General features: G+C 66.5%; 55 protein-coding genes and 1 pseudogene (1 of these 56 only partly in view). 25 read left to right on the forward strand and 31 right to left on the reverse strand.

What is annotated here, in order from left to right:
* A protein-coding gene (locus ABQ039_RS00205) for a M56 family metallopeptidase (RefSeq protein WP_184609640.1) crosses the window boundary here: on the forward strand, positions 1–751 show its end. Its footprint begins 1,094 nt before the window's first position; 751 of the gene's 1,845 nt are visible here — the last part of the coding sequence; its start codon lies beyond the left edge, outside the window; the stop codon is at positions 749–751.
* Between the two features lie 211 nt (positions 752–962).
* Positions 963–2,093, forward strand: a complete 1,131-nt coding sequence (locus tag ABQ039_RS00210) for a saccharopine dehydrogenase NADP-binding domain-containing protein (RefSeq protein WP_184609642.1) — start codon at positions 963–965, stop codon at positions 2,091–2,093.
* Positions 2,094–2,127: 34 nt separating this feature from the next.
* Here ABQ039_RS00210 and ABQ039_RS00215 read toward each other — a convergent pair whose 3' ends face one another.
* Together ABQ039_RS00215 and ABQ039_RS00220 are read right to left on the reverse strand one after the other, a co-directional pair.
* On the reverse strand, positions 2,128–3,636 hold the full coding sequence (locus ABQ039_RS00215; protein ID WP_349778292.1) for a ribonuclease H-like domain-containing protein: 1,509 nt from the start codon (positions 3,634–3,636) through the stop codon (positions 2,128–2,130).
* On the reverse strand, positions 3,633–6,128 hold the full coding sequence (locus ABQ039_RS00220; protein ID WP_164741636.1) for a DEAD/DEAH box helicase: 2,496 nt from the start codon (positions 6,126–6,128) through the stop codon (positions 3,633–3,635). The genes ABQ039_RS00215 and ABQ039_RS00220 overlap by 4 nt, the downstream gene beginning before the upstream one ends.
* A 173-nt stretch (positions 6,129–6,301) precedes the next feature.
* Between ABQ039_RS00220 and ABQ039_RS00225 the strand changes: the two genes are divergently transcribed.
* Positions 6,302–6,964, forward strand: a complete 663-nt coding sequence (locus ABQ039_RS00225; protein ID WP_054591757.1) for a hemolysin III family protein — start codon at positions 6,302–6,304, stop codon at positions 6,962–6,964.
* 81 nt (positions 6,965–7,045) lie between these two features.
* On the opposite strand, the gene ABQ039_RS00230 is transcribed toward ABQ039_RS00225, so the two are convergent.
* The 4 genes from ABQ039_RS00230 to ABQ039_RS00245 form a co-directional block, all read right to left on the reverse strand.
* Positions 7,046–7,348: a plasmid stabilization protein gene (locus ABQ039_RS00230; RefSeq protein WP_039529407.1), complete on the reverse strand. Its 303-nt coding sequence runs from the start codon at positions 7,346–7,348 to the stop codon at positions 7,046–7,048.
* Positions 7,345–7,818, reverse strand: coding sequence for a hypothetical protein (locus ABQ039_RS00235; protein WP_225874215.1), 474 nt, complete (start codon positions 7,816–7,818; stop codon positions 7,345–7,347). The genes ABQ039_RS00230 and ABQ039_RS00235 overlap by 4 nt, the downstream gene beginning before the upstream one ends.
* 85 nt (positions 7,819–7,903) lie before the next feature.
* Positions 7,904–8,425, reverse strand: coding sequence for a hypothetical protein (locus tag ABQ039_RS00240; RefSeq protein ID WP_016902924.1), 522 nt, complete (start codon positions 8,423–8,425; stop codon positions 7,904–7,906).
* Positions 8,426–8,594: 169 nt separating this feature from the next.
* On the reverse strand, positions 8,595–9,032 hold the full coding sequence (locus ABQ039_RS00245; protein ID WP_046345220.1) for a helix-turn-helix domain-containing protein: 438 nt from the start codon (positions 9,030–9,032) through the stop codon (positions 8,595–8,597).
* Between the two features lie 167 nt (positions 9,033–9,199).
* Here ABQ039_RS00245 and ABQ039_RS00250 point away from each other — a divergent pair, with 167 nt between their 5' ends.
* Both ABQ039_RS00250 and ABQ039_RS00255 read left to right on the forward strand, forming a co-directional pair.
* Positions 9,200–10,069 (forward strand): SDR family NAD(P)-dependent oxidoreductase, encoded by an 870-nt coding sequence (locus ABQ039_RS00250; RefSeq protein ID WP_260297345.1) that lies wholly within the window; start codon positions 9,200–9,202, stop codon positions 10,067–10,069.
* 101 nt (positions 10,070–10,170) lie between these two features.
* Positions 10,171–10,500 (forward strand): YciI family protein, encoded by a 330-nt coding sequence (locus tag ABQ039_RS00255; protein ID WP_311547864.1) that lies wholly within the window; start codon positions 10,171–10,173, stop codon positions 10,498–10,500.
* A gap of 160 nt (positions 10,501–10,660) precedes the next feature.
* Here the strand turns inward: ABQ039_RS00255 and ABQ039_RS00260 are convergent, their stop codons facing one another.
* A complete protein-coding gene (locus ABQ039_RS00260) occupies positions 10,661–11,731 on the reverse strand; it encodes an ATP-grasp fold amidoligase family protein (protein WP_184610410.1) in 1,071 nt (356 codons plus the stop codon).
* Between the two features lie 456 nt (positions 11,732–12,187).
* Between ABQ039_RS00260 and ABQ039_RS00265 the strand changes: the two genes are divergently transcribed.
* Positions 12,188–12,901, forward strand: coding sequence for a hypothetical protein (locus ABQ039_RS00265; RefSeq protein ID WP_184610412.1), 714 nt, complete (start codon positions 12,188–12,190; stop codon positions 12,899–12,901).
* Positions 12,902–12,911: 10 nt separating this feature from the next.
* On the opposite strand, the gene ABQ039_RS00270 is transcribed toward ABQ039_RS00265, so the two are convergent.
* The gene (locus ABQ039_RS00270; protein WP_184609645.1) at positions 12,912–13,805 is read right to left on the reverse strand and encodes a LysR family transcriptional regulator; all 894 of its coding nucleotides are present in this window, start codon (positions 13,803–13,805) and stop codon (positions 12,912–12,914) included.
* Positions 13,806–13,944: 139 nt separating this feature from the next.
* Between ABQ039_RS00270 and ABQ039_RS00275 the strand changes: the two genes are divergently transcribed.
* Both ABQ039_RS00275 and ABQ039_RS00280 read left to right on the forward strand, forming a co-directional pair.
* Entirely contained in the window at positions 13,945–14,697 is a 753-nt protein-coding gene (locus tag ABQ039_RS00275) for an SDR family oxidoreductase (protein ID WP_184609647.1), read from the forward strand.
* Positions 14,698–14,908: 211 nt separating this feature from the next.
* Positions 14,909–15,898, forward strand: a complete 990-nt coding sequence (locus ABQ039_RS00280) for an NYN domain-containing protein (protein ID WP_209235927.1) — start codon at positions 14,909–14,911, stop codon at positions 15,896–15,898.
* 187 nt (positions 15,899–16,085) lie between these two features.
* Here the strand turns inward: ABQ039_RS00280 and ABQ039_RS00285 are convergent, their stop codons facing one another.
* Positions 16,086–16,412, reverse strand: a complete 327-nt coding sequence (locus ABQ039_RS00285; protein WP_184609649.1) for a nuclear transport factor 2 family protein — start codon at positions 16,410–16,412, stop codon at positions 16,086–16,088.
* 86 nt (positions 16,413–16,498) lie between these two features.
* Here ABQ039_RS00285 and ABQ039_RS00290 point away from each other — a divergent pair, with 86 nt between their 5' ends.
* Positions 16,499–16,846, forward strand: a complete 348-nt coding sequence (locus ABQ039_RS00290) for a helix-turn-helix domain-containing protein (RefSeq protein WP_054591763.1) — start codon at positions 16,499–16,501, stop codon at positions 16,844–16,846.
* A gap of 127 nt (positions 16,847–16,973) precedes the next feature.
* On the opposite strand, the pseudogene ABQ039_RS00295 reads toward ABQ039_RS00290, so the two are convergent.
* Positions 16,974–17,193, reverse strand: a pseudogene (locus ABQ039_RS00295) (XVIPCD domain-containing protein); the annotation flags it as partial.
* A gap of 191 nt (positions 17,194–17,384) precedes the next feature.
* Here ABQ039_RS00295 and ABQ039_RS00300 point away from each other — a divergent pair.
* Both ABQ039_RS00300 and ABQ039_RS00305 read left to right on the forward strand, forming a co-directional pair.
* Entirely contained in the window at positions 17,385–17,642 is a 258-nt protein-coding gene (locus tag ABQ039_RS00300; protein WP_146097039.1) for a hypothetical protein, read from the forward strand.
* A 111-nt stretch (positions 17,643–17,753) separates the two neighbouring features.
* Positions 17,754–18,476, forward strand: coding sequence for a Sir2 family NAD-dependent protein deacetylase (locus tag ABQ039_RS00305; protein WP_184609650.1), 723 nt, complete (start codon positions 17,754–17,756; stop codon positions 18,474–18,476).
* Positions 18,477–18,551: 75 nt separating this feature from the next.
* On the opposite strand, the gene ABQ039_RS00310 is transcribed toward ABQ039_RS00305, so the two are convergent.
* Entirely contained in the window at positions 18,552–18,773 is a 222-nt protein-coding gene (locus ABQ039_RS00310; protein ID WP_184609653.1) for an XAC0095 family protein, read from the reverse strand.
* A 603-nt stretch (positions 18,774–19,376) separates the two neighbouring features.
* On the opposite strand from ABQ039_RS00310, the gene ABQ039_RS00315 reads away from it, so the two are divergent.
* The 4 genes from ABQ039_RS00315 (at position 19,377) to ABQ039_RS00330 (ending at position 21,468) form a co-directional block, all read left to right on the forward strand.
* A complete protein-coding gene (locus ABQ039_RS00315; RefSeq protein WP_349778291.1) occupies positions 19,377–19,730 on the forward strand; it encodes a SymE family type I addiction module toxin in 354 nt (117 codons plus the stop codon).
* A 60-nt stretch (positions 19,731–19,790) separates the two neighbouring features.
* Positions 19,791–20,528, forward strand: coding sequence for an RNA polymerase sigma factor (locus ABQ039_RS00320; RefSeq protein WP_349778290.1), 738 nt, complete (start codon positions 19,791–19,793; stop codon positions 20,526–20,528).
* A 110-nt stretch (positions 20,529–20,638) separates the two neighbouring features.
* Complete coding sequence (locus ABQ039_RS00325) at positions 20,639–20,905, forward strand: hypothetical protein (RefSeq protein WP_184551240.1); 267 nt, start codon at positions 20,639–20,641, stop codon at positions 20,903–20,905.
* Positions 20,906–21,168: 263 nt separating this feature from the next.
* Positions 21,169–21,468, forward strand: a complete 300-nt coding sequence (locus ABQ039_RS00330; protein WP_104554728.1) for a DUF705 domain-containing protein — start codon at positions 21,169–21,171, stop codon at positions 21,466–21,468.
* Between the two features lie 137 nt (positions 21,469–21,605).
* Here ABQ039_RS00330 and ABQ039_RS00335 read toward each other — a convergent pair whose 3' ends face one another.
* Positions 21,606–22,013: a DoxX family protein gene (locus ABQ039_RS00335; RefSeq protein ID WP_046345228.1), complete on the reverse strand. Its 408-nt coding sequence runs from the start codon at positions 22,011–22,013 to the stop codon at positions 21,606–21,608.
* Positions 22,014–22,105: 92 nt separating this feature from the next.
* Here ABQ039_RS00335 and ABQ039_RS00340 point away from each other — a divergent pair, with 92 nt between their 5' ends.
* Positions 22,106–22,483 (forward strand): helix-turn-helix domain-containing protein, encoded by a 378-nt coding sequence (locus ABQ039_RS00340; protein WP_039815541.1) that lies wholly within the window; start codon positions 22,106–22,108, stop codon positions 22,481–22,483.
* A 267-nt stretch (positions 22,484–22,750) separates the two neighbouring features.
* Here the strand turns inward: ABQ039_RS00340 and ABQ039_RS00345 are convergent, their stop codons facing one another.
* Positions 22,751–22,930: a CsbD family protein gene (locus tag ABQ039_RS00345; RefSeq protein WP_016902944.1), complete on the reverse strand. Its 180-nt coding sequence runs from the start codon at positions 22,928–22,930 to the stop codon at positions 22,751–22,753.
* Positions 22,931–23,098: 168 nt separating this feature from the next.
* Here ABQ039_RS00345 and ABQ039_RS00350 point away from each other — a divergent pair, with 168 nt between their 5' ends.
* Positions 23,099–25,387, forward strand: a complete 2,289-nt coding sequence (locus ABQ039_RS00350; RefSeq protein WP_349778289.1) for an ATP-binding protein — start codon at positions 23,099–23,101, stop codon at positions 25,385–25,387.
* 57 nt (positions 25,388–25,444) lie between these two features.
* Here the strand turns inward: ABQ039_RS00350 and ABQ039_RS00355 are convergent, their stop codons facing one another.
* From ABQ039_RS00355 to ABQ039_RS00370, 4 genes are all read right to left on the reverse strand, one after another.
* On the reverse strand, positions 25,445–26,605 hold the full coding sequence (locus ABQ039_RS00355) for an HDOD domain-containing protein (RefSeq protein WP_104574755.1): 1,161 nt from the start codon (positions 26,603–26,605) through the stop codon (positions 25,445–25,447).
* Positions 26,606–26,994: 389 nt separating this feature from the next.
* Positions 26,995–27,306: a protealysin inhibitor emfourin gene (locus ABQ039_RS00360; RefSeq protein ID WP_024940041.1), complete on the reverse strand. Its 312-nt coding sequence runs from the start codon at positions 27,304–27,306 to the stop codon at positions 26,995–26,997.
* Positions 27,303–28,373, reverse strand: a complete 1,071-nt coding sequence (locus ABQ039_RS00365; protein WP_349778288.1) for a M4 family metallopeptidase — start codon at positions 28,371–28,373, stop codon at positions 27,303–27,305. The genes ABQ039_RS00360 and ABQ039_RS00365 overlap by 4 nt, the downstream gene beginning before the upstream one ends.
* A gap of 110 nt (positions 28,374–28,483) precedes the next feature.
* Positions 28,484–29,140 (reverse strand): SDR family oxidoreductase, encoded by a 657-nt coding sequence (locus ABQ039_RS00370; protein ID WP_184515225.1) that lies wholly within the window; start codon positions 29,138–29,140, stop codon positions 28,484–28,486.
* Positions 29,141–29,462: 322 nt separating this feature from the next.
* Here ABQ039_RS00370 and ABQ039_RS00375 point away from each other — a divergent pair, with 322 nt between their 5' ends.
* The 5 genes from ABQ039_RS00375 (at position 29,463) to proP (ending at position 34,031) form a co-directional block, all read left to right on the forward strand.
* Entirely contained in the window at positions 29,463–29,918 is a 456-nt protein-coding gene (locus ABQ039_RS00375; RefSeq protein WP_104608622.1) for an NUDIX domain-containing protein, read from the forward strand.
* Positions 29,919–30,190: 272 nt separating this feature from the next.
* Positions 30,191–31,327, forward strand: a complete 1,137-nt coding sequence (locus ABQ039_RS00380) for an alpha/beta hydrolase (RefSeq protein ID WP_349778287.1) — start codon at positions 30,191–30,193, stop codon at positions 31,325–31,327.
* Positions 31,328–31,427: 100 nt separating this feature from the next.
* Complete coding sequence (locus tag ABQ039_RS00385; RefSeq protein WP_016902952.1) at positions 31,428–31,826, forward strand: host attachment family protein; 399 nt, start codon at positions 31,428–31,430, stop codon at positions 31,824–31,826.
* 21 nt (positions 31,827–31,847) lie between these two features.
* Entirely contained in the window at positions 31,848–32,183 is a 336-nt protein-coding gene (locus ABQ039_RS00390; RefSeq protein ID WP_047126468.1) for a thioredoxin family protein, read from the forward strand.
* Between the two features lie 357 nt (positions 32,184–32,540).
* Positions 32,541–34,031, forward strand: a complete 1,491-nt coding sequence (proP, locus tag ABQ039_RS00395; RefSeq protein WP_167710124.1) for a glycine betaine/L-proline transporter ProP — start codon at positions 32,541–32,543, stop codon at positions 34,029–34,031.
* Between the two features lie 118 nt (positions 34,032–34,149).
* Here proP and ABQ039_RS00400 read toward each other — a convergent pair whose 3' ends face one another.
* The gene (locus ABQ039_RS00400) at positions 34,150–34,623 is read right to left on the reverse strand and encodes an SRPBCC domain-containing protein (protein ID WP_184457643.1); all 474 of its coding nucleotides are present in this window, start codon (positions 34,621–34,623) and stop codon (positions 34,150–34,152) included.
* Between the two features lie 173 nt (positions 34,624–34,796).
* Between ABQ039_RS00400 and ABQ039_RS00405 the strand changes: the two genes are divergently transcribed.
* Both ABQ039_RS00405 and ABQ039_RS00410 read left to right on the forward strand, forming a co-directional pair.
* Positions 34,797–35,591, forward strand: a complete 795-nt coding sequence (locus ABQ039_RS00405; RefSeq protein WP_046345239.1) for an EcsC family protein — start codon at positions 34,797–34,799, stop codon at positions 35,589–35,591.
* 219 nt (positions 35,592–35,810) lie between these two features.
* Positions 35,811–36,455 (forward strand): DUF938 domain-containing protein, encoded by a 645-nt coding sequence (locus ABQ039_RS00410; protein ID WP_349778286.1) that lies wholly within the window; start codon positions 35,811–35,813, stop codon positions 36,453–36,455.
* Positions 36,456–36,576: 121 nt separating this feature from the next.
* On the opposite strand, the gene ABQ039_RS00415 is transcribed toward ABQ039_RS00410, so the two are convergent.
* The 11 genes from ABQ039_RS00415 to ABQ039_RS00465 form a co-directional block, all read right to left on the reverse strand.
* Positions 36,577–38,331 carry a carboxypeptidase regulatory-like domain-containing protein gene (locus tag ABQ039_RS00415; protein ID WP_349778285.1) on the reverse strand — a complete coding sequence of 585 codons (1,755 nt, stop codon included), beginning with the start codon at positions 38,329–38,331 and terminating at the stop codon, positions 36,577–36,579.
* 115 nt (positions 38,332–38,446) lie between these two features.
* Complete coding sequence (locus ABQ039_RS00420; protein ID WP_349778284.1) at positions 38,447–40,714, reverse strand: hypothetical protein; 2,268 nt, start codon at positions 40,712–40,714, stop codon at positions 38,447–38,449.
* Positions 40,711–41,898 (reverse strand): BatA domain-containing protein, encoded by a 1,188-nt coding sequence (locus ABQ039_RS00425; protein ID WP_349778283.1) that lies wholly within the window; start codon positions 41,896–41,898, stop codon positions 40,711–40,713. The genes ABQ039_RS00420 and ABQ039_RS00425 overlap by 4 nt, the downstream gene beginning before the upstream one ends.
* Positions 41,899–41,941: 43 nt before the next feature.
* A complete protein-coding gene (locus ABQ039_RS00430) occupies positions 41,942–42,838 on the reverse strand; it encodes a DUF58 domain-containing protein (RefSeq protein WP_349778282.1) in 897 nt (298 codons plus the stop codon).
* A gap of 13 nt (positions 42,839–42,851) precedes the next feature.
* The gene (locus tag ABQ039_RS00435; RefSeq protein WP_024940482.1) at positions 42,852–43,844 is read right to left on the reverse strand and encodes a MoxR family ATPase; all 993 of its coding nucleotides are present in this window, start codon (positions 43,842–43,844) and stop codon (positions 42,852–42,854) included.
* Positions 43,845–44,090: 246 nt separating this feature from the next.
* Positions 44,091–44,909 carry a DUF4159 domain-containing protein gene (locus ABQ039_RS00440; RefSeq protein WP_046345246.1) on the reverse strand — a complete coding sequence of 273 codons (819 nt, stop codon included), beginning with the start codon at positions 44,907–44,909 and terminating at the stop codon, positions 44,091–44,093.
* Positions 44,906–46,240 (reverse strand): TldD/PmbA family protein, encoded by a 1,335-nt coding sequence (locus tag ABQ039_RS00445; RefSeq protein WP_039517956.1) that lies wholly within the window; start codon positions 46,238–46,240, stop codon positions 44,906–44,908. Before ABQ039_RS00445 ends, ABQ039_RS00440 begins: the two co-directional genes overlap by 4 nt.
* A gap of 14 nt (positions 46,241–46,254) precedes the next feature.
* Positions 46,255–47,889, reverse strand: coding sequence for a TldD/PmbA family protein (locus ABQ039_RS00450; protein ID WP_024940479.1), 1,635 nt, complete (start codon positions 47,887–47,889; stop codon positions 46,255–46,257).
* Between the two features lie 653 nt (positions 47,890–48,542).
* Entirely contained in the window at positions 48,543–50,171 is a 1,629-nt protein-coding gene (locus ABQ039_RS00455; RefSeq protein ID WP_349778281.1) for a TldD/PmbA family protein, read from the reverse strand.
* Positions 50,172–50,366: 195 nt separating this feature from the next.
* Entirely contained in the window at positions 50,367–51,521 is a 1,155-nt protein-coding gene (locus tag ABQ039_RS00460; RefSeq protein WP_349778280.1) for an epoxide hydrolase, read from the reverse strand.
* 1 nt (position 51,522) lies between these two features.
* Positions 51,523–52,437, reverse strand: a complete 915-nt coding sequence (locus ABQ039_RS00465) for an NmrA family NAD(P)-binding protein (protein WP_184609685.1) — start codon at positions 52,435–52,437, stop codon at positions 51,523–51,525.
* 178 nt (positions 52,438–52,615) lie between these two features.
* On the opposite strand from ABQ039_RS00465, the gene ABQ039_RS00470 reads away from it, so the two are divergent.
* A complete protein-coding gene (locus ABQ039_RS00470; RefSeq protein ID WP_102255274.1) occupies positions 52,616–53,257 on the forward strand; it encodes a TetR/AcrR family transcriptional regulator in 642 nt (213 codons plus the stop codon).
* Between the two features lie 144 nt (positions 53,258–53,401).
* On the opposite strand, the gene ABQ039_RS00475 is transcribed toward ABQ039_RS00470, so the two are convergent.
* A complete protein-coding gene (locus ABQ039_RS00475; RefSeq protein WP_024940474.1) occupies positions 53,402–54,418 on the reverse strand; it encodes a class 1 fructose-bisphosphatase in 1,017 nt (338 codons plus the stop codon).
* A 265-nt stretch (positions 54,419–54,683) separates the two neighbouring features.
* On the reverse strand, positions 54,684–55,886 hold the full coding sequence (locus ABQ039_RS00480) for an amino acid aminotransferase (RefSeq protein ID WP_024940473.1): 1,203 nt from the start codon (positions 55,884–55,886) through the stop codon (positions 54,684–54,686).
* Positions 55,887–55,991 lie beyond the last annotated feature (105 nt).

The following is a 55,991-nucleotide window of genomic DNA, read 5'->3' on the forward strand; positions in this document are numbered from 1 at the left end:
ACCGGCCACTGCCGCCGCTGCAGCTGCACCGGCAACTGCTGCAGCAACCGCCGCACCGGCAAACGCCGCCGCACCGGCTGCAGCGGCGTCATCCACCAGCCAGACCTTCACCACCACCTCCACGCACGGCCAGATCAACTTGTCGCATGACCCCGACCGCGATGCCTACGTGCTGCTGCAGGGCAACGACAGCGTCATGAATGGCTCGGTGGACGATCTCAAGCATGTGCGTCGTCTGGCCGGCAAGGATGGTCAGCTGATGTGGTTCCGCAAGGATGGCAAGCAATACGTCGTGCGCGATCCCGACACCTTCAAGCGCTTGAATGCGGCGTATGCGCCAGTCACCAAACTGGGCCAGGCGCAGGGCGCGCTGGGCGAGCGCCAGGGCAAGCTCGGCGAGCAGCAGGGCGAGTTGGGTGCGCAGATGGCCGAGCTGGGTGCACGTGCTGCCGACGCGGCCGCAAAGCACGTCAATGCATCCTTGCTCGACACCGATGCACTGACACAACAGGCCGCCGAGCGTGCGGCGCGGGAAGCAGAACGCGCAGTACGCCAGGCCGAACAGGCCATGCAGCGCAGCGGCGCCGACCAGCGGATGCAGGCGCTGGCCAGGCAGCAGGCGGCGCTCGCCACCGAGCAGGCAGACCTGTCTAGCCAGCAGGCCGCCGCCAGCGTGCGCGCCGACAAGGAAGCCCAGCGCATCATGCGCGAGGCGATCGCACAGGGGCTGGCCACGCAGATCGAGGGCTGATCGCCGCAGGCCGCTGCTCGCCGGGACTGTGCAGCACGCGCAGACGGCGAGCAGCTGGCGCCCTCTCGGCCGGAGGCAGTGACTGGCGTCAAACCGGCTCTGCGCCGCACGCGCCGTGCAGGCACGCGCGGCGGGCGACACACAGCGCTGGTGACTCGGTGACGCCGCGACTCGCCGATACTGCGCAACAGGCGCAGACGGCGAGCAGACAATGACGTACCGGGTGGTGGTGTTGGGGGGCTTCGGGCATTTCGGCGCGCGCATCGTGCGGGCGCTGGCGGCAACGGCGCAACTGCAGGTGATCGCGGCCGGACGGCATCCCGGCGATGTGGCGGCCAGGTGGCCGGATGTGGCACCCGGTCGCATCGCGTGCTGTCGCCTGGATATCGACGCAAGCGATTTTGCCGCGCAACTGGCGGCCACTGCCGCCGATGCGGTGGTGCATACCGCAGGCCCGTTCCAGGGCCAGGATTACGCCGTGGCGCACACCTGCCTGCAGGCCGGCATGCACTACATCGACCTGGCCGACGGCCGCGCGTTCGTCCGCGATTTCCCCGCGGCAGTGGATGCAGCGGCAAGGCAAGCGCAGCGTGTGGCCATCAGCGGCGCCAGCACCTTGCCCGCGCTGTCGAGCGCGGTCATCGATGCCTTGCTCCCGCGTTTTTCCGCCTTGCATGGCATCCGCATGGTGATCGCGCCCGCGCAAGGTACACCGCTTGGCCTGGCCACCGTGCGTGCGGTGTTGTCGTACTGCGGCACACCGTTCACATGGCTGCATGAGGGCCGCTGGCAAACGGTGGTGGGCTGGGCCAGACCCATGCGCGTGCAGTTCGCCCAGCTCGCGCCGCGGCTTGCGTCGCCATGCGATGTGCCCGATCACGATCTGCTGCCCCAGCGCTATCCGGGCGTGCAGAGCGTGCAGTTTCGCGCGGCGTTGGAGGTGCCGTTCCTGCAGCGCTGCCTGGCCGGTGTCGCCTGGCTGCGTCAGCACGGCGTGCCATTGCCGATGGCGCGCCTGGCCGAGGTGTTTGCACGTGCGGCACGCTGGTTTGACCGCTTCGGCACCGACATCGGTGGCATGCGCGTGGAGCTGCGAGGCATGAGCCATCCCCAGGCTGGCGATCCCCGGCCGCTGCGACTGCAGTGGGACCTCACCGCTGCGATGCTGCACGGCCCTGAGATTCCCTGCTTCGCCGCAATCCTGCTGGTGCGCAAGCTTGCCGCAGGGCAGGCATTACCGATCGGCGCGCATGCCTGCATGGGCTTGTTGACCCTGGCCGAATTCGAGCAGGAGTTCGCGGCGTGGCAGATGGTGACCGAGCTGTTGGAAGTGCCTGTGTGAGTGCGCTGGCGCCACGGCCGATGACGGCCTGTTGTCAGGGCGTCTCCAGCATCGGAATCACGTCACGGTCCTGCGCTTCCACTGCCACCAGGCGCTGCATCAGCAGCGACAAGGTCACCACGTCCTGGTGATTGTGCTCGGCCACGCGGCGCAGGTTGCGCGCGCTGCCGCCGCGCAGGTAGCTCAGCCAGGCGGCCGGCGCTTCGGAGCCGGGCAGGTCGTCTTCGCGCACCACGCGCAGCAGCTGCCGTTCGATGGTGGCCAGCTTGCAGTTCTCCCAGGTGCCGCGGTAACGGCGCCGGGTGGGGAACAGCAGGTCCACATGGTCCAGTGCAGAGATCGGGTCGCCGCGGCGCGCCAGCCGGTAGCGCGTCTTCAACAACGGCGCGTCGTAGCAGCGGCCGTTGTAGCTGGACAGCACCGTCTGCGGCGACAGCCAGCTGCGGAACAGATCCAGCATCGCGCTTTCGGCCGCCATCGTGGACATCATCAACTGGCGCACGCGCAGCCCGCCGCCCTGCGTAGCGTCGGTATACCAATCGGCCACGCCGATCATGAAGGCGCGCGTGCCGGTGCCGCCGGCCAGGCCGGTGGTTTCGGTGTCGAAGAACAATAGATCCATCGGGTCCACCGCGTCCTCGCGCTTGGCAAACGCCAGCGACAGCGCCTGGCACGGGATCGCCTGCGGCAGGAAGGCTTCGATCAGGTGCAGGCCGGGCGCGATCTCGTTGCCGGGCAGATGCCGATCGGTGGACGCCGCGCGTACCGGCGCGTGCATCGAGACCGCGCGCTCGCGCAGGCCGATCATCTTGCGCAGGCCGGCGATATCGGTGCGTCGCTGCGGTGGCGGCAGTGATGTGGGCGCAGCCGGTGTTGCGCGCACAGCCGGCACGCGCGCTGCCGCATCGGCCGCTGCACCTGCCGGCTTGTGGCGCACATCGTGGTCCACCCAGGCAAACGCCGAGCTATCACGCGCAGGCGCTGCAGCAACCGGTGCCTGCAGGGCGCGGCGCGTCATGGCCGGTGCGCTGGGCTGGGCACGCGGTGCACCGGCCGCCTCTGCGCTGCCTGGCTGCGCGCTTCGTACAGCAGCATCGCGCGGCAAAGCGCGTGACCCAGACGCAGCAGCACCCGGCGCAGGCTGGCGTTGCGCGCGCGTGGGCATCACCGCATCGTCCTTGCGCGCCGCGGGTGTCAGCCCGCCGACCTGGCGGCGCAGCAGGCGCAAGCGTTCTGCGCTCACCCCAGGATCGCTGCCAGGCACCGCTGCCGCCGGCGCACGCATCGGCTGCGCCGCCGCAGGCATGTCACCTGCGGCACGCGTGTGCGCATCGCCCGGCACTGCATCCTCACCGACTGCATCACCCGAGGGGCGCGCCACCGCTGCCGCGCGCAGCGGGTGTGCATCGGCCTGCGCATCGCCCGCAGCGGAAACATCCGCACCATCCACTGCAGCGCCATCTGCAACTGGCGCTGGCGCCGGCACATCGGCATGCCCGGCCTGACGCCGCAACAAGCGCAACCGGTCCGCACTCACGCTCATGCAAGCACGTCCAGCGCCAGGTCATCGTCCACCTGGGTGGCATGCCGCAACGGCGCATCCGCATCGAACAGCAGTGCCAGCACCGTCAAGGCCAATGACTTGGGCGACTCGCCCTTGCCTTCCTCATGCGCGGCCAGCACCGGGCCCACGCAGGCCGGGCAGCCGGCGCTGCAGTCGCAACGCCGCACCAGCTCGTCGGCGCGCTGCAGCAGCTCGGCCTGGCGCAGCCACAGCGGCTCGCTCAGGCCCACCCCGCCGGGGAAGTTGTCGTACAGATACACCGTGGGCACGAAGGCCTGCTGCAATTCCACCGCGCCTTCTTCGCCCTCGTCCACGCCGCGCAGCTGTCCGCGCCCGGTCTGGTCGGCCACCGCAAACCACGCGCCGTCGCCATTGCCCACGGCCTTCTGCAGGTCGCGCGCATCGGCCATCACCGCCACCGTGGCCACCACGTGCAGCGCATAGGCCGCACCCAAGAAACCATCCAGCGCATCCTGCTTGGACGCGAACGCCTTGCCCAACGTGGCCTGCGGCAACTGCCACCACACCGCAGTGGTGTGCAGTTCCTGGTCGGGCAGATTGACCGGCCCGTAGCCGATGTTCTCGTGCGTGTAATAGCGGATCTTCTTGTAGCCGGACACGCGCCGCACCACATGCACCTCGCCGTGATGCGAGTCGCCGCGCCCGGCCACGCCGCCGTCGAAACGGTCCAGCACTTTCAGCTTGGTGTAGTCGATGCTGTCGGTGTAGTAGTCCACATGGGTGCGCGTGACATAGGCCTTGCGGCCTTCCCAGTCCAGCCGCTCCACCTGGTACGGCGTGCTCTGCACCATGTGGATGGCGCCTTCGTACAAGGTCAGCGCGGCGGCCGAATAATCCACCTCGGCAATGATCTGCTGCTTGCCGTCGCTCTTGTCCACCACCACGAAGTTGCCGTCGGCCACCGAGCGCAGGCTCACCGCATTGGCCGGGTAGCTGTCGGCGATCCACTCCCAGCGGTCGCCTTCCTGGTGGATCACGTCGCTCTCGGCCAGCGCTTCCAGGAACACCAGCGGGTCGATCGGCCCGAACGGCTCGCTGGCAATGAACGGCAGCTCGAACGCGGCGCAGCGGATGTGGTCGAACAGGATCAGCGGCTGGTCCGGCGCAATGCGCGCATGTTCGGGCGAGGCATCGGCAAAGAAATCCGGGTGCCGCACCACGTACTGGTCCAGCGGCTGCGAACTGGCCACCAGCACGCCCAGCGCGGGTTGCTGGCGGCGCCCGGCGCGGCCGAAGCGCTGCCAGGTCGCCGCCACGCTGCCGGGGTAACCGTTGAGGATCACCACATCCAGCGCGCCGATATCCACGCCCAGTTCCAATGCCGAAGTGGACACGATGCCGTCGATATTGCCGGCGCGCATCGCGCGCTCCACCTCGCGCCGCTCGGTGGGCAGGTAGCCGCCGCGGTACGCACGGATGCGTGGCGGCTTGCGCGGGTCGTGGTCGAAGATGTCCTTCAGGTACTTGGTCAGCACCTCCACCATCAGGCGCGTCTGCGCGAACACCAGCGTCTTCAGCCCGCTCTTGATCGCGATGCGCGCAATGCGGTTGCTCTGCGAGCGTGCCGATGCGCGCAGGCCCAAATCCGCATTGACTACCGGCGGGTTCCACAGCAGCACGTGCTTGTCGCCGGTGGGCGCACCGGATTCGGTGATCGCATGCACCTGCTCTTCGATCAGGGCCTGCGCGTGCGCATGCGGGTTGCCGATGGTGGCCGAGCACAGGATGAACTGCGGGTTGGCGCCATAGAACGCGCAGATGCGCTTGAGCCGGCGCAGCACATTGGTGACGTGGCTGCCGAACACGCCGCGGTAGGTGTGGATCTCGTCGATCACCACATAGCGCAGGTTCTCGAAGAACTGCGCCCACTTGGTGTGATGCGGCAGGATCGCCTGGTGCAGCATGTCCGGGTTGCTCACCACGATGTCGCCATGCAGGCGGATCGCCTGGCGCGCGTCGCCGGGCGTATCGCCGTCGAAGGTGAAGGCCTTCACCCCCAGCTCGCCGGCGCGGTTCAACTCCAGCAGCTCGGCCACCTGGTCCTGCGCCAGCGCCTTGGTCGGGAACAGGTACAGCGCCTTGGCCCCGGAGCGCATCGCCGCGCTCACCACCGGCAGCGTGTAGCACAGCGACTTGCCCGACGCGGTGGGCGTCACGATCGCCACATGGTCGCCGCGTTGCGTGGCCGCCCAGGCATCGGCCTGGTGGCTGTAGAGCTGGCTGATGCCGCGCGCGCGCAAGGCGTCGGCCAGCGCGGCCGGCACGTCGGCGGGAATCGGCGCATAACGGCCGTCGCGTCCGGGCAGGGTGAAGCTGCCGGTGATGCGGTCGTGGTAGCGCCGTTCCAGGCGTTCGGTGAGCAGTGCGCCATCGCGGCTGGGCCGGCCATCGGTTGTGGCCAGCGCGCGTTCGGCGGTTTCGGTGCGGGGAGCGAGGGCAAACGGAGGCATACGGCGGCTCCCAAAGAGGGGCATGAGACAGGGGAGGTGTCTCAGGGTATGAGACCAGCGCCGAACCGGCGAGCCTGTGTCACTGAGCGGATTCAGCAAGCCGGGTATTCTGTTGCCCCCACCGCGTCACCGTTGCCTTGCACGCTGTGGCTCCCCCATCTCGAAGAACCGCCGTGCCCGTTTCCCCCAGCCTCACCGCGCCGCACTACAAGACCCGTTCCGCCCGCCGTGCCGATGTGATCGTGCATGCCGCCGGCCTGTTCCTGGCCATCGTCGGCGGCGCCTGGATGGTCTGGCGCGCGCATGCCAACCAGACCATGCTGCTGGCCACCTGCGTCTACGCGCTGGGGCTGCTGGTGATGTTCGGCTGCTCGGCGGCGTACAACTTCGCCCCGCCGCAACGCCAGCCGATGCTGCGCAAGTTCGACCACGCCGGCATCTTCGTGATGATTGCCGGCTCCTACACCCCGTTCCTGCTGGTCGCCCTCGACGGCACCTGGCGCTGGGCGATGATCCTGGGCGTGTGGAGCGTGGCCTTGTTCGGCGTGTTCGCCAAGCTGTTCCTGCCCGGCATCGCCAAGGGCTTCTGGGTGGTGATCTACCTGTTGCTGGGCTGGGCCGGCATCGTGGTGATCAAGCCGCTGCTCGCCGGCCTGGACAACACCGTGCTGTGGCTGATCGCCGCCGGCGGCGCGTTCTACACCGTGGGTGTCACCTTCTACGTGCGCAAGTCGCTGGTCTACAACCGCGCCATCTGGCACGCCCACGTGCTGGGCGGCGCGCTCTCGCACTGGTGCGCGATCTGGTTGTGCCTGCAGCCGTTGGGTGGGGTGTAGCGCGCTGTCGATGTCGTCGAGCAGTCGCGTATGCCCATCGCTCGGTAGCATCGACGCGTCATGGATCTATTGATCGCCTGACTACGTCGGCTTCCAATCAGAGCGCGCAGGTACGAGGGCAAGGATCAGCACATCGTCGCCGTCGCGTGTGTAGATCAAGAGATATCTGCCGTCCTGGCAGGTGTACAAACGCGTTCCCGGCAGTGGCCCAGAGTGATAGGTGGCGGCACCATCCAGCGCGTCGCCCTCGGCTTCGATCCGGTCGTCCTGTTCACATGCGGCGAAATAAATCTGCGGGTCGGAGATTTCGATCGCACGCGCCAATGCTGAAGCGAGCAACGCGGTGCGCGCATCCAGCGCGCTCTGCTTCCAGGCCACGCTCACGCACGCGTGTCCTTTGCAGCCAGGGCTGCCTCAAGCGCCGCACGGTGTTGCGTCTTGAGCGTCTCCATCTGCTGCTTCGCCTGCGCGCTGGAGAGTGCGGGGCGGGGGTCGGCCAGGGCATGCTCGGTCTGGGTGCGTAGCGACACCGCATAGCGTGCATCCAACTCCTTGACCTTCATCGCCTCGGAGCGGTCAGGCCGGCGCTTCGCATTGCCGCCCTCGGCGTCCCACTGCGCAGCGTCCACGTGAAGCACGTCCAATGGCATGCCCATCTCGCGCAAGACCTTTAACGCACTTTCGAAGCTGCCAAACCGGCGAGGCGCATTCGCCTTGGTGGCCAGCACACGGGTCTGGTCATGGGTCTGCAATTGCACGGTCCAGGCACCGGCTTCCCCGATGACCGACGCGTGCCTGACCGCACTGGCGTCGACCAGAGCACGTGCGGTCGCCAGCTTGACCAGATTCGTCATGGCGTTATCCAGTTAACGATTAGGTGGTAGCCACTTTATCATTGATCTGGCGCGCCAGCTAACGGTTGTCAGTCAGGCTCACGCCCTACAGCTTGGTCTTCATCACCGCCTCGAAGGCCGCATCCGGCGCGATGCTGTCGGAGAGCACGACCACCGAATGCAGCGTGCCCTTCGCCTGCACGTTGTATTCAAAACCCACCGGCTTGCCGCCGCGGCTGAACACCTCGATCTCGCTGTACTCACCGAGCCGGCCTTCATAACTCTCGCGCTCCAGCCCGTGCTCCTTGGCAAAGGTGCCGGCGGCGCTGCGTGCGCCCTCCCACACCGCGTCCTCGTAGCTCATCGGCTGCAGCAGGCTGATCATGTGGGTCGCGCAGGCGTTGGTGCTGGTCACGCCATAGCCATCGACCTCGCCCAGCAACGGGATCTTGCGGACATCGCGTTTGGGCGTGGCGGTGACGGTGCAGCCAAGCTGCTGCAGCTCGGCAAGGGTGAAGTGCTCGGACTCCGGGCGCGGCGCGCTGGGGGTGGCCGTGCCGCCATTGCAGGCAGACAGCAGGCCCAGACAGGCGAGCGGCAGGAAGCGGCGTAGGGAAACGTGCGACAACGGTGACGTCCTTGTAGGGAATGGAAGAGCGGCGCGGCTGCCCTCGACATCGGCGCCCAACATGACGCCAATGCGTCACGCAGTCGCCCAGGTCGAGGCAGCCAGGGCGCGCGAGGGTAGCGCGTCAGGCGTCAACGCATGCTGAGAGCCATCAACCACGCCACCGCGCTCATTCCGGCATCACCATGCGGATTGCGCGTGTGCCGATCTCTGCACCGGTGACTGCGTCGATGGCAACCGGCTGCAGCTCGGTGCCGGTTTCCGCATCCAGAAAACGCAGCAGCTTGCCCTCGCCACGGTGTTTGCTGCCCCACGCGCCGATCATGAACAGCACCGGCAAATAGTCGCGCCCTGCCTGGGTCAGCACGTACTCCTCGCGCGGCGGGCGGGTGGAATACAGGCGCTTTTCCAGCAGCCGCTCCTCGGTCAGCGTCGCCAGCCGCTTGGTCAGCATGGTCGGGGCAATCCCCAGGCTCTGCCGGAACTGATCGAAGCGGGTCAGCCCGGAATTGGCGTCACGCAGGATCAGCATCGTCCACGCATCGCCCAGGAAGGTCAGGCTGCGCGCGATCGGGCACAGGCTGTCCGACGACGTTTTTGAGTTCATATCATTTCCGTATTGACTCACTATCAAATCGATACTAGCATGCGGCGCATGGGCAGTCCAACCGCGCGTTTCAGGCAGGTGACGGGCGCCCAGGCCGCGGCGGCAACCGCGGCGGCAGTCCGCATCAACGCACACCGCAATGCAGGTCAGCGTCAGGCGCCGCGCAGTTGCACGCCGATGGCTGGCGATGTTTCTCCACCTTCCCTAAACCGCATTCCTTCAGAGACACCACGATGAAAAAGACAGTGCTGATCACCGGCGCATCCTCAGGGTTTGGCCTGTTGCTGGCCACCAACCTGCACAGGCAGGGCTTCAACGTCATCGGCACCAGCCGCGAGCCGGAAAAGCACCAGGCCAAACTGCCGTTCAAGCTGCTGCGCCTGGATATCGACGATGATGCCTCGATCCAGTCGTTTGCCACAACGCTGTTCCAATCGGTCGACCGCCTGGACGTGCTGGTCAACAACGCCGGTTACATGGTCACCGGTATCGCCGAAGAAACCGCCATCGACGTGGGCCGCCAGCAGTTCGAAACCAACTTCTGGGGCACGGTCAAAACCACCAATGCGCTGCTGCCGTACCTCCGCAAGCAGCGGAGCGGGCAGATCATCACCGTCAGCTCCATCGTGGCGCTGATCGGGCCGCCGAACCTGTCGTATTACGCGGCCTCCAAACACGCGGTGCAGGGGTATTTCAAATCGCTGCGGTTCGAACTTGTCCAGTTCAATATCAAGGTCAACATGGTGGAGCCGGTCTGGTTCAAGACCAATCTGGGCCACAACGCAGTGCCTGCCGCCGGCAACACCATTGCCGACTACAACGCTTACCGCACGCAGGCCAACGCGGCGACCCAGAAGGGAATCGACACCGCAGAAGCACCGGATGCCGTGGTGGACACCATCCAGAAGCTGATCCAGGCCAAGGACCCCAAGTTCAGCAACCCGGTCGGAAAGATGACCGGCATGATCCTGTTCCTGCAGAGTTACTTGCCAAAGATGTTTGAAGGCGCGATTTTCAAAAGCATCAAAACAGCCTGAGTGCTGTGCGTTACATGCAACGCCAATCCAGCTGCTGATTCCATCAAGTAAACCGCGCAAAACCCCCGTGTTATCACCCGATCAACGGCTTTGCTAAAGCCGTGACGCATCCCCTATGCCACGAGTACACGAGAATGAAAGCGTATTTCTGCAAATTCATCCCGCCGCGCGCGGACTTTCTGGCCACCATGTCGGATCAGGAAAAAGCCCTGATGCAGCAGCATGCCGCGTTTCTCGACCAGCGCCTGGCCGAGGGAATCCTGCTGGCGCATGGCCCGGTCATCGATGAAACCGGCGGCTTTGGTCTATCGCTGTATCAGATTGCCGACGACCAGGACATTGCCGCCATCACCGCACAAGACCCGATCATCAAACACGGCGTCGGGCAGTATGCGCATTACCCCATGCTGCATTTGAAGGCGCGCGGATAAAACGCCGCGCTGCATATGGCACGCTCAAATCGTCATCGCAGCCGCACGTTGCGGTGGCGAGAGCGCGCCGCGCATGCAGCAAGCCATGGCGGCCGCAGGCGTGCTGCGCTCAGGCCACGCTGTCAGTAGCCCGCCGCCCGAACGGGGCGGGCGAGCGCTCTCACCGCACCGGCACCCGCACGCTGGCGCCCAAACCCTGCGTGGGAAACGCCGCGGCCACCGGCGCACGCCGCTGCACCCACATGTCGCCCATCATCCGGTCCAGCCCGCGGTCCAGGCCGGTGACCAGCCCCGCACCCGGGGTAAAGGTCAGTTCGCCGAAATAGACCTGCCCGTGCTGGATATACCAGTCCACCCGCACGTAATCGAAGTCGCTTGCCAGCAGCTTGCTCAGCTCCAGCGCCTGTTCCAGCAGCGCCGGCGCGCAGGGCGGTGCGCGCCCGTCGTCGCGGATGCGGTGAAAGGCCTCGTGCAGGTTGCCGACAAAGAAGGTCATGCCCAACTTCGGCGTGTCGAAGCGCCCGTAGATCACCTGCAGCACGTACTGAAAACTGCCGTCCACCTGCCGGAACATGTGGAACTTGTAGTCCACCGGCACCTGCTGCGCATCGCCGATGTACTGCTCCACCAAAATGCGCGGCGGAATATCGCGGTAATGGATCTCGCGCACCTTGTCGGAGAAGTCGGTGCGCAGCCATTGGCCGCAGCGCTCGATGATGCGGCGCTTCTGCTGCGCATCGGGCTCATCGCGCACCACCTCCACCATCGCCGCGCCATGGTTGGCCTTGATCACGGTCTGCCGCCACTGCGGCAGGCGCAGCAGCTCCTGCGGGTCGGTGCTGTCCAGCAGCAGCGGGATCAGGTGCGCCTCGCCGATCCTGGCCGCCACATACGGGCGCACCGCAAACTTGTCCGCCAGCCGCCGGTACAGCGGGTAATCGCCGTGCACGCACTTGCGGTAGAGGATCTTCTCGTTGAAGCACTTGGGCGCGTACAGATCCGGCAGCCGGCCGAAGGTGTGCAGGTAGTACAGCCGGTCCTGGTGCCGCCAGGGCAGGGTGCGCAGCAGGCCGCGCGCGCCCTTGCGCAGCAGGCGCTTGAGGCCGGCTGCGTCGGTGCCCGTGGGCGTGGCGCGGCCGTCGCCCGGAGACGTCGTCAACGCCGGCAGTAGCGCAGCCCACGGCTGACCTGCCCCACCGTGCGCGCCCAGCGGCTGCGCCTGCAGCCCCATCCCGTTGTCGGCCATCGCCAGATCCCTCGTCCGTAGTGAAGTGAGACTTGCATCACATTTTAGTGTGATGTGTGTCACGGTATACGGAAAGACGCAGACCAGGGTTGCGAATCGTCTCAAGCGACCCGATTGCGCAAAGATCGCGCCGCTTTGGGCATAAAGACCGGCGCCCGGGCCTGCGCTAGCGCCCGCTTTTGTGCGCCGCGCAAACCCGCGCAGGCCAGGGCCTGCGACCGGCCGCCTGGCGCGTGCGGCACCAGCAACCGGCACAACGCCGCGCCGGTTCCGCAGGCCCGGGCTGCGGGGCAGGCGCGCAATGGCGCACGCATGCGCCGCCACCTGGGCGGCAGTGCGTGGGAGCAAATGCCGGCGCGGCCGGCAAGGGGAGGCAGTCGCATCGCAGGCCGGCATCGCGCAACATCACGCACCGGCACTGCAGCCCGCAACGGATGGCCCATGCACGTCACCAAACTCACGCCCCTGGCAGCGCTGTGCCTTGCGCTTGCCGCCTGCGGCAAAACAGACCAAGCCGCGCAAACCGATAAGGCGCCCACATCGGCGCGGGCAGCACCCAGCCCCGCCACTGCCCAAGCCCACGCCGCCGCACTGCCGCCCGCCCAGGCGGCCAATAGCAGGCCGCCTTCGGTCAGCCAGCAGGCAAGGCGCTATCTCTGCCCGCGGGGCCCCAATGCCTGCCCGGCCGGCGGGCCGTTGATCGCCAACTCCAATGCAGAGGCGCAGTGGTTGCTGCGCCACGGCTACCCGACGGAGCACGAACTGGCCCGCTTGGAAACCCTGACGCTGGATCAGCTCAAGGCCGAGTCGCAGGCAGGCAACCAGGCTGCAACGGTGATCTACGGCAAAAAGACCGCACTGGCGGGCCGTTTCTATCAGGGCATCGGCATCCTGCGGCGGGCCGCGGTGGCGGGGAACCTGTATGCGTACTACGGGCTGTCGGATGTATACGTCAGCGACACCGCAAACAAGAACCTGGTCGACAGCCTGGCCTACCTGCGCCTGGCCTATCTGCTGGGCGATGCAAAAGCCTCGGCCGTCATCGCATCGCGTGGCCTGAGCAGTGTTGAAAACGTCGTTGCCGACGAGCGCGCCGCCTCACTGCACAAGACGTTTTCCAAGTATCAGCGCCCCTCGCCACGGCCGCTGGAATAACGCCGGGCGATCAGCCTCCCACATTCAACTGCGGAATCTTGGCAAACGCCTCGGCAATAAAATCCATGAACACGATCGCCCGCTTCGGCACCAGCCGGTTGGCCGCATACAGGATGTGCATGGGCACCGCAGGTGCAGAGAATGCGCCCAGCACGATCTGCAGCTGCCCGGCCTTGAGCCCCTGCTCGAACAACCACTCCGGCCCCTGCCCGATGCCCAGGCCCGCACTCACCGACTCGCGCGCGGCTTCCGGTGAATTGACCCGGATCCGGCCGGACACCGGCACCTCCACATCCTTGAAACGCCACGTCGCCCCGGAGGCCAGCAAGGTGTACAGCACGCAATCGTGCTGGCGCAGGTCGTCGGGCACGCGGGGCACGCCGCGCTCGGCAAGATAGGCGTTGCTTGCCACGCACACGCGCTTGAACGTGCCGATCCGCCGTGCGCGCAGCGCGCTGTTTTCCAGGTGGCCGATGCGGATGGCAAGCTCCGCGCCCTCGTCGAGCAGATTGACGAAGCGGTCGTTGATCTGCAGGTCCAGCTCCAGGCCCGGAAAGCGCCGCAAAAACTCCGGTACCAGCGGCATTACATAGTGGTGCGACAACGCCGTGGGGCAGGCCACCCGCAGCAAGCCGGAGGGCTGCACGTTGTCGTGCAGCGCCATCTCCGACTCGCCCACCGCATCCAGGATGCGGCGCACCTCCGCGTAGTAGCGCTCTCCCTCCGGCGTCAGCACCAGCTTGCGGGTGGAGCGGTTGAGCAGCCGGGTGTGCAGGTGCTCTTCCAGCGCTGCCACGTGGCGGCTGACATTGGGCTGGCCCAGGCCCAGGTCGCGCCCGGCCGCAGAAAAGCTGCCGGTTTCCACCGCACGCGCAAAGCAGGTCATCAGCAGAAACCGGTCCATCGCCCATCCTCATTCATGCGCACACCGCATGAATGGTATGTGCCGGTGCGGTCTTCCGCCACATTCGGCATGGGCGCACGCTGCACCCCATCGAAGGCCGGCCACACGCGGCGGGCCTGCCACCTCCCAGGAGCACCCCATGTCCCGTCTAGCAGGCAAACGTACCCTCATCACCGGCGGCACCAGCGGTATCGGCCTGGAGACCGCCCGCCAGTTTCTGGCCGAAGGCGCCCGCGTCATCGTCACCGGCAACAACCCCGAGTCCATCGCCAATGCCAAGGCCGCGCTGGGCGCCGAGGTGCTGGTGCTGCGCGCCGATTCGGCTAGCGTCGCCGCGCAGCAGCAGCTGGCGCAGGCGGTGCAGGCGCATTACGGCCAGCTCGACATCGCCTTCCTCAATGCGGGCGTGTCGGTGTGGGCGCCGATCGAAGACTGGACCGAGCAGGCCTTCGACGCCTCCTTCGCCATCAACGTCAAAGGCCCGTACTTCCTCATGCAGGCGCTGCTGCCGGTGTTCGCCAACCCCGCCGCGGTGGTGCTCAACACCTCCATCAATGCGCATATGGGCGCGGCCCGCTCATCGGTGTATGCGGCCACCAAGGCGGCGTTCCTGAGCATGGCCAAGACCCTGTCCAGCGAACTGCTGGCGCGCGGCATCCGCCTCAACGCGGTCAGCCCTGGCCCGGTGGAAACCCCGCTGTACGACAAGCTCGGCATCCCCGCCGCGTACCGCGACCAGGTCAACCAGGACATCGCCGCCACCATCCCGCTCGGCCGCTTCGGCACCCCGGACGAAGTGGCCAAGGCCGTGCTGTACCTGGCCTCGGACGAATCCCGCTGGACGGTGGGCTCGGAACTCATCGTCGACGGCGGCCGCACGCTCAACGGCTGAGTGTTTCGAAGGCAGTAGCAGGCGAACGAGCATGTCCATGCTGATCGAGAGCGTCACCGAGTTCTCGCGGGTTTTTGAGCGGGACCACGGCAGCACCGCACAGCGTCAGGCCCGGTTGACATGTCTGTCAGTCCTCGCTAATTTACTCCCTAACAACTAACCCTCATTGCTACGGGCTCGCACCTTAGGAGTCAGGGAGAAAAAGCCGGCCTTGAGCCGGTTTTTTCATTTCAGGGAAGCGGAAATGGCACCGTTAAGGACGCGGGTCTATATAGACGGCTATAACCTGTATTACGGGTGTCTGCGCAAAACACCCTACAAGTGGCTGGATCTGATCGAGCTGTTTGGAAAGCATATTTTGCCTTCGATTCTGCATCGGACCGCGCCAGACGCACCTGCTTCGCAGATGGTCCTGGACCACTGCGCAATCCGTTATTTCACCGCTCCCATCGTGCCCCGTGCTGCAAAAGGTACTGACTCGGTTTCTTCACAACTTCAGTACCATCGTGCCTTGGCTGCAAACGACCGAATCTCGATCACTTCGGGCTATTACTCGCTCAGCAAATCGAACCAGTACGTCGTAGATGCAGCGAATCCTGACAAAGATCCACGTGAGTGCGGAAAGGTCACAGTGTGGAAACTGGAGGAGAAGCAATCAGACGTAAATCTCGCGCTTTCCTTATATGACGACGCAATCAGCTGCAGCGAGCTTGATCAATTAGTTGTCGTCACCAACGATACCGACATAGCACCCGCACTGGAGCTGGTTCGAAAGAAGAAGCCGCACATGGTCATCGGTTTGGTGATTCCAACTAGGCTTGATGACAAAAACCCACCTAAGAAAGAGCGCCAGCCCAACGGCGAACTGCGTAAGCACGCGCACTGGACGCGCAAGCACATATCGCTGGAAGAGCTCGCTGCCTCTCAGCTGCCACGCGTGATTCCTGGAAAGAGCAAGGATGCAGTCAAACCCATCTCTTGGTACACACGGCCCGATCTTCTACAGGCGGCCATGATCGTTGCCAAGCCGATCAAGCCAAAGCCCAGGGATTTCTTCCAGTGGGCAGAAGCGCGGAACCAGTACCTAGGCAATCAGCGGCCAATCGACCTGCTAGAACACGACCACAGTGCGGCGCTTGTGATGGCGTATATCGAGCAGTACATCCGCGATCACAGGCCGCCAGACGCCGGCCTTGCTTAGGTAAACAGGCTGCCATGCCGACGCCATGCTCCCACCGCCGACAAATCACGGGACCTAGGGCATTGAAGGATCTGACATTGCATCCACCGCCTTGCGATAGCGTTCGCCACGTTACAGCACAGAGATGCACGCTATCGCTGCAGTACATCCAGTACGTGCGGCCTTCACTTCATGCCAGCACGCCCAGTCAATGAATCTCCAACGCCGCAATCTTGCCGTCCACCAGCTGGAACACATGCTCCAGCTGAAGCGGGCTCTGCGGGAAATCGCCAGACACCTGCGCGGTGACACTCACTTGCTCGCCTTGGGTGTGCACGCCAACCGGCACCGCACGATACGGCGTGGTGGCCTGCGCCTGTGCCAGCCAGGCAGCAATGGCGGCAGCGCCACGGTGCTGGCGGTGCTCGTCGTGCACCACCGCATCGTCGGCCAGGTGCGGCAGCAGTTCCGTGGCATCGCCGGCGTTGCTGGCGGTAAAAAAGCAGGCAATGGCGGCGGGCAGGGCAAGCGACATGGCGGCGGTCCGGTAGAAACGGTATGCCATGATCGGCAGCGGCATCGCCTGCCGCAAGAACGCACGCAAAGGTAAGTCACGCACCCATGGGAAAGCCGCACACCCCAGACACCGCCGCGTGCGATGTCGAAGCCCTGCTCAAACTCATCGAAGGCCGCTGGAAACTGCTGCTGCTGTTCCACCTGTTCGACGGCAAGGTGCAGCGCTACTCGGACCTGGAGCGGCTGATTCCCGCCATCTCGCAAAAGATGCTGGCCCAACAGCTGCGCCAGCTAGAACGCGACGGCCTGGTGCTGCGCACCGTCTACGCGCAGGTACCGCCGCAGGTGGATTACCGCCTGACGCCATGGGGCCAAGCCCTGTGCCCTGCGCTGGATGCAATGCTCACCTGGGGCCAGGCGCGGCAGCCGTTGCCCGACACGTCGTCGCAGTAAACGCTTGGCGCACTGCTGTGCACGCCGGCCTTAGAACATCAGGCCCACAGCACCGAGCATATCGCTAGAGAATTGGCCCAGATAACGCACCGGCAGTCTTTCAGTATCTGCCGTCTCGCGCGCTGCATTGGGCAGCAGGCACATCCTTAGTCTTTTCGTTGAGCAACACGTGGTCGACTCGGGTCAACCCATTGGCCTTGGCCAGGGTTAGCAGGCTGGGCGTCATCCGCTCGCTGGTTGCATCGAATGTGTGCCCGTTAGAGGCATCCAGCTGTTCCACCTTGCCGCAAAATCTGCTGATGCATTGCGTCGTCTGGGCGGCCCGCATCTGCAGGCGTCAATGCGCGGCGACAAAGGGGTCAGATTCATTTCCGCGGAGTGTGGGTTGCCATTTTGAGATCGTTTTTACTTGGACATCAGGACTAAACTAGGTGGCAAGTGGCGATGACGTTGCAGGGAACCCTTTTACAAGTCACAAAGTTTCAAGCATCACCGTGCTGCGATTCCTTAACAGCACCAGTTTAAATGGAGATTCTTCTTGACGCTGACCGATTGCCCCGACTGTGGTTGCCAGCCTGGCGAGCTCCATGAGCTCTTCTGCCTTAAGGAGCGATGTCCTTTCTGCGGAGCGCAACTTGCTGGATGTGGCTGCATCAAGCGCGTGCTGCAATTGTCGGTGGACGAACAAGACCTCGTTGATAGCTACGAGGACGACAGTCAGGAGCCCTTACGCGGCATCATCATGAGATGGGAACGTGCGCTACAGCGCAAGGGGCGCATTCCGTATCTACGATGATGCCAGTCCCGGTTAAGATCTCACGCCCAACAATGCGATCGATCGGCCTTAGCCAGCCGCACAGACGCTGATGCTACCTGCGTCGACTGACCAACAGATGCCAGAGTCACCATGAAACCTGAGGTTGATCCAAGAAAGATAGTTGTTCTGTCTGGATCCGGCATGAGCGCGGAGAGTGGGTTACCCACATTCCGGGATGCTAAGGGTCTATGGAATAACTATTCGTGGCAAGAGGTTGCCAGCCCTGAGGGATGGGAACTACGTCCAGAAGCTGTTCTAGCCTTTTACAACGAGCGTCGGTTGAAGGCATGGCATGCTGCGCCAAATGCAGCGCATCACGCGATAGCGGAGTTGGAACAATCCTTTGAAGTTGTCGTTGTTACGCAAAATGTCGATGGACTCCATGAGCGTGCCGGCTCGAGCAAGGTGATTCACCTCCATGGTGAAATTGCTTATGCGCGTGGGACCTCTGAAAACCCGAAGCGCTATCGCATCGACGACTCGGCGATTTCGCTAGGGCAGTGCTGTGAGGATGGCACTCAGCTCAGGCCGGACATCGTTTGGTTCGGCGAAGAAACGCAATACATGGACGAGGCAAAGTGGCATGTCTCTACCGCAGCCAAAGTGCTAGTTGTCGGCACATCGCTCACCGTTTACCCCGCGGCGTCACTGGTAAAGGCTGCCCGTGGACGTGCTGAAAAAGTGCTGGTGTCGCTGGAGATGGATAAAATTCCTTACGGTTTCGCATATCTTCGTGGAGCGGCAGCGACTGTCGTTCCAGACTTGAGTAAGAAATGGCTCGCTCGTGCGGAGATAAGCCCTGGCAGTCGTTGAAAACGCGGCTGCACCTTAGGGAAAATAGAACAACAGGTTCGTTGTCAGCTTAGCCAACGCTTGCGACGACATTGGTTACGACACGCTACTCAAGTCCTCCAGCACAACGTCCACCTGCTCGGCCAGGTGTTGCAGGCAGTGCGCCCATTGCTGGAGTGGAATGGCTGGCATGCCCATGGCACCTTCTTCGCGGGTACGTGGTGCGGCTAGGGTGGCGAGCAGGCGCAGTTGGTCGCGTACGCGCAGCAGGTGGTATTGCGTGCCTTCGGACATCCAGTAACAGGGTTCGTTGTGCATGCCGCTCTCCTTGCCGTGAGGCAGCTCCCGCTGCACAACGCAGCGGGATGCCGGGAGGCTAGAAACCGCACACAGCCGGCGGGCTTATTCCCCTTGCGGGTGTTGTATTCGCCGCCCTCCCGGCGTAGGAACGCCGAGCAGTGCCAAGCCAGATGGCCGAGCACAAAAAACCCACCAAAACTCGGAGGTGGGTACCGCTGTGTGAGGAGTTTCTAGGCTCCGGCTGGAAGTGTGCGGGTGGCGCAGGGCAGGGTCAAGCTGAGTTGACTGTCCGAGCGCGGAGAGGCCGCCTACATAGAAGAATTTTCTGGCTAAGCGCAGCACTGCAATGAGTCGCTGCAACCAGTTGACACACCACCCAACGCGTAGCAATCTCGCTGCAAGGAGCCTAGAAACTCCTCACACAGCGGCACCCACCTCCGTCAAACCGGTGGGTTTTTTATGCCTGCAGTTTTTGCATGCGTAATCGGCGTGACACTTGCGTCGGAAAGCGGCTAATGCGAACTCCTTTGGGAAAACGCCCGCCGGCTGTGTGCGGTTTCTAGCCTCCCGACATCCCGTCGCGTCGTGCGACGGGGCATGTTGGTCAAGGAGGGCTTTGCCATGCGTCGATCCACGTCCAGTCCCAAGCCATCGCGCAAGCGCGCCACGGTGCCACCGCCTACCGAAGTCGTCTGGCGCTCGCTGGATCCATCGATCCAGCCGCGGCGCTACCTTGAGCGCACGCCCGTCCCCGAGCCCCGCGCCGAACCCCGCACACCGCGGCGGCCCGGCCGCCCGCGTGCGCCGAAGCAGTGCACCGTCGGCTATGGGTACTATCCCGACAGTCACCAGCGCATTCCCACCCTGCGCCTGCGCGGCCGCTGGCTGGAACAATTGGGCTTTGCCATCGGCAGCAAGCTGCACATCCGCCAGCGCGATGGCGAGCTGGTCATCAGCCTTGTAGACCCACGCTGATCACGCCGCAGCGCATGTGCGCACCACATGTGCCCGGCCCGTTGCTGGAGACGTCGCATGATGAGTGAGGGCATGACCGGCGCGTCGCGTGCAGACCGCCACGGTGTTATCGGCAAGACGGTCGCGGCACGCGCTTACGCCGCAAGCGCGGCGCCGGTTGAGCGATACGGCAGCCGCCCCTGGCGCCACCGCAGCGCCTACGCCGTGCGCGAGCTGCCGGCCCGCGCGCCCATGGCGGGCATCTACGCGCTTGGCCGCTTCACCACGCGCTGGCAGGTGCGCGAGGAGCGCGCGCCGGCCAGGGAACGTTTCGACCAGGCCGTGGTGCAGCTGCAGGCGGGGCTGCTCACCTACATGCGGCGGCGCCTGCGCGACCCGCACACCGCCGCCGACCTCGCCCAGGAAGCGCTGCTGCGCCTGCTGGCCTACCGCAACACGCCAGACATCCAGAGCTACAAGCTGCTGCTGTACCGCATTGCCCACAACGTGGTGCTGGAGCACTGGCGCACGCGCCACCGCAGGCACGCCTCCCGCCATGTGCCGCTGGAGGGCAGCGAACCGCTCGCCGCCGCCGGCACGGCGGTGGACCAGCTGGTGGACGCCCGCCGCACCCTGCAGCACCTGCACACCCATACGCTGCCCGCGCTGCCGCCCAAATGCCGCCAGGCCTTCATGCTCAACCGCTTCGACGACCTCACCTACCCGGAAGTCGCCGCCGTCATGGGCATCTCGGTCAAGATGGTGGAAAAACACATCAGCCGCGCCCTGGCCGCCTGCCGCGCGGCGGTGGGCGAGTGATGCCAGGGCAATGCATCGCTCGGGTTGGCAATCACGGCCAGTCAAGGCTGTTCACCACAAGGAGCTAGAGTCTTTCCTGGGCCACCCAGGAATCCAACTCGCCGGACTTTATGGAAAATCTCTGCAAATCTCTTATTGCTGCTTTTGTCTTCCTGGAATTTTCCGGCAATGACGTCGTTGATCCGGACTCGGCGGTTGCAGCGATGGAGGCGATGACAGCAGAGCTGCAATCTTCATCGGCAGATGAAAAGGAGGCCCTCATTCGGACATGCGCGCAACAGGCAGCTGCGTTCCGCTCGGCCTCTCACGATACGCGTATCGCACAGTTCATTGCAGACCTTCCGCAAGCCACAGGCTTGATCGAATACGATGGCTGATAGCTCAATTATTGGCTCTAATCCAGCGTCAGGCGAGGATGGTGTGACGCCGCATTCCGACCGTACACCAGTCGTTGGACGCCATGAGAGCTCTGTCACTCGCTAGCATCAGGCGTCAAAGCGCATCGACGGAAGTGAGAAAGATTGACGGTAGTCCGTGACTCGGCAAGGATCCTCGCCCTATTTGGAATTTCTTTTCCTGGGTCGCGTCATTTTATTCTTACCGACGCCGCTTCGCTCCTCGTTAAAACTCTAGGTATCTCATGAAACAACGTGTGGTGTTTGTAGATGTTGATGACACATTGGTTCGCACCTTCGGCACCAAACGCATTCCTATGCCTCCTGTCATCGCCCGCGTGCGGGAGTTGCACCAGCAAGGAGTGGCGCTTTACCTCTGGAGTTCCGGGGGCGCAGAGTATGCCCGCGACTCGGCAGTGGAGCTGGGCATCGAAGAGTGCTTCGAAGGCTTCTTGCCCAAGCCAGATGTTTACCTGGACGACCAGCCCGTTCATGAGTGGCGCTACTGCCAGCACGTGCTCCCAGGCAATGCGAGCGACGCATAACGAGGCATCAAACCAGCTGCTCGGACAGGTGCTACAGGCACTGTGCCCATTGCTGCAGCGGAATCGCAGTTGCATCTAGCGTGCTGGCAATTGGTGCGGCACAGCCGCCCAGCTGGCAGCGTCCACCCTGTGTCGCGTTACTGCAGCGTTGCGTGGATGGCCGCTGCAGTTGGTGCATAGGGCGAGGGCGGCTGGCGCGCGGCGTTTTGCGTACCGAACGAAGCGAGCAGGAAGAGCAGCCCCAACACGGCCGGTACCGCGTCCTTGGGCTTGCGCACACCCAGATGCGCCATGCCCGACAACAGCAGGTGGTAGAACATGCCGGCGTAGGCCAGATCGCTCAACGCGGTGTTGAAGCGCCACACAATCGCCACCGGGCCCAGGATCTTGATGACGATCATCCACGGCACCAGCAACGGTGCCGAATACCCCAGCTCGGCCTGCGCCTTGCGCACGAACTCGCCCTTGGCCAGATACATGCCAGCAGAAGCCAGGTACAACAGGCACAGCAGCGCGGTACTGATCCAGTAAATAGAAATGCTCATGGTGTTTGCCAGCCACTATGTCAATGCAACCGGCCATCAGAATGTCGCCTAAGATATCGATTGAAAAGTAGGATGAATCACCAGGGCTTAGTATGAAAAAGCAGACCATTGAGGACGGCGAGCGCAACATGCACGAACAGATGCGTCGCGCATTTGCGTTGCTGTCTGGCAAATGGAAGCTGGAAATCATGTGGCTGCTCAATCAGCGCGTGTATCGCTTCGGCGAGCTGCGCAAGGCCATCCCCGGTGTTACCCAACACATGCTCACCGCGCAATTGCGCGAGCTGGAAGCAGATGGCCTGATCACGCGCACCGTGTTTGCGCAGGTGCCACCGCGCGTGGAATACGCCATCACGCCAAAGGCACGCGGACTGGGCCCAACGATGGAAGCGCTGACCGCGTGGTGGCAGCAACATGGCGACAGCGTTGCAAAGCGGCCCGCTGCACGCGGGCGCAAGCCCGGCGTTTAGGACACAGTCCAGGGAGCGCGTTGTGCGCGTGCACGTGGCTTGATCACCGTTGCGGCGACACGCAGACAATCCTGGCCGTCAGCCCGGTAAATCAAAAACCATTTCCAAACCCTAAAACGCCAACGCCCCGATCATGTCGGGGCGTTGGTGCGATCTCTCGCCGAAGTGGAATCCACCGTCTACGTCGTCGTGCGTGACGCTTGACGGCCAATCCGCTGCTTCAGCGCGGCGGGCGTAATGCCTGCCTACGGTGCTGACTTGCCAGCGTTACTTGGCGGCGTCGCGCACTTTGTCGGCGACCTGGCCAGCCTTGTTCTGCACCTTGCCGACATTCTTTTCGGCAGCGCCTTCCAGCTCGGTGCTCTTGTCGCCGGTGACACGGCCAACGGTTTCCTTGATGGAACCCTTGACCTGCTTGGCGGTACCTTCGATACGGTTCTTGTCCACGGGGTGCCTCATACGGATTGGGGATGTTGCAGCCCAGTCTGTACCCGCAGGACGTGAGTGCGACGTGGGCATGCCGTCATCCCCGCGTCAGCACGCCCAGCTGGCGCGCAGCGCCACCGCGGGGCACGCCCGTGTCTGCACGGCTTGCTGAGGTCGCTGCGTGCCACAATGCGCGCACTTTCCGCCAGGCAATGCCGTCACGTGAGCACACAGCGCCCCGCCACCGAGTCCGCCGGCCTGGAGTTTCTTGCGGGGGGCGGCGAGATGGGCGCGTTGATGCGCGCACACGAATGGGCCGCCACGCCGCTGGGGGCGCCGGAGACCTGGCCGCAGTCGCTGCGTTCGTCGTTGTCGGTGGTGCTCAACTCCACCCTGCTCGGTGCGGTGCTGTGGGGGCCGGAGCTGCGCATGTTCTACAACGACGTGTACGTGCAATCGATGGGCGACCGTCATCCGCAGGCGCTGGGCCAGCCGGTGACCGAGGTATGGAAGGAAACCTACGCGCCCATCGCACAGGACTTCGCCCGGGTGATGCAAACCGGTGAGGGCTTCGGCCAGGGGGTCATCGCCTTGCCGATGCTGCGCAACGGCGTCAACGAGATGACCTACTGGAATGCCACCGCCTCGCCGATCCGCGGCGAAGACGGCAGCATCGTGGGGCTGATGAATATCGCCATCGAAACCACCGCGCAGGTGGCGGCCGACCGCAACCGCGACATCCAGCACGCGATGCTGAGCAACGAGAACACCCACCTGGTGCACGAGGTGGTCAACCGCACCAGCGAGCGCGATCGCGCGCTGGAGGCGGAAACCGTGGCGCGCCGCAATGCCGAGCGCGTGCAGTTGGCGTTGGCGGCCGGGGCGATCATCGGTACCTGGATCTGGGACCTGCCCACGGACGCGTTTTCGGTGGACGAGGCGTTTGCGCAGAACTTCGGCTTCGATCCGTCTACCAGCCGCAGCGGCCTGTCGCTGGAGCAGGTGATCCAGACCGTGCACCCGGACGACCGCGAGGGGCTGCGCGTGGCCATTGGCGAAGCGCTCGCCCGTGGCGGTGCCTACGCGCACCAGTACCGGGTCAAGCGGCGCGACGGAAAGTACTACTGGTTGGAAGCCAATGGCCGGGTCGAAAAGGGCGCCGATGGCACGCCGCTGCGCTTTCCCGGTGTGCTGTTGGACATCGAGGCGCGCCACGCGCTGTCGGAAGAGCGCGACCGCGCGCTGGCGGCACTGCGCGAGCTGAGCGACACACTGGAGCAGCGGGTCACCGAGCGCACGCGCGAGCTGATGACGGTGGAAGAGGCGCTGCGCCAATCGCAGAAGATGGAAGCGGTGGGGCAGCTCACCGGCGGGCTGGCGCACGACTTCAACAATCTATTGGCGGGCATTTCCGGCGCGCTGGAGCTGATGAGCCTGCGCATCGAGCAAGGCCGCTTCCGCGACCTGGAGCGCTACGTGGCCACCGCGCAGGGCGCCACCACGCGCGCGGCTGCGCTGACCCACCGGCTGCTGGCATTTGCGCGGCGGCAGACGCTGTTACCCAAGCCGACCAACGTCAACCGGCTGGTAGTGGACATGCTGGAGCTGATCCAGCGCACGGTGGGCCCGGGGATCTGCGTGGAAAACCTTGCCGCGGCCGAGCTGTGGCTGGCCCTGGTGGATGCGCCGCAGCTGGAGAACGCGCTGCTCAACCTGTGCATCAACGCGCGCGATGCAATGCCCGACGGCGGGCGCCTGTGCGTGCAGACCAGCAACCGCCGGATCGACCGCGAGATGGGCCAGCAACTGGGCATGCCGGAAGGCCACTACCTGTCGCTGTGCGTGAGCGATACCGGCACCGGCATGCCGCCGGATGTGGTGGCGCGCGCGTTCGATCCGTTCTTCACCACCAAGCCGATCGGCGAGGGCACCGGCCTGGGCCTGTCGATGATCTACGGGTTTGCCAAGCAATCCGGCGGGCAGGTGCGCATCCATTCGGAAGTGGGCAAGGGTTCGACGGTGTGCATCTACCTGCCGCGGCATGCCGGTGCCGACGACAGCAGCGACGGCGGTGCCGCCACGCTGGAACTGGCGCCCTCGCTGGCCGGCGAAACCGTGTTGATCGTCGACGACGAACCGTCCATCCGCCTGCTGTTCACCGAGGTGCTGGAAGAGCTGGGCTACACCGTGCTGGAAGCCGGCGACAGCGCCACCGGGCTGGGCATCCTGCAGTCGCCGGCGCGGATCGACCTGCTGATCAGCGACGTGGGCCTGCCCGGCGGCATGAATGGCCGGCAGATGGCCGATGCGGCGCGCGTGGGCCGGCCCAGGCTCAAGGTGCTGTTCATCACCGGCTTTGCCGAACACGCGCAGTTGAACGACCGCCACCTGGAACCGGGCATGGCGGTGCTGGCCAAGCCGTTCAGCGTCAGCCTGCTGGCGGCGCGGGTCAAGGAGATGATTGCGAGCGATTGCTGAGCGGTGGTGCCGCGCATGCGCTTATCAGGGCACATGCGTATCGCGACCGGGCCGGCCTCATTCCACGCTGGCGGCGACCAGCCGTTGCCAGAGCGCGGCGTTGGCCGCGTGGTCCGGCTCCAGCGTGGACAGCACACTGAGCGCATGCTCCTCCTGCTCGGCACCGTGGCGGGCGAGCATGGCCAGCGCGGCGGCCAGCCGGCCGTAACGCAGCGCCATGCCGAGCGAGCTGGTGAGCAGGGTGGTGTCGTGCTCGGGGCGTTGCTCGTCCAGCGCGGTGCCCAGTGCGGCGGGCAGGTCCCAGGTGGTGGCAATGGTCTTGGCGACGGCGGCGGTGTGGCGCTCGACCAGCGCGGCGGCCACTTCCAGGCTGTAGGGCAGGCTCGGGCGCTCGGCATAGGCATCGCGCAGCACGCGCAGGATCACCACCGCGCCCAGGCCCTGCAGCAGGCCGGCCAGCTGCGCCGACAAGGTGTCGCCACCGCGCTCGCGCATGTAGGCCGCCGCAGCGGCGGCGGTCCGCAGGGCGTAGTCCCACACCGCCGCCGGCAGGCGCGCGTACAGGCCGCCTTCCAGGCTCAGCACCGGCTGCATCACGGCGGCGGCGACGATCTGGCGCACGCCCTCGGTGCCGATATGCACCACGGCCCGCTCCAGGCTTTCCAGCGGGCCGCCCTGCGGGCGATACAGCGCGCTGTTGGCGATGCGCAGCAGGTTGGCGGCCAGCGCCGGGTCCTGCGCGATGATCGCGGCGATGCCGCGGCCGGAAGCATCCGGGTCGTTGACCGCGCGCATCAGCTGCGGCAACAACTGCGGGCGGCGCGGCAACAGTTGCGGGCGCAGGTCCACGTGGTCGAGCGCAGCGCCCACCGCCGCCAGTACCGCGGCCTGGGCCGGGTCGGTCGGCAGGTGGCCGTCGGCCAGCGCCGGGGTGGACATCACCGCGGCATACATGCGGCGCAGCAGCGGCTGCATCGGTGGCGGCCCGGACGGCAGGGGCTGTGCTGCAGCGGCGGCATGCGCCTGGGCCTGCGGCGGCGCCGGCACCTGCTCAGCCGCCGGCTGCGGCACGTGCGGCGCCGCTGCGGCATGCGTGACGGTGGCAGACGCGGCAGAGGCAGCCGTAGTGCGCGCGCGCTGGCGCAGCAGCAGCCAGGCGACGACGCCGGCGAGTCCCAGGCCGGCAAGCAGTCCGGCAGCAAGCAGCAACACAATCACAAAGGTCCAGGAGTCGTCCGATCGGTGCAGCGACTATCCGCGAAGCCGGTGTTGACGGCAATGCAGGCGTGCGTCGGCGGGCGATGCCAATGGCGCCCGCCACATGCGCGCGCCAGGGCCGGATACCGGCAATGACCTGCTGCACTGCAGCGATGAGTGGGGTGTCTTCAAGTTGACTGCTGCGCTGCACGTGACGCTAACGCCGCAGGCCGCACTATGCGTCACCAGCTGTGCAGCCCTAGAGCATCTAGGCAGCTTAAAGGGTGCAGGCATCCGCAGTTGGACCACTTTCGATACGAAGACACCGCGCACTGCGCGGTGTCTTCGTTTGTGGATGGCGATGGGCACGCGCGCGGCATCGCTTGCGGCGGCATCGCGGCACAGGCGCGCTACAGCGTGCCCTGTTTCCACAGCCGCACGATCGCGGCCGGTGCATGTTCTTCGGGGATGCGCAGCGGTTCGCTGGCACCGTCCCAGGCAATGCTGAAATAACGGCGGTCGCCGCCACCGGCCTGCGGGCGCGGTAGCGCATGCACCAGGCACTGGTCCAGCAAGGTGCGCAGCTGCAGGCGCTGCGCATCGTCCAGGTCATCCATCACCAGCTGGCGTTCGCGCCGCATGGCGGGGAAGGCGGCCACCCCGCCCTCGCGTGCCAGCCGCAAGGTCACGCCTGCATCCACCGGTGGACGCTGTGGACTCATGCCAGCACGCCCACGTCGCGCCAGGCCTGTTGCACCGCGCTTGCCTCGGCACTGCCGGCGCCGTAGTCCGTACCGGCAATGCTGACGGTGAGCGCGGCAAAGGTGGCGAAATCCGCACCGGCGGCAAGGTTGCCGCCGCTGAGCGCGCGGTACCAGATGCGCCCGGCCTTCTCCCAGGCGTAGCCACCGATGGCCACGGCCGCGCGATAGAACGCGTGATTGGGAATGCCGGAGTTGTAGTGCACGCCGCCATCGTCCTCTTGTGTGTCGACATAGCCGGCCATGCTGGCCGGTTGCGGATCCTTGCCCAGGGCCGGGTCATCGTACGCCGTGCCGGGCGCCTGCATCGAGCGCAGGCCCACGCCGCTGATGCCGGGCATCAACAAGCCGGCGCCGATGATCCAGTCTGCCTCGCTTGCCTGCTGCTGCAATGTGTACTGCTTGATCAATACGCCGAACACATCCGACAGCGACTCGTTCAGGGCACCGGACTGGCCCTGGTAGATCAGATTGGCGGTGCGCTCGGTCACGCCGTGGGTCAGCTCGTGGCCCACCACGTCGATGGCGATGGTGAAGCGGTTGAAGACCTCTCCATCGCCATCGCCGAACACCATCTGCTCGCCGTTCCAGAAGGCGTTGTCGTAACCACGCTCGTAATGCACGGTGCCGATCAACGGCATGCCGTCGCCGTCGATGGAGTTGCGCCCGTATACCGTCTGGAAGAAGTCGTGCGTGGCGCCGAGATAATCGTGGGCCTCGGTCACCGCCACATCGTCGGTAGCGGCAGCGCCCTCGGCACGCACCAGGGTGCCGGGCAGCGCGGTGCCTTGTTGGGCATCGTAGATCTGCCGCTGCACGGCCTGCGCGGCGGGCGTGCTGGCAGCATCGGCGGCCAACGCCTGGGCCCGTGCGAGCAGGCCGAGCGCGCGCTGCTGGCGCAGCTGCGCGGTGATCTGCCGGGACAACAGCGCGCACTGGCGCGCACGCTCGGGCGCAGCCTGGGCCACATGGTCCAGCAGGTACGGCGGCAGGATGCCGGCACGGCGTGGCGTGACAAATGCAGACATAAGCGACCTCCACAATGGGCTGCGCCCGCGACTATGCCGAGGCCGGCTTTAGGAATTCGTTAGGCCGGTGCACTGTGCGCCGCGTGCAGGCATCGCGATAGGCCTGGCGTTCATTCCAGCTGCGACAAGGCCTGCTGAATCGGTGTCTGCCCGTCGATGAAGCCCACCGTCTTGCCGATGGTGGCTGGCATGGCCAATGCCGCGGCGATGACCTGCGCCACGTTGGCGCGCGACACGCCGCCATCGGCATCGCTGCCCGGATCGCGGGTGATGCGGCCGCTTGGCGGCTCCTGCGTGAGCCGCCCCGGCCCCAGCACGGTCCAGTCCAGCGTGGTGGTGCGCAGCTGCGCATCGGCGGCGGCCTTGGCCTGCGCGTAGGCGAAGAAACCATCGTCCGGGCCGATGCCGTGTTCCAGCCCGGCGCCGAGATAGGACACCATCACGTAACGGCGCACGCGTGCCTGCGCGGCGGCATGCATCGACCGGATCGCCGCATCGCGGTCCACCGCGTAGGTGCGTGCCGCATTGCCGCCACCGGCGCCGGCCGACCACACCACCGCATCGTGGCCGGCCAGTTGCGCGGCGATGGCATCGGTGTCGGCCTGTTCGATATCGAACACCTGCGGGGTGGCGCCGTCGGCAATCACATCGTCTGCGTGTGCAGGATTGCGAAACAGTGCGGTGACCGAGTGCCCACCGCGCACCAGCAACGGCGTCAGCAGACGCGCGACCTTGCCATGGCCACCGATCACGACGATACGCGACATTCCAACCTCCAAGACGGTGCGCCATAACGGCGCGGGCTGCACGCATCCTCGCCAACCTGGCGCTAAGGCAGCGTGGATGGGCGTGGAGAGGCGCTCCGTATGCGCTTGCACTTGCAGGTGCGTGGATTCGATCCAGCGGGTGCTTGCGTAGTGCGGCGCCATGGTGATCGCCCTGCGCATCACGCGAGCAGGCGCGTGCGATGCACCGCATCGACTTGCGGCATCGCGCAGCCTTGCCGGCATCCTCGCCACCGGCATGCAGGGCGCAGATGCACCACCTGCCTGCCGCACATCTGGGACACTACGCGCCACAACGTCCGGAATGCCTATGTCCAACTCAATCGATACCGACCGACGTCCACGCGTTGGCTGCGGCGCGTTCATCCGCCGCGCCGATGGCCGCCTGCTGCTGGTGCAGCGCGGGCGTGCGCCCGAGCAAGGCCATTGGGGCCTGCCCGGCGGCAAGGTGGACTGGATGGAAACGGTGGAACACGCGGTGGTGCGCGAAGTGCTGGAAGAAACCGGCCTGCACGTGCAACTGCAAGGCGTGCTGTGCATCGTCAGCTACTTCGAGCCGGACCTGACGCCGCCGCAGCATTGGGTCGCGCCGGTGTATCTGGCCGCGATCCAGGGCAGCGAGCATGCCGAGCGCCGCGAGCCCGAGGCGATCGCCGACATCGGCTGGTTCGCACTGGACGCACTGCCGTCGCCACTGACCACCTCCACGCTGCAGGCATTGCAGCATCTGCCACCGACTGCAGCGTCGACACCTGCCTGAGCGCAGCGCTTTGTGCATGCGTCGATGCACCGGTACACGCCGTGTTGGTCGCGATGTCGATGTCCGCCGGATGCAAGGAGACGCATCAACCTGCCTGCGATAGCGACCGCTCGCGCACGCTTGATGCGATGGTCCGATTGCACGCTGTGGTGTGCGTAGTTGCAGCATTTGCGTTACATCGCGTCGTTACATGCAGCGCCATTATCTGCACGCGATGCAAGCCAGCCGCTGACGGTATCCTTGGCGGTTCGACTTGCCTGGGAGGGCACTGCATGACACGTCATTTGTTGAACAAGACGCTGGCGCTCACATTGATCTGTACCGCGTGCAGCGTGCACGCAATCGCCGCCGAGCCGGCACCACCGGCGGCCGCATCGGCCCCCGATGGCATCCGGCATGTGCCCGCATTCGACCTGCCGGTGTCGGAATATCTGAGCCCGGCCGCGCGTGCGCATATGGCCGCCGGGGTGGCCCGTGCCGATCCGTTGGACAAGGCCGACAACGCCACCTTGCTCAAGCAATTGCCGAGCATCCGCGCCGACACCGAGCGTTGGGCCAAAGGCGTGATTGCGCAGCTGCGCACGCGCTACGCGGTGGAGATCACGCCCGAAACCTGGAACGGCGTGCCGGTGCTGCGGGTGGAGCCGCGCACGCGCACACCCGAGCAGGCCAAGCGCATGTTGATCGAACTGCATGGCGGTAGCTTCGTGATGGGCAGCGCGGCCTCGTTCGGCTTGATGGAAGCCATTCCGTTGGCGGCGATGACCGGCATGACCGTGGTTGCGGTGGATTACCGCATGGGGCCCGAGCACCATTTCCCGGCCGCCAGCGAGGATGTGGCGGCGGTGTATCGCGCCGCGCTCAAGAGCTATGCGCCAGAGCGCATCGGCCTGTTCGGTTGTTCGGCCGGCGGCGTGCTCACCGGTGAATCGCTGGCGTGGTTTGCCAAGGAAAAGTTGCCGATGCCGGCGGCGGCCGGGCTGTTCTGCGCCGCAGGCGATGCGCGCTACCGCGGCGATTCGCGCATTGTGGTGGCGGCAGTCAACGATGCCTTGTTGCCGGACAAGGCCGGTGCGTTGCCGATCTGGGAAGACTTGTACTACGGCGACAACGTGGACTTCCACGACCCGCTGGTGTCGCCGGTATTTTCCGATGCGGTGCTGCAGCAGTTCCCGCCGACGCTGTTTCTGACCGCCACGCGTGCTGCCGAGCTGAGCAATGCCGCCTACACGCATGCGCGCCTGGTGGATCTGGGCCGCGAATCGGATCTGCATGTGTGGGATGGCTTGGGGCACGCCTTCCACCTCACCAATGCACTGCCGGAAAGCCAGCAGGCGCTGCGGGTGGCCGCGCGTTTCTTCAGCAAGCACCTGGGCCTGCCGCCCCCGCCGCTGGCCGCACCACGCTAACGCCACGCTGACACCGGCTAGGCGCGGCGCTTACATCCTCTCACCTAGGTTGAGGCCGACTGGCGTTGCACATGCAGCGCCGTTCTATCAGGAGAATCGAATGAGTCTGCAAATTCCTCAGGGTGCGTTGGTGGTGGTGGCCGATGGCGGCGAAGCGCGCTGGTTCACCAACACCGGTAACGAAGCCAAGGTGGTGCTGCGCCAGCACGCGCGCACCGATGTGCAGAACGTCGACGACGATGGCCCGGCCGGCAAGGCGCCGCAGGATCTCAGCGAGGCGGACATGGACGAAATGACCTTCGCCAAGCAGCTGTCGCATGCGCTGAACGATGGCGCGCTGAAGCACGAGTACACGCATCTGGTGCTGGTCGCCGACCCGACCACGCTGGGCCGCGTGCGCCCGCTGCTGCACAAGGAAACCCAGCAGCGCCTGGTCGGCGACCTGGCCAAGGACCTGACCAACCTGCCGCTGGAAGAGATCCAGCGCGCGTTGTCGTAAGCACACCGGAGCGGCTAGACGATGGGGTTTGTTCGCGACTACGCCACCCAGGCGCCCGAACGCAGCGAGGTGGATGCACAGGCCGGTCTGCAGGTACTGGAGTTCGGCACCGACTGGTGCGGCCACTGTATTGCCGCGCAACCGCTGCTGCAGAAACTGCTGGGTGGCGTGGCGGCGCTCGACTACCGCAAGATCGAAGATGGAAAAGGGCGGCCCCTGGGCCGCTCGTTCCGCGTCAAGTTATGGCCGACCATCATCCTGCTGCGCGACGGTGTGGAAGTGGCGCGCGCTGTACGCCCGCAGACGCGCGAGGATCTGCAACCGCTGCTGTCGCAGCTGGGTGAGGCGCTGGTGTAAGCATGCACGGCGCCAGATCGATGGCGTGCACTAAGGCAGGACATGTGCAGTGCACCGAGGGCGCAAGGTACGCGCCAAATACGCCAATTGCCTTGAAACAAGCAGTTTCCTGCGCTGCTGCCGTCGCGCGGCTGCAGCGATCTGCGCGCTGTAGTACCATAACGGGCTGATCAAGCCCTTGGGCATTGCCCATCCCTTGGTCGTCTGTCCCGCAGCGTCGCTGAGTCCACGCGGCCGTCCGGGAATGCCTCCGGCGTCATCTTGTGCATGTGCCATTGCCATGCCTGCGTGATGCGCCGTGTCCTGTGCGTTGCCAGGGCGAGCGGGCAGCGATGGCCGCACATGGAGACACAACACATGCACGACACGCGCGCGATTGCCTCGCACTTCGGTTGGTTCAAGCGCCGCCGCCAACTGCAACTGGACGAAGTCACCGTGGTGGACCGCAGCATGCTGCGCAAGGCAGTAGGCGCCGCCGCGCTGGGCAATGCGATGGAGTGGTTCGACTTCGGCGTGTACGGCTATCTGGCGGTGACGTTGGGGCAGGTGTTCTTCCCGGCGAGCAATCCCACCGCGCAGTTGATCGCCACCTTTGCCACCTTCACTGTCGCCTTCCTGGTGCGGCCGATCGGCGGGCTGGTGTTCGGCCCGCTCGGTGACCGCTACGGGCGGCAGAAGGTATTGGCCGCGACCATGATCCTGATGGCCCTGGGCACCTTCAGCATCGGGCTGATTCCGTCCTACGCCAAGATCGGCCTGTGGGCGCCGGCGCTGCTGTTGCTGGCGCGGCTGTTGCAGGGGTTTTCCACCGGTGGCGAATACGGCGGCGCGGCGACCTTCATTGCCGAATACGCCACCGACCGCAATCGTGGTTTGATGGGTAGCTGGCTGGAATTCGGCACCCTGGGTGGCTACATCGCCGGCGCCGCCACGGTGACGGTGTTGCACATGACCGTAACCCAGGCGCAGATGCTCGACTGGGGCTGGCGCGTGCCGTTCCTGATTGCCGGCCCGTTGGGGCTGCTGGGCCTGTACATGCGTATGAAGCTGGAAGAAACCCCGGCATTTCGCGCCTATACCGAACAATCGGAACAGCGCGAGCGCGAAACCGCCGCGCAGGGCCTGCTGACGATGCTGCGCCTGCACTGGCCGCAGTTGCTCAAGTGCGTGGGGCTGGTGCTGGTGTTCAACGTCACCGACTACATGCTGCTGACCTACATGCCCAGCTATCTCAGCGTCACCATGGGCTATGCCGAGAGCAAGGGCCTGTTGCTGATCATTCTGGTGATGCTGGTGATGATGCCGCTCAACATCGTCGGCGGCCTGTTCAGCGACAGGCTGGGCCGCCGGCCGATGATCATCGGCGCCTGCATCGCATTGTTCGCGCTGGCCATCCCCTGCCTGCTGCTGATCGGCAGCGGCCACGACGGCTTGATCTTCGCCGGGCTGATGCTGCTCGGCCTGGCGCTGGTGTGCTTCACCAGTTCGATGCCGTCCACGCTGCCGGCGCTGTTCTACACCCCGGTGCGCTACAGCGCGTTGTCGATCGCCTTCAACGTGTCGGTGTCGTTGTTCGGCGGCACCACGCCGCTGGTGACCGCCTGGCTGGTGGAGCGCAGCGGCGACCCGCTGGTGCCGGCGTACTACCTGATGGGCGCGGCGGCGATCGGCTTGGTGACCATGCTGTTCGTGCGCGAAACCGCCGGCCTGCCGCTGCGCGGCTCGCCGCCGGCGGTGGCCACCGATGCCGAGGCGCGCGCATTGCTGCGCAGCGACAGCCCGGTGACGGTGGATGCGCAGCTGCCTGGCAGCACGGCGCCTGCCATGGGCCAGCCGCATACGGCGTAAGCGGACCCGGCGCGATCGGCCTTGTGTGCCAACGCGGGCACACAAGGCCGGTTGGATTCACACAGGGGCGGGCGAGCGTGCACGCCGCGATGCCAATGGATCCCTGCAGTCGCCGCCGCTAGCGCGGTAGGCGACCGCCGCTGTCGGGCAGCTCAGGGCTGCGCATATCGGCCGACGGCATGCCTTCGCCGGTTTCCACATAGCGCTTGAGACTGCTGCCCAGAAAGAAGCGCCAGCCGCGTGCGCAGGCCTCTTTGCAGGGCGAGTCGCGATAGCCGGAGTGTTCGAACTCCACCTGCGTGCCCTGGCTGGTGGAATGCAGGTCAAAGCGCATCACCGTGCCCTTCCAGGCGTCGGTGTCGAGCATGTTGGAGGCGTGGCAGCGCCAGCGCACCAGGCGGTAGTCGGCGCCGTCGTCGATGCTCAGCTCCACCCGCCAGCCCTGCCGGCTCCAGTCCAGCCGCACCCGGTTCTCGACCAGGCTCACCTCGCGTGTCCACCAGCGCGCCAGCTGCATGGGCTCTGACAAAGCGGCGCAGACCACTTCCGGCGCGGCCGCAATGACGATGCTGTGGCGGATCTCACGATTCATGTGATCGGCATTGGCTGCTTGAACCCCGATGATCGCGCATTTTGCCAGCCATTTGCAGGATGGTGTTTTTCGCTTGCCGAGTTCGCTCGTCCGGCGCTCACATGGCGCTGGGTACCATCGCCGCAAGCCCCCAACGACGAAGAGCAGGCATGACGACGCTTCCGATCCCGGTGATGGACGTTGCCGCGCAACGCGATCTGGCCACCGCGCACGCGCTGTTGGAAAACCCCGGCGTGGCTGCCCGACTGGCCAATGCAATGGGCGCGCCGATCGAGAGCCTGATCACCCGACGGCTGCCGAAGCTGGTCACCCGCAGCATCGACGGCGTGACCCGCCGCGCGCTGCAGGTGGCGATGAAATCGGCATTACTGAGCCTGCGCGGCAAGACCGATCTGCAGCAGCCTGCGTCCACCGCACGCCACACCATGGCGGTGGCTGTCGCCGGTGGTGCCGGCGGATTCTTCGGCCTGCCCGGGCTGTTGGTGGAGCTGCCGGTGACCACTACGGTGATGTTGCGCTCCATCGCCGATATCGCCCGTTCCGAAGGCGAATCGCTGCAGGATCCGGACACCGCGCTGGCCTGCCTGGAAGTGCTGGCGCATGGCGGGCGCAGTGTCGGCGACGATGGCGCCGAATCGGGCTACTTCGCGGTACGCGCGGCGATGGCGCAGCAACTCAGCGCTGCGGCGCAATACGTTGCCGCACACGGGTTTGCCAGCAAGGGCGCGCCGGTGCTGGTGTCGCTGGTGTCGCGCGTTGCGGCCAAGTTCTCGGTCAATGTCGGCGAAAAACTCGCCGTGCAGGCAGTGCCGCTGGTCGGTGCGGTGAGCGGCGCAACCCTCAATACTGTGTTCATGCGCCACTTCCAGGCGATGGCGCGCGGGCACTTCATCGTGCGCCGGCTGGAGCGGCGCTATGGCGAGGACGCGGTGCGACGTGCGTACGACGCATTGCCGGCGGCGCGTTGAACCTAACGCCCGGCGGTGCCGCGCATCTGCGGCAGGCAGGCTGCAAGCGCCATCCAGGCAACCTGCAAGCATCCACGGAATTTGCGGGCCTGCGTTGATGCACGCGCACGCGCACGCGCATGCGCATGCGGGCGCGGCGCCGCATCGATGCCCTCGTGCGCACTGCGCAACGCCGCCGCCGCGCGCGACAATCGGGTTCGCTCTTCCTGGATGTCTTCCATGACCAAACCCTTTTCGCCAGCCTCCGCGCGCAACCGCGACCCGATCCTGGAGGTGTTGCAACGGCACTTTGCCGACCGCCGCAATGTGCTGGAAATCGGCGCCGGGAACGGGCAGCACGCGGTGCATTTTGCCGCGGCGATGCCGTGGTTGCGCTGGCAGGCCAGCGATCATGCCGACCATCTGCCGGGCATGACGCAGTGGCTGGACGAGGCGGCACTGCCGAATACGCCGCCACCGATTGCATTGCAGGCGGTGCTGACGCCGACACCGGGCCTGGCGCCCACGCCGCCATTGCCGCCTGCGCAGGCGGGCGAGCCTGCCGGCTACGATGCGGTCTACAGCGCCAATACCTTGCACATCATGGGCTGGCCGCAGGTGCAAGCGTTGTTTGCGGGGTTGCCGGCGGTGATGGCGCCGGATGCGCTGCTGGTGGTGTATGGGCCGTTCAACCGCGGTGGCCAATTCACCAGCCAGAGCAATCGCGCGTTCGATGCGATGCTGCGCGAACGCGATCCCGCATCGGGCATTCGCGATGCCGAAGCGGTGGATGCACTGGCGGCGTCGGTGGGCTTGCAGTTGATCGACGATGTGGCGTTGCCGGCGAACAATTGTTGCCGGGTGTGGTCGCGTCAGTCGCGTTGAAAGTGTCGCCGAGAGATTGTTGATATTGCAGCACTGCTGTTTTCCAGTGCAGTGGAGTGCAAAGGCCCTGGAAAGCGCGCCGCACGCGGGCCTGCGCTGATGTGGCCGTGCACTGCCGCAGTCAGCGCCGGCGTCGTTCCAGCCACCACAGTGCTGCGGCCAGCGTGAGCCAGGCCAGCAGCCAGGGCCAGCGGGCGCCGGGCTGTGCCGTTGGCGCGCCGACGCTTGCGGGCGCGTCGACGGCGGCCATTGCAACGGTGGCGTCGCGGATCTGCTGGGTGTGCAGCGCGGGGGCATCGCCGGGCGCGCGGACATAGAGCCAGCGCTGTTCGGTGCCGGTCTGCAGACGATGCCAGCCCGCGGTGGTGGGCCAGTAGGCGGCGCAGGCCCGCGCGCCGCTGGTGGGATCGATCAGCAGCGCTTGAGATGCGCCCGTAGGGCCGATGACGGCCGCGTCCGCGGCGACACCGCACAGCGTCATGCGGTGCTGCGACCAGCCAGTCTGCACCGCAGCCGGCGCGCTGCCGCCTGCGCGGGCGACAGCGCTCACCAGCTGCGCCCACAGCGCGGCATGCAGGTCGCTGCGGCCGGCCAGGACCAGGGCAAAACTGTCTTCGATCAGGCCGATGCCGATGCGGCCGCGGCCTTGCGGCCGCCACCAGCCCAACGCGCTGCCGTCGTCTGCGCGTGCGGCGATCACGGCATCGGCCTGTTGCGGCTGCAGGGTGCGGCGTTGCAGGGGCGGCAGTGGCGCGGCGTCGGCCGGCGCTGCGGCTGCGTCGCTGGCGCCGGGCGATGCCAGCGAGCGCGGCGCGGGGACCGCTGCGCCGGTGCTGCCGCCTGTCACGGCCAGGCCCAGCTCGCCGAGCGCGGCGCGGGCGGCAGCATCCAGGGGGCCGTCGGTGCGCACCAGCACGCCCAGGCCGCGGCCGATCGCGGCGCGCAGGCCCTGGCGCTGCGCGTTGCCCAGGGCGACCAGGCGGCGCTGGTCGATGACCAGCAGGTCCAGCGCATCCAGGCTGGCGGCATCCAGTGCAGCGCCCTCGCCCAGTTGCACGCCCGGGCCGACGGCGATCTGGCTGCGCACCTGCATGCCGGCATCGCTGGCCCAACGGCGCAGGTATTTCAATTCCGGCTGCGGCGCGCCGGCCAGCAACAGCACGCGTGCGGACGGCACCGCGGCGATCAGCACCGGCACCTGCACGCGGCCGCGTTCGGCGCCTGCGCCATCGCGCAGGCGCAGCGCGAACAGCACCTGCCCCGGTGCATGCGCCAGGCCACGCAGCTGCACCTGGCCGGCCGCATCGGCGGTGGCGGTGTCGGCCACCTGCCCGGCCGGGTCCAGCAACTCCACCCGCGCGCCCGGCAGGCCCTGCACGCGCGCGCTGATGGCGATGCGTTCGCCGGGTGCGACCGGCGGCGGCGTGGAGACGGCGACCAGCCCGGTCGGCAGCGGAGCCAGCGCCAGCCGCACAGGGACGCGCAGGCCGTCGCGGTCGCGCGCCGGCAGGCCGCTGCCATGCACGACCAGCGCGGTGGTGCCGGGCGCGCGCCGCAACGCGGTGGCCAGATCCGGCACGCGTGCCACGCCGGGCAAGGCGGGTGCCTCGGGCAGGGCGACCCACGGCGCAGCAGTCGGGCGAACCTGGTCTGCCTGGGTGCCTGCGGTGGCGACATGCAGTTCGCTCGCACTGCCGGCGCGCGGCGGCGGCAGCAGCACCGGGTAGAGCAGGCCGGCCAGGAGCGGTTGGGCGGCGAGCAACAGCCACAGCCGCGCGCGTGGTTGCCGGGTATGTGCGCGCAGCAGCCGGAACCAGCTCAGCATCACCAGCAGCAGCAAGGCACTGCCGACCAGCCAGGGCAGCGCAAGCGTCATGCCTGCGGCTCCGCTTGCGTACATCCAGCCCGCCGTGGCCCCAGGCGCCGGGTCGCCGCGCGCGCGTGCAGCAGGCGGAACTTGCCGCGTGCGGTCAACCGGGGTGGTGGCAGCATCATGGTTGCGGCTCCTGGCGCAGGGCATCCAGATAGCGCTGGCCGCGCGCGTCGGCAGGGGCGCGGCGGTGCAGCGGGGCCGGCGGGGCGACCAGCGTGCGCCAGACCTGGGCGCGCAGCTGGGCGCGGCAGCTGGCGCAATCGGGTTCGGCGCGCAGGGTTTCCACCGCCGCGGCCAGGCCCAGCGGATCCTGCAGGCGCTCCTGCTGGGCCTGCAGCCACTGCGCGTAGTGGGCCAGGGTGGCGTCGGGTACCGGGGCCTGCTCGCCGAGGGCGTCCCACAACTGCAGCGCCGACGGGTCCGGATCCGGGCGGCTGTCCAGGCCGGCGGCACGGTCGCCCAGGCCGGCGCGGTCACCACTCAGGCGGCGGCCGGGGTCGATCGGCGGCAACTGCGTGCCGACCCGCGCCAGGTAGATGCGTTCGGCCTGCTGCACCTGCTTGATGAAGCCCAGCGCCTTGTTGGCAAACGGCAACGCACGCTCCGGGTGGCCCTGGCGCAGCTCGCCCTCGGACTGCCACATCTGGTCCAGCGCGGCGCGCAGCAGCGCGCGGGTCTGCGGGTCGAGCAGGGTGGCGGCTTCGGCATGGTCGTGGGTGTGCCCGAACTCGGACAGCACGTCCTGCGCCTGGCCGAAGCCGCCGCGCTCCGGCGCCCCGTCGCCATGCCCATGGTCGTGGTCGTCCAGCGCGGCAGCGCCGGACTCGGCGGCGTGGTCGTGCGCATCGTGCCCGTGTTCGTCCCGGGCGGGCGCGGGCGCCGCAGGCGTTGCCGGCGCATCCGCGGTGGGCATGTCGGCGGTGGGCAGATCCTCGGCCGGGGCGTCGCTGGTCGGCGCTTCGTCGGCGGTCGGCGGGCCCTTGGGCGCGCCTTCGCTCTCTTCACCCAGGAACTGGCCGTAGCGCAGCCGCAGCAGGCGCTGGTCCACGCCGATGGCGTCGGCGCGCTTGAGGTAGGTGGCCGGGTCCAGGCGCGGCTTTTCCTTCAGCAGCGCCTCGGCGTCGATGATGATCTGGCGCTGGCTGCGGAAGTAGGCCGGCAAGGTCTGCTTGACGCTGGCCTCCAGGCCGGCGGCCATGGTCTGCTCCGGCGGTGGCCAGCGCAGGATCACGCTGGCGCTGCGGCCTTCCTGCGGGCCGGGCTGGCGGGTGTCGTGCACGATGAGCTGGGCGATCAGGTCGTCGCCGGCGGCCATGCCCAGCGCCTGCGGCTGCAGCGTGGTGGAAAAGCCGCGCAGCCGGGCCGGGCCGCTGCCGTGGAGGGTGCGGCGCTGGGTCTTGAAGGTGATGTTCTCGCCGCTGCCCTGGGCCAGGGTCAGGCGCAGCTCGGCGCTGGCGGCGACCGCGTAGTCGTCGCTGGCTTCGAAGCGCAGCGTCCAGCCTCGATTGCCGGTCTGGGACGGCGTCCACAGCACCAGGCTCTGTTCGGGCGCCAGCACGCGCACCTGCGGCGGGCGGTCCGGCAGCACGTCGAGGCGGTGCAGCTGGCGGTCGGCCGGCGCGCCGTCGATGAGGATGCGGTACAGGCTGGCGCGCTCGGCGACCCACTGGCCCTGCCATCGATCGGTGCTGCCTTGTCGGGACAGCGCGATGCGGCGGCCATCGCCGAGCCGCAGCCCCACGCTGCGCGGGGCCGGGTTGACCTGCAGCTGCCAGTGCAGCCGGGTGCCGGCCGGCACGCGTGCATCCAGGCCGGGCAGGGGCGCGGGCGGCAGGCCGGTGTAGGCGGGCGGGGTGCTGTGCAGCCGCGCCTGACCCAGGGTGGGGGCGCCGGTACCGGCGCGTGCGGCGGCGATCCGGTCGTTGCCTGCGGTGGGCCGGTGAGCGGTGTGCGGCCACAGCAGCACCGCGGCGCAGGCGAGCAGGCCGGGCAGGCCCCATGCCCAGGCGCACCGCCAGGGCCAGGCCGGGCGCAGATCACGCGGGGTGCTGCGCAGGCGTTGTTCCAGGCGCTGGCGTTGCAGGGCCTGCAACGGGCCGAGCTGCCCGGCCGGGGCGAACAGCAGGTCGCTGCTGTCTTCCAGATCCGCGTCGCGATCCAGCCGGCGGATCAGCCAGGTCTGGTCCAGCCGGCGTGCCGCCAGCAGCGCCACCCCGAGCAGTACCAGCACGCCCAGGAGCAGCAACGGCAGGATCGCCGGCTGCGGACCGGCACGCCACGCCAGCAGCGCCGGCAGCACGGCCAGCGGCAGCCCGCACAGCAGCACGCCTGCGGCCTGCCGCCGCCGCGCGGCCTGCCAAGCGCGGTGCAGGGCCGGCGTGCTCATGCCGCGCGGCTCCGGCGGGGCGCGGTGGCCAGCCAGCGTTCGATCGCAAACAGCAGCAGCACCAGGCCGATCAGCCACGGCGCCAGCGGCCAGGGGGCGCTGGCCAGGCGGATGGCGGGGCCGCGCTGCGGCTGCTGGGTCTGCGCCAGCGCGCGCTGTGGTGCGGGTGTCGACTGCAGGGCGTCGTGCAGGCGGGTGGGGAAGTCGGCATCCAGCAGCGCCGGCAGCCGCTGCGGCTGCAATGGCGCGGCCCAGCGCAGCAGGCGGCCGCGGCCAACCGTTGCGGCATCGATCAGCGCGGCGCCGTGTGCGTCCTGCAGCAGCGCTTGCAGCGGGCCAGCCAGTGCGGGCGGGGCCGGCGTCTGCGCATCGAGCAGCAGTTGCCCGCCGGCCGCGACCCAGGCGATGACCGGCGCCGGCGGCGGGCGCTGCGACAGCCAGGCCACCACCGTGCCGGCCGGCCAGCGTGCCGGCTCGGCAGCGTCGGGGGTGCTTACCGGCAATGCGCCGGGCAGTGCCCAGGCGGCATGCACGGCGCGCAGATAGCGCAGAGCCGGCTCGGTGGGGGTGTCGGCGATTGCCTGCAGTCGCAACGGTGGGACGGGCGCCACGGCGGCCGCCGGCGACTGGCCGGGCAGCACCTGCCAGCGCACCTCGCGCGACAGCTGCAGGCGTTGCGCATCCAGCGGCCCCCACTGGCTGGGCACGATCACGCGCAGCGCGGTCTCCGGCGGCAGGCTGGCATCGAGTTCGCGCAGCAGGCTGCCGACCGGCGGCGCGGTGCCGGCGGGCGTGGCGGGTGGGTGTGTCGCATCGGCAGCAATCGGCGGGAAGCCTGGGGCCAGCCATACCCACTGCGCGTTGGCCGGGTGGCCGAGCGCCCGGGCGGCGGCCAGATCCACGCCGGGGCTGACCGCGATGCGCGGGCGCGCTTGTTGATGGTCGCGCAAGGCCGGCTCGGCCAGCAGCAGCGCCACTGCGGCAAGCAGCAGCAGGCGCACCAGCAGCAGCGGCCATTCGTCGAAACGCAGCCGGTGCCGGGGCCGCGGCTGCGCGCGCAGCCAGCGCAATGCGGCAAAGTCGGTGGGCCGGTGTTCGCTGCGTCGGGCCAGATGGATCAGCAACGGCAGCAGCAGTGCGGCCAACGCGGCCAGGCCGGCGGGAAACAGCAGGAGCAGGTTCACTGCTGCGCTCCCTCAACTGCGGCGCTGGCGCCGGCGCGCTGGCTCATCGCCGCGCACCGTGTGCAAACAGCTCGCGCAATGCCGCATCCGGTGGCGCATCCAGATAATGCACCGCGTGCGCAATGCCGGCCGCCTGCCAGCGCGCCTGCAGCGCGCGCTGGGCAGCGCCGAAGCGTTGCAGATACGCAGCGCGCATCGCGGCGCCGTCGCCGAGCAGTTCTTCGCCGGTTTCCGGGTCGCGGAAGCGGTGCCCGCCGCTGAAGGGGAAATCGCGTTCGTCGCAGGTCAGCACCTGCAGCTGCATCACCTCGCGGCGTGCGGCGGCGAGTTTTTCCAGCGCGCCGAGCAGGTCCTGGTCGAAGCCGTCGCCGATCGACAGCACCAGCGTTTGGGCGGCGATGCGTTCCCACAGCGGACGCAGCGCGTCCATGCCCGGCCAGCGGCCACCGGCGCGCAGCCCGTGCAGGGCCAGCCAGAGCCGGTCGCGCTGGCGCGGCCCGCCACCGGCCGGCACGGCCACCAGGCCATCGCCATGCACCGCGAACAGGCCGACCTGGTCGCCTTGCCGCAGCGCGACCTCGGCAGCGCACGCGGCCAGGGTCGCCATCGCCTGCAGGCGGGTGACCTGCGGGCGCGCCTGGTCGGCCTGGCCGGCGGAGGCGGTGGCGTCGAGCAACACCCACAGCGTCAGCGGGCTTTCGCGCTCGGCCTCGCGCACGAAGAACCGGTCTGAACGGGCGTAGAGCTTCCAGTCGATCTGGCGCAAGGCATCGCCGGGTTCGTAGGCGCGGTATTGCGAGAATTCCAGCCCGGCGCCACGGCTGCGGCTGGCGTGCTGGCCGATCCCCTGCGCGCCCTGCGCCTGCCGCGCACGCAGCTGCAGGCCGCGCAGGCGGCTGCGCAGCTCGGCGGGAATCAGTGCCGGCACGTCCATGCTCACGCCGCAACCCGCCTCACGCCGGGAACGGCACGGCGCGCAGCAGCGCGGCGACCACATCGTCGGCGCTGCGTTGTTCGGCCTCGGCGGCGAACGACAGCAACAGGCGATGGCGCATCACCGGCGCGGCCAGCGCGACGACATCCTCGCGGGTGGCGGCAAGGCGGCCATGCAACAGCGCACGCGCCTTGGCCGCCAGCACCAGCGATTGCCCGGCGCGTGGGCCGGCGCCCCATTTGATCCACTGGCGCACGTCCTCACTGGCCTGCGGGCCTGGGCGGCTGGCGCGTACCAGGCGATTGATCCAGGTCAGCAGATCCGCGCCCACGTGCACGTGCCGCACCTGTTGCTGCAGCGCCAGCACGCTGTCGGCGTCCATCACCCTGGGCACCTGCGCGCTGCTGGTGCCGGTGGTCTGGCTGAGGATGTCGCGCTCTTCCTGCTCGCTGGGATAGTCCACCCGCACATGCAGCAGAAAGCGGTCCAGCTGCGCTTCCGGCAACGGATAGGTGCCGGCCTGTTCGATCGGGTTCTGCGTGGCCAGCACGAAGAACGGCGCCGGCAACGCGTAGGTGGTGCCGGCGTAACTCACCGTGCGCTCGCTCATCGCCTCCAGCAGCGCGGCCTGGGTCTTGGGCGGGGTGCGATTGAGCTCGTCGGCCAGCAGCAGGTTGGTGAAGATCGGCCCCTGCTGGAACCGGAACTGGCGATGTCCGGTGCCGTGATCCTCTTCCAGCAGCTCGGTGCCGAGAATGTCGCTGGGCATCAGGTCCGGGGTGAACTGCACGCGGCGGAACTGCAGCTCCAGCGCCTGCCCCAGCGAGCGCACCAGCAGCGTCTTGCCCAGGCCGGGCGCGCCTTCCAGCAGGCAGTGGCCGCCGGCGAGCAGGCCGATCAGCAGTTGCTCCACCACCGCGTCCTGGCCCACCACCGCCTGCGCCAGGGCCGCACGCAACGCGCCGAGTTGGGAGAGCTGCCGGGTGAGGGTGTCGTCGTTGGGGGAAGTCATGGGAACCGTCTCGTTGTGGGACTGCTGGCGTAGGAGCGTGCGATGCGGCGTTAGCGCTAAGGCATCGCGCGCAAGCGCGCTCCTACAAAGGCGTGCGGGACTCGCGGGTGCGACGGCGGTGGTTGGCGGTGGATGCCGTGCCAGTGCCTGCGAAACATTTCACGCGATGTGTGCAGGAGCGCGCTGGCGCGCGAGGCGGTGTTACCGGTACGGCATCGCGCGCCAGCGCGCTCCTACGGATCGATTTCAGTTGGTCAATGCATACATCACGATGTTCACTGCGAACTTGGTGTTGTCTTCGGCCAGGAAGCGTTTGTTGCGCCAGTCGTAATCCCATTCGCAGCCGTAATCCTTGTTGCTGTACAACACGCCGAGCCGGCCGTCGATGCTGATGCCCCTGAGATAATCGTGCACCAGGTCGTCGCCCCAGCCATTGAGTTCGAAACTGGTGGCCGGCGGGCCGTCGGGGAATTTGAAGAATGCGCTGTAGAGACGGTGGTTTTTGGGCAATTTCTGCAGCGCGCTCTTGCCGAAGATGGAGGTCATCTGCGCTTCGAACGAGGTGGCGAACAGCCCGTCGATATCGTGGTTGCAATCGTCCACGAACACGAAGCCGCCATTGCGGACATAGCGCTCGAAGTTGCGCCGCTCGGCGGGATTGAACTCCACCAGCTTGTGCCCGGACAGATAGCAGAACGGCGCCTGCAGCATGCGCGGATCGGCCAGGTCCAGCACATGCTCCTGCGGATCCACGCGCAGCTGGGTGTAGTCGATCAACGAGGTGATCAGGTTGGACGGCATGCGCGCATCCACATCCCAATCGCCCGAGTCGTAGCGCAGCCGGGTAAACCAGAAATCGTAATTGCCCGCCGCCCGCGCCTGCCGCGGCAACGCCAACGCAGCGACGCTACCGAGCAGCAATCCAAGGAAATGACGGCGCGTCGCGTGCGCCGCCAGGGCGTGTAGACCGGGAACGGGATGTGCAGGAAAACCATCGGGCCGCGAAGAGCTTGCTCCGCTCTCCCATTCCCGATTCCCCACTCCCGATTCCCGGCTCTCAGTCACACCGCGTCCGACAACGAGGTAAACGTAAAGTCGCGCAGCCGCATCGGCGGAATCATCATCACATAGCTGGATTCATCGCCGGCCACGCGCACCGGCCTGCCCAGCTCGTCGATGTTGTTGAGCATGATGATCGGCGATTCGTTGAAGCGGAAATTCTTCACCGGGTACTTGATCTGCCCGTTCTCGATGTAGAAGGTGCCGTCGCGGGTCAGCCCGGTCAGCAGCACGGTCTGCGGGTCGACCATGCGGATGTACCAGGTGCGCGTGACCAGGATGCCCTTCTCGGTGCCGCGCACCAGCTCGGCGATGTTCTTGTCGCCACCGGCCATCAGCAGGTTGCCCGGCTCGCCGACCGCGCGCTTGCCGTTCTTCTGCGCCCAGAACCGCGAATACTGCAGGTTGGCGATCTTGCCGTTCTCCACGATCGGCATCTTCTCGCGCGGCAGGCCTTCCTCGTCCCAAGGCAGCACGGCGGCACGCGCATCCCACGGGTCGGCGGTGATGTTCACGCGCGGGTCGTAGACCTGTTCGCCCAGCTTGTTGCCGCCGCCCTTCTTGGACAGGAAGCTGCGGCCCTCGTCGGCCATGCGCGCATCGAAGTAGCGCATCATGAAAGAAATCAGGCCTGCCGCCGCTGCCGGCTCCAGGATCACCGTGTACTTGCCCGGTTCCAGCGCCTTGGCTTCGGACGAGTCGCTGGCCTTGCGCATGGCGATGCGGATGTCCTGCTCGGCCTTGAAGTCGGCGGCATCCTTGAGGTTGCGGCCCACCCAACCCGAGCCGCGACCGTCTTCGGTACGCACGGTGCAGGTGTAGTCGAAACGCGCGCCACGCTGGTAGCCGAAGTTGCCCTTGCTGTTGGCGAACGCGGTAAAGCTCTGGCCATCTTCCAGGAAGCCGGCCGCGATCAATCCCTTGCCCTTGCACGGGGCGATCGAATCGGCGGCCACCTGCGCGCGGAACGCCGGGTCGATGGCGGCGGTGGATTCGCTGAAGGTGGGGCTGGGTTTGTAGGTCTGCTTGTCCACCGCCGGCATGAATTCCGGGTTTTCAGGCGCCAGCCGCGCCAGGTCTTCGGCACGCCGCACCACGCGCTCCAGCGCGGCGTCGTCGAACTCGTTGATGGTGGCGATGCCCACGCGCTTGCCGAACGCCACCTGCACCTGCAGGTCGGTGTTGTCGACGATGCCGCTGGTGGACACGTTGTTGAGTGCGAAACGGATATTGCCGTCGATCGAGCCGCTGAGCGTGGCGGTGCACTCGTCGGCCTTGGACAGCTTGATGACCTTGTCCAGGATGGCCTTGGCCTGCGCTTCGGTAAGGATGCTCATGTGGGTTTCTCCTGTCAGCCGAGCGAGCGGGCGGTGTTGATGACGTTGATGCCGTCGAAACGGGCGGTGGACGAGCCATGCGAGACCGCCGAGGACTGGCTCGGCTGGCCCTTGCCGTCGAAGAACGAGCCGCCCAGGCGGTAGTCGCGTTGATCGGCGACCGCACTGCAGGCGTTCCAGAATTCCGGCGTGCGGATCTGGTAGGCCACGTCCTCAAGCATGCGGGTGATCGCGCCGTTCTTGATCTCGTAGAACAGCTGGCCGCCGAACTGCGCGTTGTAGCGCTGCTGGTCGATGGAGAACGAGCCGTCGCCGATGATGTAGATGCCGTTTTCCACGTTCTTGATCAGATCGCTCACGCTCAACGGTGTCTTGCCGGCGGCCAGCGACACATTGGCCATGCGCTGGAACTGCACGCTCGACCACGAGTCGGCGTAGCAGCACCCATCGGAGGCGGTCTTGCCGAGGATATGCGCCTGGTCGCGGATGGCCTGGTAGTCCACCAGCTTGCCATCGCGGATCAGGTCCCACTGCTTGGTCTTGACGCCTTCATCGTCGTAGCCCACCGCGCCCAGGCTGCCGGGCTGGGTCTTGTCGGCCAGGATGTGCACCTTGTCGCTGCCGTACTGGAAACCGGCCTTGAGCTTGTCCAGCGTGGCGAAACTGGTGCCGGCGAAATTGGCCTCGTAGCCGAGCACGCGATCCAATTCCAGCGGGTGGCCGACCGACTCGTGGATGGTGAGCCAGGTGTGCGAGGGGTCCAGTACCAGATCGTACTTGCCCGGCTTCACCGACGGCGCCTTGAGCTTTTCCTGCGCCTGCTTGGCCGCGGCAATCGCGTCTTCCTTCATGTCGTAGGACAGGCCGTAATTCACCACGCCATTGGGCGAGACGAACTTGCCCGAGGCGGCGCCATCCAGATATTCGTAGCCCAGGCCCATCGGTGCGGACAAGCCGTCGCGGGTGCGGAACTTGCCGCTGGCCTTGTCGATGGCGGTCACGCTCAGCGGCGCCCAGATGCGGTGCACGTCCTGGTCGATATACGAGCCGTCGGTGCTGGCAAAGTACTTCTGCTCGTTGACCACGAACAGCATCGAATTGACGAAGTTGGCGCCGGCAGCGGTGGCGGCAGCGTTGACGCCCAGCAGCAGGTCCACCTTGTCCTTGATCGGCACTTCCATCGCGTTTTTCTTGATCGGCGTCTTCCAGCTGACCTCGCCCACGCCCGGCGTGGGCGCCAGCTGCACCGGCGTGCCCTGCACCTTGGCATTGGCCTTGGCGATCGCGGCAGCCTGCGAGGCGGCCTTGGCCACGCCCTGTTCGGTGAGCTCGTTGGTGGCGGCAAATCCCCAGGCGCCCGCCACCAGGACGCGCACGCCCGCACCGATGGATTCGGTGTTGACCACGTTCTGCACCTTGTCCTCGCGGGTGATGACGAACTGGCGCAGATAACGGCCGATGCGCACATCGCAATAGCTCGCACCGGCCTGGCGCGCGGCGTTGAGGCCGGCATCGGCCAGGCGCTTCTTGCGGCCCACATCCAGCTGCGTCACCAACTGCTCGGCGGCGATCGCCTTGCCGAAGTAGGCGGGCACGATCAGGCCGCCCATGGTCAGCCCGGTCAGGGCCAGGAAATCACGTCGCTGCACGGCAACTCCCCAATGATCCCGCGCGGCGCGCAGGTAGTGTGGTGACGCACAGATCGCTATCTGTGCGGTATCGCCGATTCTTGCCGGGCGATGAACGCTGCGTCAAATGACTTTCGGCAGGGGTCCGTGCGCAAACGCTGTACCCGCATGAAGCGTCGGGGGCGGTGTTTGCTTCACGGCGGTCTGGCTGAAAGCGTGTGGTCTGCAGCTTGGTTGCAGGGCCCTTGCCCGCCCACCCTCGCAGGACACGCCGCAAGTACGTCCATGTAGGCTCTTACGCGGCATCCATGCCGCGTAAGGTCCCGCGACGGTGGGCGGGCAAGGACCAGTCGAGATGGTCGGTGTGCGTGGTTACAGGCAGGGCATGACGCGGCGTTTGGATGACGGCGCATCCGATCAGTTACCAACGCCAGGTTTGGTTGCAGGGCCCTTGCCCGCCCACCCTCGCAGGGCACGCCGCAAGTACGTCCGTGTAGGCTCTTGCGCGGCATCCATGCCGCGTAAGGTCCCGCGACGGTGGGCGGGCAAGGACCTGTCGAGATGATCGGTGTGCACAGTGAAGAGCGGTAAGAGCAGTGCGTGATGCGCGCTGTTCAATGCTGGTGCGCAAGCTCAATCCCTGGGGCACCGCGCCCGCGACCGACCAGGTTCTCTCAACCCAAGGCGCGCGCGGTGTTGATCACGTTGATGCCATCGAAGCGCGCCGTGGACGACCCGTGCGAGACCGCTGATACCTGGCTGGGTTGGCCCTTGCCATCGAAGAACGAGCCGCCCAGGCGGAAATCGCGTTGATCGCAGACCGCGCTGCAGGCATTCCAGAACTCCGGCGTGCGGATCTGGTAGGCGCCGTCTTCCACCAGACGCGTGACCTGGCCGTTCTCGATTTCGTAGAACAACTGCCCGCCGAACTGCGCGTTGTAGCGCTGCTGATCGATCGAATACGAGCCACGCCCGTGGATGTACAAGCCGCGCTCGACGTTCTTGATCATGTCGGCAACAGCCAGCGGCGTCTTGCCTGCCGCCAGCGAGACGTTGGGCATGCGCTGGAACTGCACGCTGGACCACGAGTCGGCATAGCTGCAGCCATCGGATGCGGTCTTGCCGAGCAGATGCGCCTGATCGCGCGTGCATTGGTAATCGACCAGGATGCCGTCCTTCACCAGCTCCCACTGCTTGCCCTTGACGCCTTCATCGTCGTACCCCACTGCGCCCAGGCTGCCGGGCTGGATGCGGTCGGCGACGAAGGTCACCGCATCGCTGCCCCAGCGGAAACCGGCATCGCGCTTGTCCAGCGTGGCGAAACTGGTGCCGGCGTAATTGGCCTCGTAGCCGAGCACGCGATCGAGTTCGAGCGGGTGGCCCACCGACTCGTGGATGGTGAGGAACAGGTTGCTCGGGTCGATCACCAGATCGTACTTGCCGGCCTTCACCGACGGTGCGGTGAGTTTGGCGCGTGCCTGCTTGGCGGCGGCGATCGCATCTTCGCGCGCGTCGTAACTGTGGCCGTAGCCGATGAGTCCGCCAGGCAACCGGTGCTTCTGGCTGGCATCGCCGTCCAGGTATTCGTAACCCATGCCCATCGGCGAAGACAGCCCGTCGCGGGTGCGGAACTTGCCGCTGGCCTTGTCTACCGCGGTGACGGTGAACGGCAACCACAACCGGTGCACATCCTGATCGATATAGGAGCCGTCGCTGCTGGCGAAGTACTTCTGCTCGTTGATCGCAAACAGGCGCGAAGCCACGAACGTGGCGCCGGCATTGAGCGCAGCCGCGTTGACGTCCATCAGCAGCGCCACCTTGTCCTGCAGCGGCACTTCCATTGCGTTCTTCCTGATCGGCGTCTTCCAGCTGACCTGTCCGGCCGGCGTCACTGGCGCCAGCTGCACCGGCGAGCCGCCCAGCCGCGCGTTGGCCTTGGCGATCGCCACCGCCTGGCGCGTGGCGGTGGCGACGCCATCGCTGGTGAGCGTGTTGGTGGCCGCAAACCCCCACGCGCCATCGGCCAGCACGCGCACACCCACGCCGCTGGATTCGGCGTTGACCACGTTCTCCACCTGCGCCTCGCGGGTGATCACGAACTGGCGCAGATAACGGCCCACGCGCACATCGCAATAACTGGCACCAGCCGCCTTGGCGGTGCTGAGCGCGGTATCGGACAAGCGACGGCTGCGCGCGGCATCGTTGGGTGTGAGCAACTGCTCGGCCGCGATCAGGCGCGTGTTCGGCAGCAGCAGCCCGGCAGCACCGATGCCGGACAGGGTGAGGAAGGTACGACGGTCCACGGCGGTTCTCCGTTGAAGGCCAGCGGCACGACTCCCCGCCGCGCCAGCCCCCGAGACTGGCCCGTGCAGGCGACGGCGGTCAAGGGGGCAGTGCCGGCCTGGCGTCAGGCAACTCCAGCTGCAAAGCGGAGACATCGGCAGCGTCGGCAGGGCCGTGGCGCGAAGGCCGTGCCGGCATGCCAGGCTCGGCCGCCGTTACCGCAGAGACCGAAAGGTCGTTCGCAGATGATCGACAAACACCGGCGGATTCTCCATTGCCGCAAAATGTCCGCCCCGCTCCGCTTCGCCGAAAAAGCGGAGGTCGGCAAAGCGTCGCTCTGCCCAGCGCCGGGAAATGCGCACCTGCTCGCCGGGAAACATGCTGATGCCGGTGGGTGTGGGCATTGGATGCGAAGGCATCTCCGCCATCGCCTCATGCGCGGCTTCCCAATACAGGCGTGCAGAGCTGGGCCCTGCGTTCGGGAGCCAGTACAGCATGATGTCATCGATGAGGTGGTCCAAGGCGAACACGTTCTCCGGCTCGCCGTCGCTTTGTGAGACGTCTTGAAAGAGTGCATAGATCCATGCAGCCAGGCCCACCGGGGAGTCAGCCAAACTGAAGCCCACCGACTGCGGCCGTGTGCTTTGCAGCTTCATGTAGCCGGAAAATTCCGCGTAGTAGCGCTGGGCGTCTTCCAGCATCTTCTGCTCGGCCGGTGTGGCTTCGGCGATGTCCTGCGTGCTGGGTTCGAACATCACCATGTTCAGATGGAGACCCCGCAAGCCGGGTGGCTGCATGAATCCAAGCGCGGTGGTGATCGCACTGCCCCAATCGCCGCCCTGCGCGGCCCAACGCTCGCCATAACCCAGACGGCGCATCAGTTCGACCCATGCGGCAGCCGTGCGCCCGACGCCCCAGCCACGGGCGGTTGGCTTTGCAGAGAAACCAAAGCCAGGCAGGGATGGGATGATGAGATGAAACGCGTCCGACGCCTGCCCGCCATGGGCCACCGGGTCGCTCAAGGGGCCGATCACCTCGCGGAATTCGAGCACCGATCCCGGCCACCCGTGCGTCAGCAGCAACGGAAGCGCGTCTGGCTCCGGCGAGCGGACATGCAGGAACTGGATCTCCAGTCCATCGATCGTGGTGCGACTGCTGTTCCAGTCGTTCAATAACCGCTCGGTCGCACGCCAGTCGTAGCCAGACTGCCAGCGGTCCACCAGGCGCCGGATGCGCTCGCTCTGCGGGCCCTGGCTGTGGTCCTCCACGGTTTCCTTGCTCGGCCACCGCGTTTGCCTAAGCCGGTGTGCGAGGTCATCCAGCTCCGCCTGTGCAACCTGGATGTGGAATGCTGCAATGCCATCGCGCATCTCAAGACTCCCGTACGTACGTATTGGCCAGTGTCTGGCGGGCTGTTTGCCAGGCGCGCGCACCGTAGCGATCGTTATCCAGTGGGACCAGTTTGCCGCGCCCGCTCATCATGTCGCGCAGATATTGCATGCCCTGCCAGGGAGGGAAGGGGTCATCGCTTGCGGGCGTGAGTGCACGCACCGCACTGATGATTGCCGACATCGTCCCGAGCCCGCCGGGCCTGAGCGTGCGATAGCGCTGCCCGGTGAGTTGGGTGAGCAGTTGCGCGATGTCGTTGGGCGAAATGCTGTTGCCGGCAATGCGCAGGTCCCGTGAGGCCGTGGGATCCAGTGCGGCCGCCGCCGTGTAGCTGGCAACGTCGTCTTTGGCGGTGAAATCGAGCTGCTGGTTGGCGTCGCCAAAATGCATCACACGACGGCCCGGCACCACGAGGCGCGCACTGCCCTCGAGAAGCTCCAGAAAACCACCGCACAGAACCGAGGTGGCCGCGATCGGCGCGGCATCCAGCTGGTCTCTGAACCGGCGCCGCAAATCCAGGTTTCGATTGTCGCCCGGCCGTGTCTTCGTATAGTCCAGCGAGAAATCAGACGGGATGAAGCGAGGCACGCCGGCGCTGACCGCTGCATGCAACAGCTTTCCCTGTTGACCCAGCATGACGTCGTCCAGACCGTTGAGCGCGGAAACGACACATGCCGCATTCCCGACCGCTTCACGCAACGAGTTGGCGTCTTCCATCTCGACGTAGTGGATCGTGATGTTCCTGCGTTGCAGGGCCGCAATACGGTCCTTGCCTGCGCCTTGCCGAACAAGCGCAACCACCGCGGCGCCCTGGTCCTGCAGGGCAAAGGCGATGCGGCAACCCAGGTCGCCGGTGGCGCCTGCAACAACGATTGGGGATCTCACATCTGACGTCATGACTTGCCTCTCGCTTGGGTCTTTTGCGCCAACGACGGCAACGGGAACTGAAACGGAAGATGCAGGCTGTCTGTCACGCAGCACCCAGGCCATTCGCCGGCTTGGCAGACCACGCAGCGAATAACTGAACGATAACGTTCAGTTGATGGCAATGCAAGCGGCGTGTAAGTTTTCGTGCATGAAAGCGGTCAAGCAAAAATCAAAAGGCGGACGGCCGCCACTCGATAAGGCGGGCGATGTCGAACGGCGCTTACTCGATGCGGCACTGCAACTCTTCCTGGAGCGCGGGTTCGAGCACACCTCGTGCGAGGACATCGCGCGGCTGGCAGGCGCGGGCAAGGCAAGCCTTTACGCGCGCTACGCCAACAAAGACGCCATCTTTGAGGCGGTGGTCCGTCGCGATGTCGACACCCAGCCGCTGCCTGCCGCAGCCAGCGTCCCCATGGATCTGGAGGGGCGCCTGAGACACGCAGGACAAGGGATACTTGCGCATGCATTACAGCCCCAGACGGTGGCCATGATGCGCCTGGTCGTCGGCACCTCCATTCGCGCGCCAGCGCTTGCCGCTGAAGTCAACCGCATCGGTTGGGAAGGCGGGCTACGACGCGTGCAGATGACGATCCTGGACGGCCCGGATCAACCGGCCAATCCGTCTGCGTTGGCAAGCCACTTCGTCGACCTTGTCTTTGCCCCGCATCAACTGCGCGCGCTGCTGGGCGAACACCCGGACGACCTGGTCGCCACCGCATCGGCCCGTGTGGAGTGGGCGCTTGCACTTCTCAAGGATGCTGGCCAGCTGCAGACCGGAAGTGCGCAGTGACGCCCCTGAGTTGCAGGAATTCTTGAACAACGCAGCGGAACGACGCGACAGTCCCCACGCATGGCGATGGGGCTCCATGGAACCGGCATCCGGAATCAAGTCTCGGATGCCGCGCCCGTAGGGCCGATAAAAAGAGCTGAAATATCAGCCTTGTGCGTTATCAAACTCAAGGTGATAGCGCGTGGCCTCATTCACTTCGTTCTTCGACCCCAAGAACACCGGCACGCGCTGATGCAGCTGCGTCGGCTGGAGGTCCAGGATGCGCTCGCGCCCGGTGGTGGCTGCGCCGCCGGCCTGTTCCACCAGCATGCTCATCGGGTTGGCTTCGTACATCAGGCGCAGCTTGCCCGGCTTGGACGCGTCCTTCTTGTCCCAGGGGTAGATGAAGATGCCGCCGCGGGTGAGGATGCGGTGCACGTCGGCGACCATGCTGGCGATCCAGCGCATGTTGAAATCCTTGCCGCGGGTGCCGTCCTTGCCGGCCAGCAGGTCGCTGACATAGGACTGCATGGCCGGTTCCCAGTGGCGCTGGTTGGACATGTTGATGGCGTATTCGGCGGTGTCTTCGGGCACGCGCATGTTGGCCTGGGTCAGCAGGAAGCTGCCTTCCTCGCGCTCCAGGGTGAAGGCATGGGTCCCGTGGCCGAGCGTGAGCACCAGCATCGTGCTGGGGCCGTAGATGCAGTAACCGGCGGCAACCTGCTGGGTGCCCGGCTGCAGGAAGTGCTCGTCGCCGGGCTTTTCGGTGCCCTTGGGCGCGCGCAGCACCGAGAAGATGGTGCCCACCGAGACGTTGACGTCGATGTTGGAGCTGCCGTCCAGCGGATCGAACAGCAGCAGGAAATCGCCGCTGGGATACTGATCGGGCACCGGCTGGCTGTGATCCATTTCTTCCGACGCGCACGCGGCCAGGTGGCCGCCCCAGGCGTTGGCTTCGAGCAGGATGTCGTTGCTGAGCACGTCGAGCTTCTTCTGCGCCTCGCCCTGCACGTTGCCGGTGCCGGCATCGCCGAGCACGCCGCCCAGGGCGCCCTTGCTCACGGCGATGGAAATGCGCTTGCAGGCGCGCGAGACGATGGTGATCAGCTGGCGCAATTCCGGGTCGATACGGCCGGCGTGTTGCTCTTCGATCAGGAAGCGGGTCAGCGAGGGACGCGACATGGGAGCGGGCAGCCTGTGTAGGAAGTGGTCCGCCATTGTCGCCATTGCGCCGTTAGATTTCGATCACTGGATGCGCGTTTTGCAGCAAACCTGATCGAACATGCGCGAATGTGGTGCCCAAGACTGGGGTTGCCGACATGTACCACGCGGTCTTGGCGCAGCTCTGCACACGCGTAGGGCGGCGAACACGCATAAAAAAACCGGGAGGCTGGCGCGCTCCCGGTTTGCAGGCGTCGGCCGCGGTGGCCGATCGCGATGCGCTCGCTTACATCCGGCTGACGGTGGCCACGGCCTGTGCCACGTAGTCCAGGTTGCGCTGGCTCAGCGCGGCCACGCAGATACGGCCGGTGCCGACGGCGTAGATCGCGAATTCCTCGCGCAGGCGGTCCACCTGGGTCCTGGTCAGGCCCGAGTACGAGAACATGCCGGCCTGGCGCTGGATGAACGCAAACTCCGGCGCGCCCAATGTGTCCAGCTTGGCCACCAGGCCCGCGCGCAGCGCGTGGATGCGCTCGCGCATCTCGGTCAGCTCCTGCTCCCACAGATCGCGCAGCTCCGGGCTGGTCAGCACGCCGGCCACCAGGGCGGCGCCGTGCGTGGACGGGCTGGAGTAGATCGTGCGGATGATGCGCTTGACCTGCGACTGCACGGCCTTGGCTTCGGCCGCAGTGGCCGAGACCACCGACAGCGCGCCCACGCGCTCGCCATACAGCGAGAACGACTTGGAGTACGAGCTGGCGACCACGTAGCTGTCGATGCCTTCGGCAGCGAGCAGGCGCACCGCGTAGGCATCGGCCTCGATGCCCTTGTCGAAGCCCTGGTAGGCGATGTCGACGAACGGGAACAGGTTGCGTTCCTTCAACAGCCCGGCAACCTGCTTCCACTGCTCCTTGCTCAGGTCCGCGCCGGTCGGGTTGTGGCAGCAGGCGTGCAGCAGTACCACGGTGCCCGGTTCGAGTTTTGCCAGATCGGCGAGCATGCCGTCGAAGTTCAGCCCATGGCTGGCGGCATCGAAATAGGTGTAGTCCACGACCTCGAAGCCGGCCGCGCCGAACACTGCGCGATGGTTTTCCCAGCTCGGGTTGCTGATGGCGATGGTGGAGGTGGGCAGCAGCTTCTTGAGCAGGTCCGCGCCCACGCGCAAGGCGCCGCTGCCGCCGACGGTCTGCGAGGTCGCCACGCGGCCGGAGGCCACCAGCGCCGACTCGGCGCCGAACAGCAGCTCCTGGGTGGCCTTGTCGTAGGCGGCCAGGCCGTCGATGGGCAGGTAGCCGCGCGGTTTGGCGTCCAGCGCGAGCTGCTGCTCGATCTTGTGCACGGCGCGCAACAGCGGGATGCGCCCGTTTTCGTCGTAATAGATGCCCACGCCCAGGTTGACCTTGTTGGGGCGGCTGTCGGCGTTGTAGGCCTCGGTCAGGCCCAGGATGGGGTCGCCTGGAACCTGTTCCACGTTTGCAAAGAAGGACACGGCATGACTCGCTGAAGGACGAAAGAGTGAGGGACTTCCGGGATGCTCGGCCGCGGCTGGGCCAAACCACTTCATCGTAGCAGCCCATGGCCGGCGTAGCATGCT

The organism is Xanthomonas sp. WHRI 6108, from assembly GCF_040202385.2.
Taxonomy (GTDB): domain Bacteria; phylum Pseudomonadota; class Gammaproteobacteria; order Xanthomonadales; family Xanthomonadaceae; genus Xanthomonas; species Xanthomonas arboricola.

Excerpts from the sequence above, each read along its gene's own strand:
- ABQ039_RS00400 (WP_184457643.1), bottom strand. The coding sequence starts at position 34,623 with ATGAATCGTGAGATCCGCCACAGCATCGTCATTGCGGCCGCGCCGGAA.
- ABQ039_RS00350 (WP_349778289.1), top strand. The coding sequence starts at position 23,099 with ATGCGCGCACTTTCCGCCAGGCAATGCCGTCACGTGAGCACACAGCGC.
- ABQ039_RS00445 (WP_039517956.1), bottom strand. The coding sequence starts at position 46,240 with ATGAGCATCCTTACCGAAGCGCAGGCCAAGGCCATCCTGGACAAGGTC.
- ABQ039_RS00415 (WP_349778285.1), bottom strand. The coding sequence starts at position 38,331 with ATGACGCTTGCGCTGCCCTGGCTGGTCGGCAGTGCCTTGCTGCTGCTG.
- ABQ039_RS00260 (WP_184610410.1), bottom strand. The coding sequence starts at position 11,731 with ATGGGGCTGCAGGCGCAGCCGCTGGGCGCGCACGGTGGGGCAGGTCAG.
- ABQ039_RS00470 (WP_102255274.1), top strand. The coding sequence starts at position 52,616 with ATGAAAGCGGTCAAGCAAAAATCAAAAGGCGGACGGCCGCCACTCGAT.
- ABQ039_RS00285 (WP_184609649.1), bottom strand. The coding sequence starts at position 16,412 with ATGTCGCTTGCCCTGCCCGCCGCCATTGCCTGCTTTTTTACCGCCAGC.
- ABQ039_RS00370 (WP_184515225.1), bottom strand. The coding sequence starts at position 29,140 with ATGTCGCGTATCGTCGTGATCGGTGGCCATGGCAAGGTCGCGCGTCTG.
- ABQ039_RS00315 (WP_349778291.1), top strand. The coding sequence starts at position 19,377 with ATGCGTCGATCCACGTCCAGTCCCAAGCCATCGCGCAAGCGCGCCACG.
- ABQ039_RS00275 (WP_184609647.1), top strand. The coding sequence starts at position 13,945 with ATGTCCCGTCTAGCAGGCAAACGTACCCTCATCACCGGCGGCACCAGC.
- ABQ039_RS00405 (WP_046345239.1), top strand. The coding sequence starts at position 34,797 with ATGGACGTTGCCGCGCAACGCGATCTGGCCACCGCGCACGCGCTGTTG.
- ABQ039_RS00215 (WP_349778292.1), bottom strand. The coding sequence starts at position 3,636 with ATGAGCGTGAGTGCGGACCGGTTGCGCTTGTTGCGGCGTCAGGCCGGG.
- ABQ039_RS00320 (WP_349778290.1), top strand. The coding sequence starts at position 19,791 with ATGAGTGAGGGCATGACCGGCGCGTCGCGTGCAGACCGCCACGGTGTT.
- ABQ039_RS00420 (WP_349778284.1), bottom strand. The coding sequence starts at position 40,714 with ATGAGCACGCCGGCCCTGCACCGCGCTTGGCAGGCCGCGCGGCGGCGG.
- ABQ039_RS00265 (WP_184610412.1), top strand. The coding sequence starts at position 12,188 with ATGCACGTCACCAAACTCACGCCCCTGGCAGCGCTGTGCCTTGCGCTT.
- ABQ039_RS00305 (WP_184609650.1), top strand. The coding sequence starts at position 17,754 with ATGAAACCTGAGGTTGATCCAAGAAAGATAGTTGTTCTGTCTGGATCC.
- ABQ039_RS00375 (WP_104608622.1), top strand. The coding sequence starts at position 29,463 with ATGCCTATGTCCAACTCAATCGATACCGACCGACGTCCACGCGTTGGC.
- ABQ039_RS00290 (WP_054591763.1), top strand. The coding sequence starts at position 16,499 with ATGGGAAAGCCGCACACCCCAGACACCGCCGCGTGCGATGTCGAAGCC.
- ABQ039_RS00210 (WP_184609642.1), top strand. The coding sequence starts at position 963 with ATGACGTACCGGGTGGTGGTGTTGGGGGGCTTCGGGCATTTCGGCGCG.
- ABQ039_RS00235 (WP_225874215.1), bottom strand. The coding sequence starts at position 7,818 with ATGACGAATCTGGTCAAGCTGGCGACCGCACGTGCTCTGGTCGACGCC.
- ABQ039_RS00380 (WP_349778287.1), top strand. The coding sequence starts at position 30,191 with ATGACACGTCATTTGTTGAACAAGACGCTGGCGCTCACATTGATCTGT.
- ABQ039_RS00270 (WP_184609645.1), bottom strand. The coding sequence starts at position 13,805 with ATGGACCGGTTTCTGCTGATGACCTGCTTTGCGCGTGCGGTGGAAACC.
- ABQ039_RS00340 (WP_039815541.1), top strand. The coding sequence starts at position 22,106 with ATGAAAAAGCAGACCATTGAGGACGGCGAGCGCAACATGCACGAACAG.
- ABQ039_RS00310 (WP_184609653.1), bottom strand. The coding sequence starts at position 18,773 with ATGCACAACGAACCCTGTTACTGGATGTCCGAAGGCACGCAATACCAC.
- ABQ039_RS00245 (WP_046345220.1), bottom strand. The coding sequence starts at position 9,032 with ATGAACTCAAAAACGTCGTCGGACAGCCTGTGCCCGATCGCGCGCAGC.
- ABQ039_RS00220 (WP_164741636.1), bottom strand. The coding sequence starts at position 6,128 with ATGCCTCCGTTTGCCCTCGCTCCCCGCACCGAAACCGCCGAACGCGCG.
- ABQ039_RS00465 (WP_184609685.1), bottom strand. The coding sequence starts at position 52,437 with ATGACGTCAGATGTGAGATCCCCAATCGTTGTTGCAGGCGCCACCGGC.
- ABQ039_RS00385 (WP_016902952.1), top strand. The coding sequence starts at position 31,428 with ATGAGTCTGCAAATTCCTCAGGGTGCGTTGGTGGTGGTGGCCGATGGC.
- ABQ039_RS00330 (WP_104554728.1), top strand. The coding sequence starts at position 21,169 with ATGAAACAACGTGTGGTGTTTGTAGATGTTGATGACACATTGGTTCGC.
- ABQ039_RS00460 (WP_349778280.1), bottom strand. The coding sequence starts at position 51,521 with ATGCGCGATGGCATTGCAGCATTCCACATCCAGGTTGCACAGGCGGAG.
- ABQ039_RS00335 (WP_046345228.1), bottom strand. The coding sequence starts at position 22,013 with ATGAGCATTTCTATTTACTGGATCAGTACCGCGCTGCTGTGCCTGTTG.
- ABQ039_RS00365 (WP_349778288.1), bottom strand. The coding sequence starts at position 28,373 with ATGTCTGCATTTGTCACGCCACGCCGTGCCGGCATCCTGCCGCCGTAC.
- ABQ039_RS00325 (WP_184551240.1), top strand. The coding sequence starts at position 20,639 with ATGGAAAATCTCTGCAAATCTCTTATTGCTGCTTTTGTCTTCCTGGAA.
- ABQ039_RS00475 (WP_024940474.1), bottom strand. The coding sequence starts at position 54,418 with ATGTCGCGTCCCTCGCTGACCCGCTTCCTGATCGAAGAGCAACACGCC.
- ABQ039_RS00435 (WP_024940482.1), bottom strand. The coding sequence starts at position 43,844 with ATGACTTCCCCCAACGACGACACCCTCACCCGGCAGCTCTCCCAACTC.
- ABQ039_RS00390 (WP_047126468.1), top strand. The coding sequence starts at position 31,848 with ATGGGGTTTGTTCGCGACTACGCCACCCAGGCGCCCGAACGCAGCGAG.
- ABQ039_RS00410 (WP_349778286.1), top strand. The coding sequence starts at position 35,811 with ATGACCAAACCCTTTTCGCCAGCCTCCGCGCGCAACCGCGACCCGATC.
- proP (WP_167710124.1), top strand. The coding sequence starts at position 32,541 with ATGCACGACACGCGCGCGATTGCCTCGCACTTCGGTTGGTTCAAGCGC.
- ABQ039_RS00360 (WP_024940041.1), bottom strand. The coding sequence starts at position 27,306 with ATGAGTCCACAGCGTCCACCGGTGGATGCAGGCGTGACCTTGCGGCTG.